The organism is Psychrobacter sp. NPDC078409, from assembly GCF_050268505.1.
Lineage (GTDB): Bacteria > Pseudomonadota > Gammaproteobacteria > Pseudomonadales > Moraxellaceae > Psychrobacter.
The window spans coordinates 288,829-346,499 of the sequence record NZ_JBNNGW010000004.1 but is presented as its reverse complement, the minus strand read 5'-3'; the positions used below and the strand labels follow the sequence as shown (position 1 = coordinate 346,499).

Annotated in this window: 48 protein-coding genes (1 of these 48 running past the window's edge); 29 read left to right on the top strand and 19 right to left on the bottom strand. The window is 43.0% G+C overall.

The features are described 5' to 3' along the window. From argE to ACQKC9_RS10235, 4 genes are all read left to right on the top strand, one after another. Window positions 1-648 carry the 3' portion of an acetylornithine deacetylase gene (gene argE / locus ACQKC9_RS10250; protein WP_427621821.1) on the top strand. The gene continues 564 nt to the left of window position 1, outside the view, so only the last 648 of its 1,212 coding nucleotides appear in the window; its start codon lies off the left edge, out of view; the stop codon is at window positions 646-648. A 170-nt stretch (window positions 649-818) separates the two neighbouring features. Continuing rightward, a complete protein-coding gene (locus ACQKC9_RS10245; protein ID WP_427621691.1) occupies window positions 819-1,544 on the top strand; it encodes a LysE family translocator in 726 nt (241 codons plus the stop codon). Between the two features lie 789 nt (window positions 1,545-2,333). Further along, window positions 2,334-3,548 (top strand): RtcB family protein, encoded by a 1,215-nt coding sequence (locus tag ACQKC9_RS10240; RefSeq protein ID WP_427621690.1) that lies wholly within the window; start codon window positions 2,334-2,336, stop codon window positions 3,546-3,548. A gap of 132 nt (window positions 3,549-3,680) precedes the next feature. Continuing rightward, window positions 3,681-3,917 (top strand): hypothetical protein, encoded by a 237-nt coding sequence (locus ACQKC9_RS10235; protein ID WP_404693384.1) that lies wholly within the window; start codon window positions 3,681-3,683, stop codon window positions 3,915-3,917. 114 nt (window positions 3,918-4,031) lie between these two features. Here ACQKC9_RS10235 and miaB read toward each other — a convergent pair whose 3' ends face one another. Continuing rightward, window positions 4,032-5,525: a tRNA (N6-isopentenyl adenosine(37)-C2)-methylthiotransferase MiaB gene (miaB, locus tag ACQKC9_RS10230; protein ID WP_160022363.1), complete on the bottom strand. Its 1,494-nt coding sequence runs from the start codon at window positions 5,523-5,525 to the stop codon at window positions 4,032-4,034. A 347-nt stretch (window positions 5,526-5,872) separates the two neighbouring features. On the opposite strand from miaB, the gene ACQKC9_RS10225 reads away from it, so the two are divergent. From ACQKC9_RS10225 to ACQKC9_RS10210, 4 genes are all read left to right on the top strand, one after another. Then, window positions 5,873-8,005, top strand: a complete 2,133-nt coding sequence (locus tag ACQKC9_RS10225) for a transglycosylase SLT domain-containing protein (protein WP_427621688.1) — start codon at window positions 5,873-5,875, stop codon at window positions 8,003-8,005. Between the two features lie 495 nt (window positions 8,006-8,500). Further along, window positions 8,501-9,181 carry a ribonuclease T2 gene (locus ACQKC9_RS10220; RefSeq protein ID WP_427621687.1) on the top strand — a complete coding sequence of 227 codons (681 nt, stop codon included), beginning with the start codon at window positions 8,501-8,503 and terminating at the stop codon, window positions 9,179-9,181. 370 nt (window positions 9,182-9,551) lie between these two features. Then, complete coding sequence (locus ACQKC9_RS10215; protein ID WP_179797575.1) at window positions 9,552-10,541, top strand: malate dehydrogenase; 990 nt, start codon at window positions 9,552-9,554, stop codon at window positions 10,539-10,541. Window positions 10,542-10,834: 293 nt separating this feature from the next. Next, window positions 10,835-11,074, top strand: a complete 240-nt coding sequence (locus ACQKC9_RS10210) for a DUF2789 domain-containing protein (protein WP_057761462.1) — start codon at window positions 10,835-10,837, stop codon at window positions 11,072-11,074. An 81-nt stretch (window positions 11,075-11,155) separates the two neighbouring features. Here the strand turns inward: ACQKC9_RS10210 and ribF are convergent, their stop codons facing one another. Then, on the bottom strand, window positions 11,156-12,223 hold the full coding sequence (gene ribF / locus ACQKC9_RS10205) for a riboflavin biosynthesis protein RibF (protein ID WP_427621686.1): 1,068 nt from the start codon (window positions 12,221-12,223) through the stop codon (window positions 11,156-11,158). Between the two features lie 215 nt (window positions 12,224-12,438). Here ribF and ACQKC9_RS10200 point away from each other — a divergent pair, with 215 nt between their 5' ends. After that, window positions 12,439-13,059 carry an N-acetyltransferase family protein gene (locus ACQKC9_RS10200; protein ID WP_427621684.1) on the top strand — a complete coding sequence of 207 codons (621 nt, stop codon included), beginning with the start codon at window positions 12,439-12,441 and terminating at the stop codon, window positions 13,057-13,059. An 11-nt stretch (window positions 13,060-13,070) separates the two neighbouring features. On the opposite strand, the gene ACQKC9_RS10195 is transcribed toward ACQKC9_RS10200, so the two are convergent. The 3 genes from ACQKC9_RS10195 to ampD all read right to left on the bottom strand — a co-directional run bounded on the left by ACQKC9_RS10195 (window position 13,071) and on the right by ampD (window position 16,116). After that, window positions 13,071-13,694 carry a hypothetical protein gene (locus ACQKC9_RS10195; RefSeq protein WP_427621683.1) on the bottom strand — a complete coding sequence of 208 codons (624 nt, stop codon included), beginning with the start codon at window positions 13,692-13,694 and terminating at the stop codon, window positions 13,071-13,073. 129 nt (window positions 13,695-13,823) lie between these two features. Continuing rightward, window positions 13,824-15,374 carry a murein biosynthesis integral membrane protein MurJ gene (gene murJ / locus ACQKC9_RS10190; RefSeq protein ID WP_427621682.1) on the bottom strand — a complete coding sequence of 517 codons (1,551 nt, stop codon included), beginning with the start codon at window positions 15,372-15,374 and terminating at the stop codon, window positions 13,824-13,826. A gap of 112 nt (window positions 15,375-15,486) precedes the next feature. Continuing rightward, on the bottom strand, window positions 15,487-16,116 hold the full coding sequence (gene ampD, locus ACQKC9_RS10185) for a 1,6-anhydro-N-acetylmuramyl-L-alanine amidase AmpD (protein WP_427621681.1): 630 nt from the start codon (window positions 16,114-16,116) through the stop codon (window positions 15,487-15,489). Window positions 16,117-16,267: 151 nt separating this feature from the next. Between ampD and ACQKC9_RS10180 the strand changes: the two genes are divergently transcribed. The 12 genes from ACQKC9_RS10180 (at window position 16,268) to lpxC (ending at window position 31,738) form a co-directional block, all read left to right on the top strand. Beyond that, window positions 16,268-18,430, top strand: a complete 2,163-nt coding sequence (locus tag ACQKC9_RS10180; RefSeq protein ID WP_427621680.1) for a DUF4105 domain-containing protein — start codon at window positions 16,268-16,270, stop codon at window positions 18,428-18,430. A gap of 125 nt (window positions 18,431-18,555) precedes the next feature. Then, window positions 18,556-19,395: an SDR family oxidoreductase gene (locus ACQKC9_RS10175; protein ID WP_427621679.1), complete on the top strand. Its 840-nt coding sequence runs from the start codon at window positions 18,556-18,558 to the stop codon at window positions 19,393-19,395. 80 nt (window positions 19,396-19,475) lie between these two features. Further along, window positions 19,476-20,510, top strand: coding sequence for a hypothetical protein (locus ACQKC9_RS10170; protein WP_427621678.1), 1,035 nt, complete (start codon window positions 19,476-19,478; stop codon window positions 20,508-20,510). A 62-nt stretch (window positions 20,511-20,572) separates the two neighbouring features. Beyond that, window positions 20,573-21,289 (top strand): orotate phosphoribosyltransferase, encoded by a 717-nt coding sequence (gene pyrE, locus ACQKC9_RS10165; protein ID WP_427621677.1) that lies wholly within the window; start codon window positions 20,573-20,575, stop codon window positions 21,287-21,289. Window positions 21,290-21,526: 237 nt separating this feature from the next. Beyond that, window positions 21,527-22,498 carry a glutathione synthase gene (gene gshB, locus ACQKC9_RS10160; protein WP_427621676.1) on the top strand — a complete coding sequence of 324 codons (972 nt, stop codon included), beginning with the start codon at window positions 21,527-21,529 and terminating at the stop codon, window positions 22,496-22,498. 296 nt (window positions 22,499-22,794) lie between these two features. Then, entirely contained in the window at window positions 22,795-23,880 is a 1,086-nt protein-coding gene (gene murG, locus ACQKC9_RS10155) for an undecaprenyldiphospho-muramoylpentapeptide beta-N-acetylglucosaminyltransferase (RefSeq protein WP_427621675.1), read from the top strand. Between the two features lie 66 nt (window positions 23,881-23,946). Further along, window positions 23,947-25,386 (top strand): UDP-N-acetylmuramate--L-alanine ligase, encoded by a 1,440-nt coding sequence (gene murC / locus ACQKC9_RS10150; protein WP_101205772.1) that lies wholly within the window; start codon window positions 23,947-23,949, stop codon window positions 25,384-25,386. Between the two features lie 23 nt (window positions 25,387-25,409). Further along, window positions 25,410-26,402, top strand: a complete 993-nt coding sequence (locus tag ACQKC9_RS10145) for a D-alanine--D-alanine ligase (protein ID WP_427621674.1) — start codon at window positions 25,410-25,412, stop codon at window positions 26,400-26,402. Between the two features lie 377 nt (window positions 26,403-26,779). Then, window positions 26,780-27,568: a cell division protein FtsQ/DivIB gene (locus ACQKC9_RS10140; protein ID WP_427621673.1), complete on the top strand. Its 789-nt coding sequence runs from the start codon at window positions 26,780-26,782 to the stop codon at window positions 27,566-27,568. Between the two features lie 164 nt (window positions 27,569-27,732). After that, window positions 27,733-29,025: a cell division protein FtsA gene (gene ftsA / locus ACQKC9_RS10135; protein WP_057761435.1), complete on the top strand. Its 1,293-nt coding sequence runs from the start codon at window positions 27,733-27,735 to the stop codon at window positions 29,023-29,025. A gap of 265 nt (window positions 29,026-29,290) precedes the next feature. Continuing rightward, a complete protein-coding gene (gene ftsZ, locus ACQKC9_RS10130; RefSeq protein WP_179797600.1) occupies window positions 29,291-30,496 on the top strand; it encodes a cell division protein FtsZ in 1,206 nt (401 codons plus the stop codon). A gap of 324 nt (window positions 30,497-30,820) precedes the next feature. Then, a complete protein-coding gene (lpxC, locus tag ACQKC9_RS10125; RefSeq protein ID WP_427621672.1) occupies window positions 30,821-31,738 on the top strand; it encodes a UDP-3-O-acyl-N-acetylglucosamine deacetylase in 918 nt (305 codons plus the stop codon). A gap of 298 nt (window positions 31,739-32,036) precedes the next feature. Here lpxC and ACQKC9_RS10120 read toward each other — a convergent pair whose 3' ends face one another. Then, on the bottom strand, window positions 32,037-32,552 hold the full coding sequence (locus tag ACQKC9_RS10120) for a hypothetical protein (RefSeq protein WP_427621671.1): 516 nt from the start codon (window positions 32,550-32,552) through the stop codon (window positions 32,037-32,039). 249 nt (window positions 32,553-32,801) lie between these two features. Between ACQKC9_RS10120 and ACQKC9_RS10115 the strand changes: the two genes are divergently transcribed. Continuing rightward, complete coding sequence (locus ACQKC9_RS10115) at window positions 32,802-33,530, top strand: CHAP domain-containing protein (protein ID WP_057761430.1); 729 nt, start codon at window positions 32,802-32,804, stop codon at window positions 33,528-33,530. Window positions 33,531-33,649: 119 nt separating this feature from the next. Here the strand turns inward: ACQKC9_RS10115 and ACQKC9_RS10110 are convergent, their stop codons facing one another. Both ACQKC9_RS10110 and ACQKC9_RS10105 read right to left on the bottom strand, forming a co-directional pair. After that, entirely contained in the window at window positions 33,650-34,423 is a 774-nt protein-coding gene (locus ACQKC9_RS10110; protein ID WP_427621670.1) for a hypothetical protein, read from the bottom strand. A 235-nt stretch (window positions 34,424-34,658) separates the two neighbouring features. Continuing rightward, a complete protein-coding gene (locus ACQKC9_RS10105) occupies window positions 34,659-34,970 on the bottom strand; it encodes a YhbY family RNA-binding protein (RefSeq protein ID WP_057761426.1) in 312 nt (103 codons plus the stop codon). Window positions 34,971-35,304: 334 nt separating this feature from the next. Here ACQKC9_RS10105 and ACQKC9_RS10100 point away from each other — a divergent pair, with 334 nt between their 5' ends. The 6 genes from ACQKC9_RS10100 (at window position 35,305) to ACQKC9_RS10075 (ending at window position 41,167) form a co-directional block, all read left to right on the top strand. Further along, entirely contained in the window at window positions 35,305-35,937 is a 633-nt protein-coding gene (locus ACQKC9_RS10100) for an RlmE family RNA methyltransferase (RefSeq protein ID WP_057761424.1), read from the top strand. A gap of 401 nt (window positions 35,938-36,338) precedes the next feature. Next, on the top strand, window positions 36,339-38,234 hold the full coding sequence (ftsH, locus tag ACQKC9_RS10095; protein WP_057761422.1) for an ATP-dependent zinc metalloprotease FtsH: 1,896 nt from the start codon (window positions 36,339-36,341) through the stop codon (window positions 38,232-38,234). A 165-nt stretch (window positions 38,235-38,399) separates the two neighbouring features. Then, the gene (gene folP / locus ACQKC9_RS10090) at window positions 38,400-39,293 is read left to right on the top strand and encodes a dihydropteroate synthase (RefSeq protein ID WP_427621669.1); all 894 of its coding nucleotides are present in this window, start codon (window positions 38,400-38,402) and stop codon (window positions 39,291-39,293) included. 126 nt (window positions 39,294-39,419) lie between these two features. Next, window positions 39,420-39,701, top strand: coding sequence for a succinate dehydrogenase assembly factor 2 (locus ACQKC9_RS10085; protein ID WP_057761419.1), 282 nt, complete (start codon window positions 39,420-39,422; stop codon window positions 39,699-39,701). A gap of 52 nt (window positions 39,702-39,753) precedes the next feature. Continuing rightward, a complete protein-coding gene (locus ACQKC9_RS10080; protein ID WP_427621668.1) occupies window positions 39,754-40,212 on the top strand; it encodes a hypothetical protein in 459 nt (152 codons plus the stop codon). Between the two features lie 241 nt (window positions 40,213-40,453). After that, the gene (locus ACQKC9_RS10075) at window positions 40,454-41,167 is read left to right on the top strand and encodes a YidB family protein (RefSeq protein WP_102092773.1); all 714 of its coding nucleotides are present in this window, start codon (window positions 40,454-40,456) and stop codon (window positions 41,165-41,167) included. Between the two features lie 192 nt (window positions 41,168-41,359). Here ACQKC9_RS10075 and ACQKC9_RS10070 read toward each other — a convergent pair whose 3' ends face one another. The 3 genes from ACQKC9_RS10070 to trmB form a co-directional block, all read right to left on the bottom strand. Continuing rightward, window positions 41,360-42,451 carry a regulatory protein RecX gene (locus tag ACQKC9_RS10070; protein WP_427621667.1) on the bottom strand — a complete coding sequence of 364 codons (1,092 nt, stop codon included), beginning with the start codon at window positions 42,449-42,451 and terminating at the stop codon, window positions 41,360-41,362. Between the two features lie 40 nt (window positions 42,452-42,491). Beyond that, window positions 42,492-43,544, bottom strand: coding sequence for a recombinase RecA (recA, locus tag ACQKC9_RS10065; RefSeq protein ID WP_427621665.1), 1,053 nt, complete (start codon window positions 43,542-43,544; stop codon window positions 42,492-42,494). 1,058 nt (window positions 43,545-44,602) lie between these two features. Then, complete coding sequence (gene trmB / locus ACQKC9_RS10060; protein ID WP_427621664.1) at window positions 44,603-45,442, bottom strand: tRNA (guanosine(46)-N7)-methyltransferase TrmB; 840 nt, start codon at window positions 45,440-45,442, stop codon at window positions 44,603-44,605. A 201-nt stretch (window positions 45,443-45,643) separates the two neighbouring features. Between trmB and ACQKC9_RS10055 the strand changes: the two genes are divergently transcribed. Continuing rightward, window positions 45,644-46,573, top strand: coding sequence for a DUF2628 domain-containing protein (locus ACQKC9_RS10055; protein WP_427621663.1), 930 nt, complete (start codon window positions 45,644-45,646; stop codon window positions 46,571-46,573). Between the two features lie 45 nt (window positions 46,574-46,618). Here ACQKC9_RS10055 and ACQKC9_RS10050 read toward each other — a convergent pair whose 3' ends face one another. From ACQKC9_RS10050 to gmk, 8 genes are all read right to left on the bottom strand, one after another. Next, entirely contained in the window at window positions 46,619-48,505 is a 1,887-nt protein-coding gene (locus ACQKC9_RS10050; protein ID WP_427621662.1) for a monovalent cation:proton antiporter-2 (CPA2) family protein, read from the bottom strand. 91 nt (window positions 48,506-48,596) lie between these two features. Further along, window positions 48,597-49,301: a hypothetical protein gene (locus ACQKC9_RS10045; RefSeq protein WP_201579206.1), complete on the bottom strand. Its 705-nt coding sequence runs from the start codon at window positions 49,299-49,301 to the stop codon at window positions 48,597-48,599. Window positions 49,302-49,608: 307 nt separating this feature from the next. After that, the gene (locus ACQKC9_RS10040) at window positions 49,609-50,790 is read right to left on the bottom strand and encodes a cation diffusion facilitator family transporter (RefSeq protein WP_427621661.1); all 1,182 of its coding nucleotides are present in this window, start codon (window positions 50,788-50,790) and stop codon (window positions 49,609-49,611) included. Window positions 50,791-51,024: 234 nt separating this feature from the next. After that, entirely contained in the window at window positions 51,025-53,313 is a 2,289-nt protein-coding gene (locus tag ACQKC9_RS10035) for a primosomal protein N' (protein WP_427621659.1), read from the bottom strand. Between the two features lie 147 nt (window positions 53,314-53,460). Beyond that, window positions 53,461-53,841, bottom strand: a complete 381-nt coding sequence (locus tag ACQKC9_RS10030) for a RidA family protein (protein ID WP_057761400.1) — start codon at window positions 53,839-53,841, stop codon at window positions 53,461-53,463. A 105-nt stretch (window positions 53,842-53,946) separates the two neighbouring features. Then, entirely contained in the window at window positions 53,947-56,145 is a 2,199-nt protein-coding gene (locus ACQKC9_RS10025; RefSeq protein WP_057761397.1) for a RelA/SpoT family protein, read from the bottom strand. 339 nt (window positions 56,146-56,484) lie between these two features. Next, window positions 56,485-56,745, bottom strand: a complete 261-nt coding sequence (rpoZ, locus tag ACQKC9_RS10020) for a DNA-directed RNA polymerase subunit omega (RefSeq protein ID WP_057761396.1) — start codon at window positions 56,743-56,745, stop codon at window positions 56,485-56,487. 164 nt (window positions 56,746-56,909) lie between these two features. Continuing rightward, window positions 56,910-57,536 (bottom strand): guanylate kinase, encoded by a 627-nt coding sequence (gmk, locus tag ACQKC9_RS10015; RefSeq protein ID WP_290176363.1) that lies wholly within the window; start codon window positions 57,534-57,536, stop codon window positions 56,910-56,912. Between the last annotated feature and the right edge of the window lie 135 nt (window positions 57,537-57,671).

The window sequence follows — 57,671 nt, the reverse complement described above, 5'->3', positions numbered from 1 at the left end:
GGCATCGCAGTTTATCGTTGCCGTGTACATGGCAAGTCGGCGCATTCGTCATTGATTGCACAAGGTGTCAATGCTATTAGCTACGCGAGCAGATTGGTTGGCTATGTAGATACGCTTGCTGAAGAGCTGAGCGCTCGTGATGATAACGATGCGTTATTTACAGTGCCTTATTCAACATTGTCAGTAGGTACCATACATGGTGGTACAGCGACTAATATCGTGCCCAATCTGTGCGAGTTCACCTTTGACTATCGTAACCTGCCGCACATGACACAAGACGATATACTAGCGCCCATTCAGGCAAAAGTCGCTGAGCTAAATGCCCAAATGCAAGCACGCGCGCCAGAGACTGGTATTGAGCTGATGCAAGAAGAAAGCGTCCCAGCAATGACAGATGACGATAGTGCTGAGTTGCAATCATTGATCGCTGCGCTGACAGGAGATGATGAGCGTCATAAAGTGGCTTACGCGACTGAAGGCGGTCAGTTTACCAATGCAGGTATCCCAACGATTATCTGTGGCCCTGGTAGTATTGAGCAGGCGCACAAAGCGGATGAGTATGTGGAGCTTAGCGAAATTGAACGCTGCGATGCGTTTTTAAAGAAATTGTTAGATAGCTGTACGACTCAGCCGTCCATGCAGTCATAATTATTCAGAAGAATGCGTGTCGTTCCTTTAAGAATTTTTGCGAGACTTTTTTGACATATAGGTATAAGTGACACCGTCTGAATGGCGGTGTTTATTTTTTAGTCGCATATTTAAGTCGTATAGCCGTTCGTATTAGAACCATTTACACATGACAAAGTAGGGGTGGGTTGATGTCTTGGCATCTGTTTGCAGTGTTTTTCGCAAGTACGTTTTTTATCTCAGCGACTCCTGGTCCTAATATGCTGCTGGCATTTCAGTATGGCATGAACTATGGCGTCAAACGAACCTTATGGACGCTGGCAGGTCTGAGCCTTGGTTTGTTTGCATTACTGCTATCGACACTGCTTGGCTTGGACGTAATTAGTCGCCAGTCACCGTGGCTACTGACCATTATCAAGGCTGTGGGTGCGGTATATTTAATCTATTTGGGTATCAGCTCTTGGCGCGATGCTGGTGACGGTAGCTTGATGAGTGATGCTAAAGAGTTGAGTGCCGAGGTAGCAGCAGACTATGCTGCCACTGATGGATTGCCTACACCACAGCCGCGTTCGCTCTCTAGTGCTGCTACTAAAATAGCGCCGAGCAACATGACCTTGTTTCGTACTGGTGTTTGGGTGTCATTATCTAATCCAAAAGCTATCTTGTTCTTTGCGGCCTTTTTCCCTAAATTTATCAATTTTAGTGCGCCACTATGGCCACAATATGTCCTATTGACCATCGGCTTGTTTTTGAGCGAAACGATTTGGCAAATCGTATATACGCTAGGTGGCAAGAAGCTAGCAAGCTGGCTCGATGTGGGTAATCGCTTAGCTTGGCTCAATCGTGGATGTGGGGTAATATTTATAATTATCGCTGCTGCTTTATTGGCTGAAGTGTTAAATAGTTTTATAGCTTAAAAAATACCGATAATATTTCAAATTAAAGTGATTAATTAAACACACGTTTATTAAATTATTTTCTATACAAGCCAAATTAATTATTGACTTTAATTTTTAAATCGTTATTATTGGCTCATTGATTTATATCGCTTATGTTTCATAAGCGATAAATCGTTTCAATTAACCTGCTATTGTCGTCCTGACATTAGCCACAACCTATGGAGGAATCATCGTGTCCTATATAACTACCAAGACGTTTTTAAAGATTGAATGTGTAAACCACATGACAGCAATGACACCTTCGAAAAGGTTTGGCTAAATTTTTATATAAGCTATTGAGTGATATCCCATCTATCGATATCAACGAATAGCCTTCTGTATCTACTTGCGCTATCTCTTTTCTAAGTCTACTGTGCCAAATTTGCTCTGCGATCGTGCTAAGCTATATTGCGCCTGCTGTTATCTGTTTGCCTAACATTTTTCTTTACCGTTATTGCTAATAAAGCGACTCAGGCTATGATTTAGCTAAAGCTTTTCTATGCGTATAATATTTACGCTGTGGCCGACGGTTCTGATCTATATTATATTTCTTTAAAATGTCCATAATAAATTAACTATGAATTTTTATTGATTTTTTTAATTAATAAGAATACGGTCTTTTATTGCCTAAATTTTATAATTTATTAATTTTATTTCTTATTAAACGTTTCGTTTAATTGAGACGGATAAGTAATGTCTAAAAATTATAAAAAATGGTAATTATAAAAATGTATGGTTATAAAGATAACAAAATGGAAATAACAAATTATGAGCATTCAATTAGTATTAAATGAAAATAGTAAACATGGCGTACCAGTCAAAATTTATACCTCGGATATTGAGCAAGGTGCGATGCAGCAGTTACGCAATTTAGCCCAGCTAGAGTTTGTGCATTCACACATTGCAGTGATGCCCGATGTGCACGTTGGCAAAGGCGCAACAGTCGGCAGCGTGATTCCGACCAAGTCCGCCATCATTCCTGCCGCAGTTGGGGTAGACATTGGCTGTGGTATGAACGCAGTACGTTTGTCCCTGACGGCAAGTGATCTGCCTGATAGCTTACGGTCGTTACGATCGATCGTTGAACAACAAGTGCCAGTCGGCTTCAATATGCATAAGCAAATCCAAGCCAAGAACTCAACGCTTGATCCACTAGGAAAACGCCTGAAACCGATTACTGATAAACACCCGGGTTTGCTTAAAATGCTCAAAGGTTTTGAGCGTACTTGGGCAAAGCAGTTGGGTACATTGGGCGGTGGTAATCACTTTATTGAGCTGTGCTTGGATGAAAACAATGATGTCTGGGTAATGCTGCATTCTGGCAGTCGCGGTATTGGTAACTGTATCGGTCGTTATTTCATCAACCTTGCCAAAAAAGAACGTCAATCGCGCTTTGGCCATGTGCCAGATCGAGATTTGTCTTACTTTGCCGAAGGGTCTGATAGCTTTGCCGATTATGTCGAAGCAGTGGGTTGGGCGCAGGACTACGCGTTAGAGAACCGCCGTGAGATGATGCGTCTCGTCATTAAGTCATTGCAGTCGCCACAAGCGGGGTTGCCACGGTTTCAGCTGACCAAAGAAGCCATCAATTGTCATCATAATTATGTCAATGAAGAGGTGCATTTCGGTGAGCAAGTCTATGTGACGCGTAAAGGCGCGATCAGTGCTTATGAAGGTGAGCTTGGTATTATTCCAGGCTCTATGGGCGCAAAGTCTTTTATCGTACGTGGTCTGGGCGAGGCGGAATCGTTTTGCTCATGTTCACATGGCGCAGGGCGACAGATGAGCCGTGGTAAAGCCATGCGAGCGTTCACCATCGACGAGCTAAAAGCGCAGACGGATGGCGTCGAATGTCGCAAAGATAAAGGCGTCATCGATGAAATACCCGGAGCGTATAAAGACATTGATGAAGTGATGGCCAATCAAGCTGACTTGGTTGAGGTGGTGCATACGCTGAAGCAAGTTATGTGTATTAAAGGCTAATACCAAGCCTGCAAATCCTCTTAGCGTTGTCAAACTTGCTTAATGTACTGGATGTACAATTTGCGCTCGTTTTCCTCGCTAAGGTGATTTTCGGCATTGGCATCTCAGGAAAATCAAAGAACAGGTAACAACATGAGCTTAAAACAAACGTTAAAAAAGGCCAAACAGATTGAACGACAGTTAGAACAGAAAGCTGAGACAGGCGTGCAACACTCGCTAGGTACTGTCAAACCACGTAATTATTTGGCTCTGGATCCACTGTTAAGAAAAGGTGGTATTCATGAGAAAGAAGATATCGACATCGTCCGAAAAAAACGTCGCCGCGAGACCAAGCAGCAGTTACGGAAGACAGATTGGCTATCGGAGTAGCAATCATTCATCTTAATCTTAAATTTAAACAACAAAAAAAGCCGTTCGCTATTATAGTGAACGGCTTTTTTATTCTTACTCAAACTTATAATTTAACCATTGTTACCTTAACCACTAGGCCAATACTTCGATTAGCTCACCTTTCACCATGTGCGGACTGACGAAATCAGTAATACGTACGCTCACAAGTTTACCCAACAGCTCATCCATTTTCTCAACATCATGAGGGAACATAACGGTACGAGTATTATCTGCCGTACCGATTAAGCAATCAGGATGACGGTTGGCGACTTGTTCAACCAAGACGCGAGTAGTGGTGCCGACCATTTCATGAGTTTTGGCAAGCGTTGAGTCAATGATGACTTTCTGGAATTCAGCCAAGCGAGCTTTCTTGGTGGTGAAGCTTACATCATCTGGCAACTCAGCGGCTGGCGTACCTGGTCGCTTAGAATAGATAAAGCTATAAGAGTGATCGAAGTTCAACTCTTTCGCCAAGTTTAAGGTATCTTGGAAGTCTTGATCGGTCTCACCTGGGAAGCCAATGATAAAGTCACTCGACAAGTGAATATCTGGACGAATGGCCTTTAGCTTATTAATCTGATTGATATAAACATCAATCGTATGGTTGCGCTTCATCGCTGCCAAGATAGCGTTTGAGCCACTCTGAACCGGTAAATGTAAGTGTGAAACCAGCTCTGGCAATTGTGCATAGGCATCAATGATGTCATCAGTGAACTCTAGCGGATGGCTGGTCGTATAGCGAATACGCTCGACACCGTCGACATGCGAGACATAATGCAATAGCTCAGCGAAACGGCAAATGCTGCCATCGTCTTTTTCGCCACGATAGCCGTTGACGTTTTGACCCAACAGGTTGATTTCACGGATACCTTGAGCGGCAAGGCTGTCAATCTCTGCCAATACGTCATCAAGTGGACGGGATAACTCTTCGCCGCGGGTATAAGGTACCACGCAGAATGAGCAATATTTTGAGCAGCCTTCCATGATAGAGACAAAGGCTTTATAGCCTTCTACTCTTGGCTCAGGCAAAAAGTCAAACTTCTCAATGCTAGGGAATGACACGTCAATTGTGCCGATACGATTCTTAGGTGCGATTTCACGCTGTTCGTTTGATTGATCGTATAGCTCTGGCAGGCGATGCAAGGTTTGTGGGCCAAATACCATATCGACATAAGGCGCGCGTTTTTGAATGTTATCGCCTTCTTGTGAGGCCACACAACCACCGACGCCAATGACGAGGTCAGGGCGTTTTTCTTTTAGTTTGCGCCAGCGGCCCAATTCTGAAAAGACTTTTTCTTGCGCTTTTTCTCGGATAGAGCAAGTGTTCATCAGTAGTACATCGGCCTCATCGATATCATGAGTCACTTCCATACCATGTGAGTCGCCTAACACGTCTAGCATTTTGCCAGAGTCATAGACATTCATCTGACAGCCTTGGGTGGTGACAAAGACCTTTTTTGTCGCTGCTTTTTCGACGGGTGCTTGGGCTGAACTTGCTTCTTTGAGTGCAGTGACAGCACGTGCGGTGACAGTCGTCTCAGCAACAGCATCGTCATCGATGCGGGGATTGAATACAGTAACACTCATAAGGATAAGTCCATGATTGACCAAAAATATAGCGAAGTAGCCGATTAACAGGTGGCGTATTTTATCACAACCCTGTGCCAATGTGAAAAATTAGCACAGGCGATGAGGTATCAATACGATAAATAATTCATAGCAGTATCAATTATTTACTGTCGTTCATATTACTATTCATAAAAACTGCGGCTCGCTATCACTTCTATGTTACACCGTGCTGTCCTATTTATTAACAAAAGGTAAAGGAGATAGTTGAAAGCACAATGAGTATAGTATGATGATTGCTATACCCTTGGCGGTACTTAGCGAACCGTTATTCACATATTTGTAGAGATATCATAAAGAGAGTCAGTATGACAAAGTTGCGTGTTGCGCATAGCATCAAGGATGAAGAGTCTATCAGTCAAAAACACGCGTCAAAGCGAATCACAGTAGGTACGCTACGGCTGAGCGCGTTGAGCGTGGCAACAGCGGTCAGTGCACTTGGCGTGTCACAGGTCGCTTGTGCCGAGTTGACGTGGGGCGATGAGGAAAGCTACCAACAAGAAAGTAACTATCAACAAGATTATCAGCAAGACAGCAGTATCGACTCATTTATGGCAGCCGCTATCGCCGCCGATCGCGGTGATGTAAGTGCGCTCTATAACTATGAGCAAGTCATGAGCGGCGGGTTGTTTGCGATGTATCCGACTTATTGGCGCATGAATCTAGACCTCAATTCACAGAGTTCAGCAGCTGTCTCGCAGTTTGTGCGTCAGTATCCAGATACGGTTATGGCTGAGAAATTGGTGGCTGATTTTGCGGAGACCAAAGCAGGATCGAATGATTATGCCTCGGTTAGACAGGTAGCCAATTTGATTACCAATGCGGATGCCAGTGAGCGCTGTGCCGTTGCGCTTGGGTTTAATAATGGCGGTGATACTATGCGTGCTATGGCAGCCAAATCTGATGTGTGGCTAACCACCAAAAAGCAACCAGCATTGTGTGATCAGCTAGCGATGGAGATGAACAACAACGCGTTGATTAGTAATCAAGATCGTGCGGCTCGTCTCAAGCGTATGCTACGTAAAGGCAAGACCGGCGATATTATGGCGTTGTCCTCACGCCTTGGTACGCCAATTGCTTATTCTGCGCTCAGTGAAATTCAGCTAAACCCGTCTTCTTTCTTTAGCCGTTTTGGTCGTGAGCCTGCAAGCCAAACCAATCAATACCTATATATGTACGCAATCGGCCGTATGGCTGACAAGTCTTATCGTGAGGCGGCGCTACAGTTAGACTTTGATATCAGACAAGACAATCAGCGCGCGGTCAAATTGTTGAATGACGAAACCCGACGCTATGCTTATCGTACGCTTGGCGTGCAGCGTATGAATCACAACACTGATGATGGTTTTAACGCTGAAGCAGTGGATTGGTTCCGCAACAGTTTGGACAATGACTTTAATTTTGAAGAAGCTGAAGATTACGCTATGGCAGCGATTCGCTTCAGTCGTTGGGATGATGTGGTAGAAGCCATCTCAAAAATGGATGGCGAAACCCAAAAAGAAGCCCAATGGCAGTATTGGCTGGCTCGTGCGTACGAGCAGTCAAGCGATAGTAGTAAGCGTAATACGTCCAAAAAAATGTATCAAAACTTATCAAAGAGTAATGACTACTATGGTTTGATGGCAAAAGATAAAATAGGGCAGCGTTTTGATGCTAGCCGCCTAGGCGGTAGTAACTTGCCGAATGTCAGTACCGCTGACCGCGCGCGCGTCATGCAAGATGCTAACTTTGCTCGTGCGTTTGCGTTATATAACTCTGAGGCTAGTCGTGCTTATGCCAACCGCGAGTGGAACTGGGCAGTGAAGCAAGCTCGTGACAATCGTGATGACAATTTGATTATTGCCGCTGCTCGTCAAGCCTATGATATGGGCTGGCTCGATCGAGCGATTTATGCCGTTGATAATACTGATAGAGTGGATAGCTTAGCACTTTCGCATCCGATGCCGCATCAAAGCGCAGTCGTACGTTATAGTGAGTCAGCGGGTATTGATCCAGCGTGGGCGTACGGTATCATGCGTCAAGAAAGCCGTTTTGTATCTTCTGCGCGCTCAAACGTAGGCGCGAGTGGACTGATGCAGGTCATGCCTGATACCGCGAAGTATATTGCTCGTAACCTAGGTGAGACGTATAGTGCAAGCCGTGCCAACAGTGGTGATACTAATATCCGCTATGGTACGTGGTATATGGGTGATATCTTGGGTAAACTCAATTATCAGCCAGTATTGGCAACTGCAGGCTATAACGCTGGTCCTAACAATGCCAAACGCTGGCAGCCAGTTTATGGTTCGCTCGCCGCAGATCAATATGTAGAGTCGATTGCATTTCCTGAGACACGTAACTATGTCAAACACGTAATGGAAAACGCCACTATTTATAGCAGTCTGTTGGGTCGTGGTCAGCCGATTACTCAGCGTATGGGTACGGTGCCAGCTGGATTTTAATCACTGAACTTGTATTTGATAAACCACTAATGATTTATTGTTAGTGGTTTATTTTTATCTGCTGATTTGCTTTGCTAATTGTCAATTGATCAACTCTGATTTGCCAAAGTAGCATTCATTTGGCTAAGGTAAATTTCACAGCCGTCATCCTTCAGTGCTTTATCAACATTTATCGATCTTCCTGACGATGTCGTCAACGTTTACGTTTTTGCTATAGATTAAAAAAAACGTTTTGTTACCATTGCCTTAATGGGAAACCCTATTTTTCAGTCTTGTTCTTAGGTCAATGCGTGTTTTATGTATCGCGTCTAATGATTTAAGTTATAGCCTATGTCTTATCATTGCTAACTAACTGCCCTCAGTCCTATGATCAAAAAATATTTTAGTCTGTCTACGTCGCCAAAGACCAAATATTCGTTATCTAATCGGATATGCTTTTTATCGAAGGCAAATACAAAGACAGATACTAACCTCAGCAATAAGGTCGCTAACTCTATGGTGCAATTGTGTGCAGGGTTGGATAGCAAACATAGCGTAGGTAGTATCAAAGCAACGATGAGCTTTGGCGCTTTACTGCTTATACAAGGTATTGTACTGCTACCAGCACAGGCGGCTAACACGGTTAAGACTGGTCAGCGCGTATTGATGATTGAGATGACCCCAGCATTATGTAATATGCAGCCAACGCGGGCACGTATGCGTCAGTGTTTAGAAGGGTATTCATTGACCGTATCTGGTCTGGATATGGGATATGGTGAGCGCTGCGGTCGCGGTAGTGAGCCACGTCTTACCCCGCTACAACTAAAAGTCGTTAACCGAATCATGCCTGACACAACGGTACGTAGCCAAACGTGGCAACGTTACGGGGCTTGTAGTCCGCTTAGCGCCAGCAGTTACTTCCGCCAGATTACTAACTATGCAGGTGGATTAAAATTACCGAATGAGCTAAATACTGGTAATAGTTATACCGTTTCCAAATCACGATTTATCAGTCAAATGACCCGCCTCAATAGTGGTATGTCTTCAAATAGTGTGGATCTTATCTGTCAAGAAGGCAGCCGTCGCCAATCGATACTCACTGATATACACGTATGTTATGAAGGTAGTGACTTTGGCACTTGTCATGACGTTGTAGACAGCTGTGGCAGTAAATTTATCATTTCAGGTGGACGATAACCTTTACCTAGTTATCTGCTTAAACCTATTTTTTGATACCGTTTTCCATTTCACTTAGCCGAATTTAATGGTGCAAATTGCCTATTTTGACCATTATATCTACGTATAGCATAGTGAAAATGTGCTTTAGTTATCATGTGCTAAAGCCCTCTAGCGCTTTATCCGTAAGCGCTTAGCCTCTATATAACTCCTCTCGTATAAAATGTAACAATATAATCCCTGACGGGTCTATGACTGTATCTAGACGGTCACTGCGATGAAGTGCTACACTAGCTCTCGGTTTATACATGCTGCTATGCGGCAAACAAGTCGATATCTAAAATGATAATCGTTCATTAGAATTATCTAATAATTAATTAGGGAGTATTCAATGTCAATGAAACAGCCTTTACGTGTTGCCGTCACTGGTGCCGCTGGTAATATCAGCTACGCGATGCTATTTCGTATTGCATCTGGCGAGATGCTAGGTAAAGATCAGCCAGTTATTTTGCAATTACTTGAAATTACGCCAGCTCTTGACGCCCTAAAGGGTGTGGTCATGGAACTAGAAGACTGTGCATTCCCATTGTTGGCTGGTATCGTCCAAACTGACGATGCTAATGTCGCATTCAAAGATATCGATTATGCTTTACTGGTTGGTGCACGTCCTCGTGGCCCAGGTATGGAGCGTAAAGATTTGCTAGAAGCCAACGCTGCGATTTTCTCAGCACAAGGTAAAGCATTGAACGAAGTCGCTAGTCGTGATGTAAAAGTATTGGTAGTCGGTAACCCTGCCAACACCAACGCACTTATCGCTCAGCGCAATGCACCAGATCTTGATCCACGCAACTTCACTGCAATGACTCGTCTAGACCACAACCGTGCTATGGCACAGTTGGCTGGCAAGACTGACAGCACTGTAAATGACGTGAAGAAAATGATCATCTGGGGCAACCATTCGTCAACTCAGTATCCAGATCTAACCGCTTGTACGGTAAACGGCAAGCCTGCGCTAGATTTAGTTGATCGTGAATGGTACGAAGCGACTTATATCCCAGAAGTACAACAGCGCGGTGCTGCGATTATTAAAGCTCGCGGTGCATCATCTGCGGCTTCTGCTGCCAACGCTGCTATCGCACACATGCGTACGTGGGCGCTAGGTACTGATGAAAACGATTGGGTATCTATGGGCGTTTACTCAAACGGCGAATACGGTATTGCTGAAGGTTTGATCTACTCATTCCCATGCACATGCACTAACGGCGACTGGTCTATCGTAGACGGCGTTGACGTATCATCAGATTTCTCTAAAGAGAAAATGGCTGCCACTGAGCAAGAGCTTAGCGAAGAGCGTGATGCAGTAGCACATTTACTACCGTAAATCTAAGCTGCTATCCAGTAAGCTATGATTTAAGTAGTAAAGATAAGTAGTACAAAAAAGCCCTCTTAAATGTGAGGGCTTTTTTATGTCTATAAGAAATAGGCAGATGAAATCAACTTAATCAATATTTTAAACTGATAAGAGCAATTTACCGTTAATACAATTGATAACGTTAGATAAACGTTGATTAACAGCTATTAAAATAAAGCTTGCTACAATGAATATGTCAATTTGAATAATAAGCACATTAAACAATAAGTACGATCCTATTCGTACCATTTAAGGAGAAATTTATGTTGGGTGAACCAGAATATAGTATGAATGAGTTATTTGCTCAGTTAGGTCTGGACAGCTCTGATGAAGCAATTGATAATTTTATTGCAGCAAACCAATTGGCTAGCGAAGAAAAACTGACAGAGGCTAGCATTTGGACGGATAATCAGCGTATGTTCCTGCAGGAAGAGTGGCAAAAAGATGCAGCATGGGTAGAAACCATTGATGAGCTAAATGTTCGTTTACATCCTGACGCATAGAAGTTTATAACGATATTATAAAAAACCCTGCGATAGTCTTAATATCGCAGGGTTTTTTTATGTCTGGACTAACACTAAACTTTAAATTTGCTTGTCGCGCCACTCAAGTAGATCTGCGACGTCTTGATGAATACCTGCTTTTAATGCTTCTATTCCATCATAGCGACGCTCACCATGCAAAAAGTGTAGGAAACGTACGTGTAAGTTCAGTCCGTATAAATCAGCTTGTAACTGCGGAAAGTGGACTTCTAGTCGCCAGTCATCACCTTTATCAACAGAAGGTCTTTTGCCAATATTAGCCGTGCCGAACAAACTATGCGGACGCAAACCGGCAACACCTGTATGACTATCGGTGGCAAGCGTAGTCAAGCCATTAGCGATCACATTACCATTTTCATCTAAGCTCACCACGTCGACTGCAAAAATACCATGCAGGGCAGGCTTTATACGTTGTAAATCGATATTTGCGGTAGGGAAGTCTATTGTTCGACCTATCTGATCGCCGCGCACAACCACTCCTGTAATTGCATAGTCACGACCAAGTAACCTGTTGGCTGCTTGAAGATCACCTGCCAATAGTAAGTCACGAACACGAGTAGAGCTGATACGGGCAGCGTCGTTATCGGTCGTATCAACACTGTCGCTATCAGTACTATTATCAGTGACCGTATGCAGGTTGGTCACATCCAAGCCATAACCACGCAAAAACTGACTGTCGCCAGTACGGTCATGGCCGAAGCGGAAGTCATCACCTAGCACCAATGCTTTGACGTTCAAACGCTTGGCTAATATATCGGCAAATGCTTGTGCTGATAGCGAGCGAAACTCTGTATCAAAACCTGCTACGATCAATGTCTCAACGCCATATTCTGCTAGCAGAGCTTGCTTCTCTGCCAGATTGGTCAAACGTGCAGGCGCTTTGGCAGGTGCAAAAAACTCACGTGGCTGCGGCTCAAATATCATGACCGCTGCACCCAAATCTTGGGTATGCGCAATTTCACGAACTTGGGCTAGCATGGCTTGGTGACCAAGATGCACACCGTCGAAATTGCCGATAGTGAGCACGCAAAATGCCAACTCTACTGGGACAGTGTCCGTAGATGAAGTGTGTGGCGACGAAATCAGTTGCTCAAGAAAATAGGTTTTCATAAGTTTTCAGCTATGATGAGACCAAATAAAAAACGAAAAAACACATCTATGCTTAAAATTGATGTGTCTAAAACCAGCCATTATAAAGTAAAATAGCCACACTAACATCCTATAGTCTACGTGTAATGCAAGTATGGCGCATAGGGTGGCTATTCTTTATTGCCAATGATGCTAATACCAAACCTAACAACAATCTCGACAACGATGGAGATCTTATGTCTGCTGCTGCCTTAAATACTATACCAACCGAACTATCGACATATCAGCTCACCGATCAGTTCGTTGTGCAGCGTGCAAATAAAGAAGATTTAGCAGAAGTCTTAGCCATTTATAATCAAAGCATACCGGGCAAACAAGCAACAGCCAATCTTGCATTGGTTACGCTAGAAGAGCGTGCCGCTTGGTTTGAAGAGCATTTGGATAGTGCAACCAGACCGATATATGTGGTCAAGGCATTACCATCAAATAATATAGATCAAACAAAGGCACCGATAGTCGCATGGGGCAGCTTTAGTGATTTGTACGCACGTACTGCCTATCATATCAGTACCGAGATTAGCATTTATCTAAATCAAGATTATCAAGGCAAAGGGTTAGGCAGTTTGCTGACCCGTTGGATGTTGACGCAAGCACCAAGCCTAGGTATTCGAAATATTATCGCCCTTGTCTTTGCTCATAACCATCCAAGCTTAGGATTATTTCGTAAGCTTGGCTTTGAACAATGGGGCTATATGCCAGAAGTTTGCGATATGGAAGGGTTTATCGCTGATGTTGTGATGCTTGGCAAAGCAGTCACATCAGACGATATCTCAGATAAAGCGTCTGAAACAATTTAACTTAAGATGCTCTAACCCAAAATCTTCCATTGACCTTCTATCTTCTGTAGCTGGTAGGTCAGTGGTGCAGGTTCGCTCTGTCCATTTAGCATCAGCTCGCCAGTGATGGTGGCACGAGTTTTGTCATCATTATATTTGGTATCAGTAATCGTAACGCCATCCACCGTTTGCTGAAACGCAGACTGGGTATTGGCAAGCTCTTCTTCAAAGTTTGCCATATCAACTTGGTAATATGACGCCGCATCCTTCACGTCACCGTAATATAAGCTGTTTAAGGCTTGCTTGACAGTATCCTCTGGAGTACCGGCTTGAGTCGGATTGGTCACTAGGCTTTTTTGTTTGGCCGCATCAGTAACTGGATTAATATTGTCACTATCAATCGCTGTCTTATCTTCAGGGCCATCTGTAATTTCGCCTGTTTCGCTACCACTTTCAGCAATCTCTGCTTGGTCAGTCGTATCATTGTCTAATGTGACGTCTTCTGAGGTATCAACGGTCGCTGCTACATCCTCATTATCGGTAGCAGTTTCAGCCGACTCATTATTGCTACAGCCGCTAATAAGTAATCCAGTGCTTAGTACACCAGTTGCTAGCAAAATTGGTAAGCGCTGGAAGATTGGCTGTTTCGTTGTCATATTAAACCTCAAATGTCATTTATTCATTAGTGATCTATTATGACAATTATTAGCAGCGAGCATTGTCATTTCTCATAACAGGCTTGTTTTGGTTTCGTAAGCCTGCCATACGTTTGCTTATGCTTTATCCTAGCCGTGCTTTAGCTGACGAGGACGGAACCCAGTTGCTAGCAATACCACACCGTAAACTAGCGCTCCGACGGCACACATAATAATCAGCGCGACGATACGCTGCCACTGAGCCTCATCGGTAGGGAAGTAAGGGAGCATAAAATACAGCACGCCAATCATAGAGCCAGTCGAGATAGCAAATTGTGTAAACAGCTTTTTCCAATGCGGACCAAAACGGAAAATATCACGCTTGTGTAGAAAGTAATATAGCAAGCCTGCGTTTACAAAAGCCGCGCCAGTCGTAGCCAATGCCAGACCACCATGTAGCGGTATCTCTAAGAAGTAAAATATCCCGATAAAAATAACACTAAAAATCATATTAGCGATGACAGAGATGATGCCGATTTTGACAGGGGTTCTGGTATCTTGACGCGCAAAGAATGCAGGAGCAAAGATCTTAATAAGCATAAATCCTAAGATACCACCTGCCATACTACGTAAGGCAAGTGAGCTCATCTGAGCATCACGTAAGGTAAACTCACCACGTAAAAATAGTGCTTGCATTAATACATCTGCCAGTACAAATAGGGCAGCCGAAGCAGGCACACCGACTAAGATAATAAGACGTGCTGCCCAGTCGATGGTTTTTTTGAAACTGACGTCGTCTTTTTGAGCTTCACTTTTTGATAGGCTTGGTAATATGACGGTACCAATTGCCACACCAATCAGACCCAATGGTAGCTCGCTCATACGTTCAGCTGCATAGAGCCAAGAGACTGAACCGCCAATCATTAATGAGGCAAAGATAGTATTCAGTAGTAAATTTATCTGAGTGACAGAGACACCAAAGATAGCAGGTAGCATCAATTTTAAAATTCGACGAACACCTTCGTGCTGAAAATCAATCTTTGGTGCGACAAGCAGCTTTTGTTGCCAGAGCTGCGGTAGTTGAATCAAAAACTGTAGCAAACCTGCGATAGCAACGGCATAGCCGAGTGCCATAATAGGCGTATCAAACATCGGCGCAAAAATAAGTGCGCCACCAATCATACATAGGTTCAATAACACTGGTGCAAAAGCGGGTGCTGCAAAACGACCGTAGCTTTGCAAAATGCCACTGGCAAACGCTGTCATAGAGATGAATAGCAAATACGGAAAGGTAAGACGCAGTAACTCAGCGGTAATGGCAAACTTATCAGGTTGATCGGCAAACCCAGGGGCAAACAACGTCACCACCCAAGGTGCGATTAAGATAACCATCACTGTCAGCATCGATAATACTAGCAATAATGCACCCGAGGTACGACTGACCAAAATCTGCACTTGTTGTAAGCTGTACTTTTCTTTGTATTCAGACAGTACCGGCACGAAAGCTTGGCTAAACGCACCTTCTGCAAACAATCGTCGTAAGAAGTTTGGGATTTTGAAGGCGACCAAAAAGGCATCCATCAAACCACCTGCACCAAAAACCCCTAGCAATACAACATCACGTACCAAACCTAAAATACGCGATAACATGGTCATACTGCTGACCACCATGGTTGAACGAAATAACCGACTTTTTGCCATGAGAACCTATCTTGCTAAGTTGTATATTGAGTTATGTGCTGATGTGATATGGATGAAAAACTGACGAATTATATCACTTTCACCATTGAGATAAATGGATTGAGTGTGGAAATCACTTATGCGAGGGTGTATCGTTTTTCGCTGCCTTAGCAACTAACTGTCGCAACCTTGCCCATTCAAAATACTCACCAGGGTCAGTCTTACGCCCAGGCGCGATATCGCTATGGCCTGTCAAGTGGCGACGTGTTTTGGGATAAGCCTTATAGATGGCGGCAATTACTTCGGCTAGCTTCTCATATTGAGCATAGGTGAAGGACACAAAATCCGACCCTTCAAGCTCGATGCCAATGCTATAATCATTACATTCAGGTCGACCCAAGTAGCTAGATCGCCCAGCATGCCACGCCCGTTCATTGAAATTGACAAACTGAGTGATAGCGCCATCACGTTCGATAAACAAATGCGCTGACACTTCTGCACCTTTAATCGTTTGAAAGTAAGGATGGTCATCCCAGTCTAATTGATTGGTAAATAATGCTTTTACATAATGTGTGCCATTAGTGTCGCAGGCACCAAATTCATTCGGTGGTAGGCTGATATTGTGTACGACAATAGCGTTAATACTTAAACCTTTTGGCCTTACATTGTAATTGGGTGAGGCCAGCCAAGTAGCTGCTGATAGTAGACCATCTTTGATAGTCATTGGCGACGTAGATGATGAGTTTGGCAATGATGCAGACATAATGCTCTCTTTTTATACTAGTATTGATAATGGTGTGATAGACAATCTATCTAAGTAGCTAAACGATAGTGGGCGATGTGTTTAATTTTTTGACCCAGCAACTTTAATAACGCTGATAGCGTATGAATAATAACGTGCGAGATTTTACCTCATGTCTATAAAACTGACGTCCATACCTATCGATTGTACGCTAATGACCATTGGCCTGCGAGCACGTCTACCATTGGCTATAGCAGGGTTGCTACTCTCGGCTCAAACACAGGCATTTTTACCAACGCCGCTGTCCGTCCTTGAATCAGATGCATTGTCACCTGACGTATCTAGCACATCACCTACTAGCACAGCACCTACTTATTCTAATTCGGATGTATTAGCTGAGTCGGATAATATTAATAGTGCTGAACCTAATATTAAAAATAGTACTTTATCTGAACCAAGTTTAGCGACAGACCAACTGCTATCGACATGGCGTCAACAAGTAAAAGCAGACAAGTTGGCACAGCATACAACATGGCGACGCTTGTTGTATTTTTACGATGATAAAAACAGTGTATTGGGTAAAAAGAAAACCGAGAGTTTGGTTGACGACCCGAGCTTTTTTTTAAGTAAAAATGGTCAACGGGATTCAGGGGCAGAGTTGGACGCGATGCTCGCGGCACTTGCACAAGATTTGGTGTCATCATCAGCAACTGATCGCAATCAAGCAAAAACTGATACCAATAATAATTCTGTCTTGTGCCGTTTTCCAGCGCGAGTGGCATGGCTAGCAGAGGTGCTAGCGATCGATGCTGCAAGTCTATCTGCTGACTGTCCAGAATTGGATCAATGGATGTCGACATTAGCGCCTGAGCAGCTATCTATTATGTTTGCGCAGGAGTACTTGGACAATCCGCTCTCTGCGTTTGCTCATACGCTGTTACGCATTGACTCAAAAGCGAGCATCGCCAATCCAAATAAAATCGATAAGGCTTATGCGCTGAATTATACGGTAGACGGTGATCCAAACGACAGTTTCCCGATCTATGCTACTAAGTCAATGATTGGTAGTTACAACAGCGCTATCGAAATTGATCCTTATCCAGAGATGCTAGCGAAATACCTGCAAGATGATGAACGTGATACGTGGACATATCAGTTGAGTCTGAGGCCAGCGGAAGTTCAGCAGATTATGCGCCACGTTTGGGAAACCAAAGAATTAAAGATGCCGTATTACTTTACCACGGACAATTGTGCTTCTGAGATTCTACGTCTTATTGATGTGGTCCATCCGCAGCAAAACCTACTGAGCCAATTATCTTACGCAGTCGTGCCTTCTGATGTGATTCAACTATTAAATGATGAGCAGTTGCTGGCAAGTTCCACTTATACACCTGCTGATAATACCTTACGTCAAAATCAGCTCAATGAGAAAAAACAACAGCGCGCGCAGTTGGGCTATCATAATAGTGCCAAACAAACCGTGAATGAGATCAAGTCTGCGCAGCTTAACCCTGTATCGAGCATGTCAGATGATGGGCAAACACTACTCAAGCGTCAAATCGACGTATCGGATAATAATCCGATAGACAGGCATCCGCTAAAGTTGGGCACGATAGGTATAGGGCAGCGTGGCGACGATGACTATATGGATATTGGGTTTCGAGCGGGGTTTCATGATACGCTTGACCACGCCTCAGGGTATCCACAGTTTTTTAATTTAGAAGGGCTGGCTGCGACATTACGACTGTATGAAACAGATGACAGTAAGCCCAAACAGCCAGACAGTGTGGTCTTGCAAAATATCACTTTGATTCGTGGCCGTTCTTTTAACCCTGTCAATGCTGCCAAAAAAGGCAATACTTGGGGTGCCAGTATCGAGGCGACGCGAGTAAACGATGGATCGCAAGAGGCAGGTACGGATCATTTGGTCGGTAGCGTGGGTTACGAGAAAGGTTGGTCATGGGCATTTGGTACACCAGTTGCAGGTACTGGTGAGATGCCGCCGCAACTGTGCTATACGTTTTTGGCAGGTACAGGGCAAGTAGGACGCGGTATCAACAAAGGCTTTCGTCTAGGCGCAGGTATCAATGCAGGCTGCCGTTATCAGATTAACAATCAGTTACGCGCGCAAGCTGAATTGCAAGTGCCATATTGGTATCATGGCAACAGCGATGAAACCAACGTCCGTGGTCATTATTGGCAACCAATCTCAAGCTTAGGGCTGCAATACGACATTGATAAAAAACAAGCACTACGTATCAATGCCAATTACGAATGGCAAGAACGTATCGATGCCAAGGATGATATACAGCTATCGTACAGACGATACTTTTAGTCACTGATTTAGATATTGGTTTAGACACTGAGTTTGCCGTTGATTTAGGCAATGATTTAAACAAAATGGCTTTTAAGCGCTGTCATGGTTGTATAAATGAAGTTGTATAAAGGAAAACATGCTTTATGAGTACGCGAAATTTATTAATTATCGGACAAGGTGATATCGGCCTACCAGTGACCAATAAACTTGCCCAAGATGGCTATTGTGTGACTGGGCTGGCTCGTAGTGAGCGCCACCATTATGATTTGATAGATAGTGCAGATTTTTTGCAGGCTGATGCGTTGACGCTAACGACTGAGCAACTGCAAGCGTTTACTCATATTGCAATTATCGTCACCCCTGACGAGTATTCGACCAGCGGTTATCACAACAGTTATCTAGCGATTAGTCAGCATTTAGCAACGCTTGCTTCACAGCTTACCAAACTTGAGCGTGTGGTATTCATTTCTTCTACTGGTGTCTATGGTCAGGACAATGGTGAGTGGATTGATGAGCATACTTCACCTGTCACACCTGCACGCGCCGCGTCAAAGGTCATATTGCAAGCAGAGCAATCGCTGCAACAGGGTTTTGGTGATAAAGCTATTATTATTCGCCCTAGTGGTATCTATGGGCGCGAGCGCTTAATGCGACTACGCAAGGCTCGTGAGCCAAATAAAGATCCAGTGCCAGCGGAGCATTGGAGCAACCGTATTATGGATCGCGACTTGGTCAATATCATCGCCAAAGTTTTGACGATAAAAGCACCAAAGTCTGTCTATCTAGCGACGGACTATCGACCTGTTACTACGTTTGAGCTAGGGGTTTGGCTTAGTGAGCAGGTTGGTGAGACACCTCCTACTATTGATAATACAAAAACCTCAGTGACAGGAAAACGCTTGCACAGCAACATTCCGTTAGCTTGGCTTGATTATGCTGACTGGCAGACAGGTTACCGAGATATTTTAAATCATCAAGAGTAAGCCTTTAGAGTTAAGCGCTAAAGAGTAAGATAGCCCTTGGTGTAATCGTTCTTATTTGTTTTCTAATCTATGGAGATTTCATGTCCCAGCCTTCTACTTCTGATGACCGTTTGTCTCATGCTCATCTGGCAACAGAGGGCGGGCAGCTGGCAGAAGGTCATGTCCAAAAAAAGGTTGAGCAATCGTCTATATTAGCTGATTCACAGCAACCTGCGATCGTACATCCTAATTTTGATCCCAAACAATCTCCTCTTGACCCTGCCAGACCATTGAGTGATATACCTGAGCCTGCTCGTCGCCTAAATGGTCAACTGCGTAGGCTCTACGGTAACTCGACTCGGTTCTATCAGCCCAATGCAGGTAGCTTATCGAAATGGTCGCTGATTGCTTCAGAGGCATTGGCTGAGCATTTATCATTTCTGAATGCGGCACAGCTTATTGAATTGCCGGATAGCTTTTATCAGAATCACAGTGAGCAGCCACTAATATCGACATTATCGGATATAACATTGTTAGATATGTCGGATATTCAACAGGCGATTCGGGCTTATCCAAAACTGAACCGTTATGGGTTCTTGCCTACCGATAGCGCTACAGGAGTTGAGTCAAACAACGATTCAGATAATGACTCAAATAATGACAGCAGGGCTCAAAATTCTGCATTATCTATGCGCGCATTGACCAAACGTTATAATCCTGATGAGCTACTCAATAGTCTGTATGCTGACGATTGGCAAGTGATACTACAGCCGCAGCAGTTTGAAACAGGCGAGGGTAGTTTGGCCACGGATATTATGGCATGTAGCGTGGCTGTCCATGCGCTAAAGCAATGTAGTACCCGTAAGAGTATCAATCATAGTTATAGCGCCGCAGAAATCTGCCAGCATGTGCGTAGCTATTTGCTCAGTCAGATCGTTTGTGAGCCGTCACAGCGTCACGCATATCGTCAGATTCGACTGTTTGCTGGCCATATTATTGTTGCCGCTTATCATTTGGGTTGGGAGATACAAGTCCGAGCAGATGGACAGAGCTATTTTAATATCTCGTCGCGTAGTGGTTTGCTGACTCGCTATGCCAATATGCAGGATTATGAGATCAATGGTTGGTCAAGCTGATCAATAATGCGTACAATAATGCAAATTTTTTGCCCCCTCTTTTTGCTGATAGGAATGTCATAATGTCTCATGTAACACGCCCTCAAGACCCTACGTTTTCATCTCATCAATTTATTCAGCTGGCTCTAGACAACCAAGTGCTAAAGTTTGGTGAGTTTGTCCTAAAGTCTGGTCGTATCAGTCCATACTTTTTTAATGCAGGCTTGCTTGCGACTGGTGAGATGTTGTCGTTACTAGCACGTGGTTACGCAGATGCCTTGGCTGAACAAATGAGTACGGCAAATAACGGCGATAATGAGCAAGAGCTGGTCATCTTTGGTGCGGCTTATAAAGGTATTCCTTTTGTCGCAGCGACGGCGCAAGCGTTATGGCTACATCATGGCATTAATGCTAAGTGGGGGTATAATCGTAAAGAAGCCAAAACTCATGGTGAAGGCGGAAATTTGGTCGGTGCTGACGTAACTGGCAAGGCCGTTTGGGTGCTTGACGACGTCATCACAGCGGGTACAGCCATGCGCGAAGTGGTCGAGATTTTAGAGCAAGCAGGCGCAAGCGTTGCTGGTATTCTCGTCGCACTTGATCGTAAAGAAAAAGGTCAAGCTGAGCATTCTGCTATCCAAGAGCTTGCCGCGACGCTAGAAGTGCCCGTACGTGCATTGGTCGATATTGATGATTTAATCAGTTATTTGGCCGATGACCATGGTGCACAAAACGGCCAGCATAAAGACGCGACCCAGTTAGCCAAAATGCAACACTACCGTGAGCAGTACGGCGTATAGTTGGGCACTGATGTTGTTTAGGGCGTGTCCTCAATTCAATCGATAGTTATTTAAATGGGTTAAAAATGGCTAAATCTTGCCAAATGGCGTCAAATAGCTGACTAATATCTCGATATTATCTGCGCTATTTTCCTTGTTTGACTTCGACTTATCTCATTTTTATCACCATTTTTAAAATGAGGACACGCCTTAATAATTTTTTTTCATATCAACAATATAACGTAAGTGAGTCTTATCATGAGCCAACAAAAACAAGAAAAGTCGCTAAAAATACTCGTTATTATGGATCCTATCGAGCGGGTCAATTATAAAAAAGACACCAGTCTCGCTATGATGTGGGCCGCTCAAGACCGTGGCCATCAGCTCGGTTATTGTCAGATCCATGATTTGTGGTTGGACCGTGGTCAGTTGATGGTTGATACGCAGCCACTGACAGTAAAGCGTGATCCTGCAGATTTCTATACATTGGGTAATAAAAGCACAGGGCCAGTCGGCGACTATGACGTGATTTTGATGCGCAAAGATCCACCGTTTGATATGCGCTTTATTTATGCCACTTATATGCTTGACCATGCCAAAGCAGCAGGCGTGCTCGTGGTCAATGATCCACAAGCGATTCGCGACTGTAATGAGAAGCTATTTGCGACGTGGTTTAGCGATTATATGAGCCCAACGATTGTGACCAGCAAACAAGCACACATTCGTAAGTTCATCGCTGAACAACAGGACGTCATCGTCAAGCCACTAGATGGTATGGGCGGCACTGGCATCTTCCGTTTGACTGCTGATAGTCCAAACATCGGAGTGACGTTAGAAATACTGACTGAGCTTGAGACTTTGCCCATCATGGCGCAGCGTTATTTGCCAGAGATTAAAGAAGGCGATAAGCGCGTATTGATCGTCGATGGAGTCGTGGTAGATTATAGTTTGGCTCGTATTCCAACCAAAGGCGAGACCCGTGGTAATCTAGCAGCTGGTGGTAGTGGTGTTGCTATGCCATTGACTGATATCGAACGCCAAGTAGCAGAAGTTGTGGCGCCAATTGTCAAAGAAAAAGGCCTAATGTTCGTTGGTCTAGACTTGATCGGTGGACATATCACTGAGATTAACGTTACTAGCCCAACATGCGTACGTGAGATTGATGATCAATGCGGTACAGATATCGCGACCGACTTTATTATGGCAATTGAGAATAAATTTACTGCGTAGCTTTAGCTATGTACAGGAACGTTTTGAGTTCAGGAGTATTTTGACTACGTAAAACCCATATTTTGAGGTATTGTTAGTCATTGATTTTTCTTACTGTTTATTAGTATTACACGACGCCAAGCTATGACCGATCATGGCTTGGATTTTTGTTATTTTTGCTGCATAAAGTACTGTATATAAGACAATGATTTCCTCTATACTATGCGGGCTTTGGCTAGGTCATTGTTTTTCATAATTGCCACTGCAGCAGTGAGATAAACCCTTCATATAAATAAAGTAAAGATAGGCAGGCGTTCATGAAAACACCGCATATATTGATGATGGCAGCTGGTACGGGCGGGCATGTTTTTCCAGCGCTTGCAGTGAGCGACGAGTTGACCCAGCGCGGTGCGGTGATTCATTGGTTGGGAACGCCAAACGGTATGGAAAACGGTTTGGTTGAGCCGACAGGTTATCCTTTTCATGCTATTAATATGCAAGGGCTTCGTGGCAAAGGCGTTGGTCGATTATTGAAGCTACCAATGACTCTGCTATCCGCGACGATGGCTGCCGTAAAAGTGATACGTAGTAATCAGATTGATGTGGTCGTTGGGTTCGGTGGTTATGTCACTGCACCTGGCGGTATCGCTGCGCGTATGACTAATACGCCATTGATCATCCATGAGCAGAATGCTATTGCTGGCATGAGTAACCGCTACTTATCTAAACTGTCGACCAAAACGTTACAAGCGTTTGAGAATACCTTTGCTAATAGTCAGCAAGATGCCAAGCTTGAGACAGTGGGCAATCCTGTGCGTAACGCCATTACTGGTGTCGCAGAGCCAACGGTACGCTACGATGTAAATGACAGTTCACCACTTAAGCTGTTGGTAGTCGGCGGTTCACTTGGTGCTCAGGTATTAAATGATACAGTACCAAAAGCATTAGCATTACTAGATCAGCCATTTGAAGTCCTACACCAGTGCGGACGCAACAATGAAGCAGCCACGCAAGCGGCTTATAGCGAACAAGAATTAAACAACCATCAGTTTACTGTACAGCCCTTTATCAATGACATGGCTGCAGCTTATAACTGGGCAGATATCATCGTTTGCCGCGCAGGTGCGTTGACCGTGACCGAGATTCAAAACGTTGGCATCCCCGCTATTTTTGTACCACTACCGCATGCAGTGGATGATCATCAGACGGCCAATGCGCGCACGCTGACCTCACATGATGCTGCAATTCTATTGCCGCAGCCAGAGCTAACTGCCAAGAGTCTAAGTGACGAGCTTGGCGCACTCAATCGAGAGAAGTGCTTGGCAATGGCTAAAAAAGGCCATGCATTGGCCAACCGTAGTGCGAGTAAGCAAGTTGCTGACATCATTTGGCAAGCGCTATAGTCTGTCATCTATACCCCTTATTTGAATTTACTAAGTTTTATTGACCTTTAATAAAGAGAGATCCTTATGCCTACCTCTGCGAAAGCTCTACCTAAGCGTTTGATTGAAATACCAGAAATGCGCCGCATTCAGCATTTGCATTTCATCGGTATTGGTGGCTCAGGCATGTGCGGTATCGCTGAGGTGATGAACAATCAAGGCTATCAGGTCAGTGGTTCTGATATCGCAGAAAGCTTGGTGACTAAGCGTTTACAGCAGATTGGCATCGAGATATCGATTGGCCATGACTCTAAAAACATTGCCAATGCCGATGTTATCGTTGTCTCATCAGCGATTGATCGTAGCAATCCTGAGGTAAAAGCAGCACTTGAAGCTCGTCTGCCAGTGGTACGCCGCGCCGATATGCTTGGTGAATTAATGCGCTATCGTCATGGTATCGCAGTTGCTGGCGCGCATGGTAAAACGACAACGACCAGTTTGCTAACCACAATGATGGCAGAAGGACAGCTAGATCCTACCTATGTCATCGGCGGTAAGTTAAATGCGTCAGGCAAAAATGCGGCATTAGGTAGCAGCCGTTTCTTGGTAGCAGAGGCTGATGAGTCTGATGCATCGTTCTTGTCATTGCATCCGATGGCCGCGATTGTGACCAACATCGACCAAGACCATATGGAAACCTACGAAAACAGCTTTGATAAATTAAAAGCCGCCTATATCCAGTTTCTACAAAACATGCCGTTCTACGGTTTGGCAGTGGTCTGCGGTGACGATCCTGAGCTATATGCAATGATTGATGATATCGGTCGTCCAGTATTGACCTTTGGTCTTGAGCCGTTCAATGACGTACAAGCTGTAGACTTGGTAACGGAAGGAACTAAAACTCATTTTACCGTACTGCGCCGTGACCGTGAGCCATTACGCCTAACGTTAAATATTCCTGGTACACATAACGTTTATAACGCGCTTGCTGCCATCACGATGGCAACCGATGAAGGCGTCGATGATGCAGCGATTGAGCGTGCCTTGCAAAAATTTGAAGGCGTGGGCCGTCGTTTTGAACAGCATGCCTCTGTCGATATCGATGATGGCAATGTCTTATTGATTGATGATTATGGTCATCACCCAAAAGAAGTCGATGCGACCATCAAAGCTGCTCGCCAAAGCTTCCCTGATCGTCGTTTAGTGATGCTATTTCAGCCGCATCGTTATAGCCGTACCCGTGATTGCTATGACGATTTTGTAGAAGTGCTATCGAGCGTTGATGAGCTATTATTATTAGATGTTTATTCAGCAGGGGAGAGTCCGATTACGGGCGCTGATACCAAGTCATTAGCGCGCAGTATCCGTTTGCGCGGTGAAGTTGAACCGACTATTATTGATAAAGACAATCTAGCCCCTGTTATGCAGCGTTTGCTAAAAGCCAACGACATGCTGATTACCCAAGGTGCTGGTAATGTTGGGCAAATTGCTATCGATTTGGCTGCCAATAACCTTTATATTAAGTAAGCTAAAATTTAGGGACGATCCTCATGACAACTGATAATAAAGACAATAATAGCACTCAAAATGCAGCTATCAACGATACATCTTTAGACACGACGACTCATACAAAAGACGCCAGTCAGTTTGGCAAAGTAGCCGTTATTTATGGTGGCAGTAGCAATGAGCGCAGCGTGTCTTTGGACAGTGGTGCGGCAGTATTGCAAGCGCTTCAAAACCAAGGCGTTGATGCCACTCATTTTGATCCAAAGCACCAAGACATCACTGAACTACGCAAATATGACCGCGTGTTTAATGTGTTGCATGGTCGTGGCGGTGAAGATGGTTTGCTGCAAGGCGTATTACAGTGGTTTGATATACCGCAAACTGGTTCAGGGATTCTAGCTTCTGCACTAGGTATGGACAAAGTACGTACCAAGCAATTGTGGCAAGGTTGCGGCCTTTCAACTGCACCATTTTCGTTATTGACGGCTGATACTGACTGGCAGCAAGTGGTTAACATGCTGGGTTTGCCACTTATCATTAAGCCAGTTCATGAAGGTTCAAGCATTGGCATGACCAAGGTCAATCATCTTGATGAATTGCCTGCTGCTTATGCAACTGCAGTGGAATGTGGTGATGCGGTGATGGCTGAGCGCTGGATTACAGGTCGTGAATTTACGATTGTGATTATCGATGATGAAGCCTATCCAGTTATTCGTCTTGAGCCTGCCGACATTACTAACTTCTATGATTTTGAAGCCAAGTATAATCGTAACGATACCAGTTACTACATTCCTTGTGGATTGAGCACGGCTGATGAAAAGCACCTGCAAGATTTAAGCCTTGCAGCATTTCGTGCAGTAGATGCAAAAGGCTGGGGGCGTATTGACGCTATGCAAGACGAAGCAGGCAATTTTTGGTTGCTTGAAATTAATACTGTACCAGGTATGACCAGTCACAGTTTGGTTCCAATGGCGGCCAAAGCTCGCGGACTAGATTTTGACGCGCTATGCTGGCATATTTTGGCACAAACGCTGTAACTGTCAAATCAACTAAACTGAGCAGATAGTGACGACTCTTTGTGTCACTAGAGCTGCTATACCACAGCTTCGTGTAAACTTGTGTAAATTCGCTGCTGCTAGTTGGTGTTTGGCTATTGTTTAACCATAAAATACGTTAATATTGTAAGAATAAGTCTATTTCGGTGATATTTATGTTGTTTTGTGAATACAACTGATAACTTATTCATAATTTAAGAAAAATGTTACGTTTAAATCAACGTAATCGCTGTATATAAGCTATGTTTTTAATAAAATTTGATAACATATCGACTTAATAAGCTTCTGCCAAAAATACGCAGATTTATATCAATAAATAGCATGATCAGTTTTATGCAAATATAGGGACAAAGGTCGTTATGGCTCAAACTGTCAACGAGGTAACTGACTTGATGAGTGATAAAGCCGGTCGCCCAAAATCTAAGATCCAAATACCGGCAATGGTAAAGTATCTATTTATGGTACTGGTCTTAGGTTTGCTAGTGCTAATATTAATGATGGGCGGCAAAGCGTTACGTGATGCACCGCCCGCGAATATTTATGTCAGTAATCAAGGTTTGTCTGCTGCTCAGTATGGCTCATTGCAAGACGTGATGGAACAACAACAAGTAAGTAGCTTCTTTACTTCTGATTTGCAAGCATTGCGAGACATTACGATGGGTTTAGCTTGGGTAGACCAAGTGAGTATCTCTCGTGATTGGCAACGTGGCATCGTCGTCAACGCATTACCCAAACAAGCAGTTGCTAATTTTGGCACGGAACGTTTGGTCGATGCAAAAGGCGCTGTGTTTGTTCCTGCTGATAGTAGAGATTTAACACAAGAACGTTTTGCCACCTTACAGGGTGAAATGTCTCAAGCGCCAGTTATCATGCAACAAATGCAGCAAGTTAATGATTGGTATGCACCGCTAGGTATGCAGGTCGAAGATATCATTCTGTCACCGAGAATGACTTGGTTAATCCGCTTTGACAATGGGTTACGTGTGATTGTAGACAATGAAAATACGGCGCAAAAACTACTGAATTTAAGCCAACTGCTCGGCAATCAGTTAAGTACGCGTCGAGATGACATGCAGTCTGTAGATTTACGATATAAAAATGGCTTTACCATTGCTTGGAACGTGACACAGAGTGCTGAAGCAGAATAGCCTAAGTAAGTACTACATCTATGAATAATCGATGTGAGCTAATATGGTTTATTTAGTTTGAAGAAAATATGTACAACATCATAGCGTATTAGTAACGCTTTTTTTAATGATTTAATAGAAGAGCATCACTTGCTCTTCTATTTAGCGATAATTTGTCTGGTACCATGAAAAATAATGAAAATCTGGTTGTTGTCCATCTAAGTGCCACGGCAGTATATGTCGTCATAGGCAATGTTGTCTCTGCAAAAGACATTCGTATTTTGGGCGTAGGACAAGTTAAAAACAGCGATTTTTATCAAGGTCAAATAAAGCATCGTGAACGTCTGCAAGGTGCTATTAAGCAAGCCATTCAAGAAGCAGAAGACACCGCTAACTGCCGTGTGCATAGTGTCTGGTTAACGCTTGCGACTCCTGAACTATCTAGCAAAAACAGTGCTGGAGAAGTCAAAGTAGAAGATGAAGTGGTACGTGCGAAAGACATGGTACAAGCATTGGCCAATGCAAAATCGCGTGATTTATCATCTGACTATTACTTGATGCATTGCTGTCAGCAAGGTATCTATGTCGATGAGCAAGATTTTATGGTGGATGATGTCATTGAGATGATGGCACACAATATCACTGTGATGTACCACATGATGATGATGCCTGTTGCCAGCCGTCAGAATATCCAAAAGCTATTACAAAGTTGTGACGTCGGTATTGATCATATTGTTTTCGATGCAGTGACCAGTGCTGAGTATAGTTTGATGACTGAGGAGCGCCAGCAAGGCGTTTGCTTGGTCGATATCGGTGCTAGTACGACCAGCATTTGTGTGTATAAAGAGAATAAGCTGATTTTTACACATTGTATAGCAACGGGCAGTCATGAAGTGACAATGGATATTTCAGCTGATTTTGGTATTTCCATGATTGAAGCTGAAAAGCTGAAGAAGTCTCATGGTACAGCTGATGTTAATAGTGTCGATCCTAGCGCCTTCTTTTTGTTTAAACCTCAAGGCTCGGGTGACGAAATCAATATTGGTATCTATAACTTGGCACGTATTATTGAGGCTCGTTACGTTCAGATATTTACTGAAGTAGCGCGTCAATTACACGAAGCGGGTTTGATAGGCTATATCGATAAAGGGATTGTGTTGACTGGCGGCGGTAGTACGATTAAAGGTATGATACCCTTTGCCAAAAAGCTACTAAAAATGCCTGTCGTACTAACAAACACCCATCCTGCTATCAGTGCTTATAATCATTTTGATAATGACGAGTCATTTAAGCTACTAAATAGCCAAGTGAACGATCGTGCTTATCAGACGGCTTTTGGCACATTGTTATATAGTCAGAGTGAGCAATTCCGCCGTAGCGAGAAAAGCGAACCTGAAGCGATTCAAAACAATCGCGTATCAGGCGTGTTTCGGAGCGCGGGTCAACGGTTTGCAAATGTTTTAAAGAAAATACTATAAACCTGTTTAATATCGTATCTAGAGCATCTATACATTATGGAATACCTCTAAGTTGATTAAGCAAAAAATAAAGTAACATTGCGAATAAATTCGTTTTAAAAATAAAGTATTAAGTAATAATGACATATTATTGTCTATACTGATCGATTTTAGCCATACCCTGTTTTATTTAAATACATTTATATATAGTATGTCGATAGCGCGCCACATGAGTGCGTTACTATGTATCGACTTACACGCTATCTGCAACTGGAGAATCTTTTTTATGTCAAAATACACCATGCCAGATGATAATCAGCTTCAAAACAATGGCCAAGCAAGCTTCACTGTATTCGGTGTTGGTGGCGGCGGCGGTAATGCAGTTGAACATATGGTACAGCAAGGCATCAGAGGTGTAACGTTCGTTTGTGCCAATACAGATAAACAAGCGCTAGATCGTCTTACTGCACCGCATAAATTGCAACTGGGTGCAAAAACGAACCGTGGTCTAGGGGCAGGCGCAAATCCAGAAGTGGGTCGTGAAGCAGCAGAGAGCGAAGAAGAAGCGATTCGCGCATTGCTTGAGCACTCAGATATGGTATTTATCACTGCTGGTATGGGCGGCGGTACTGGTACAGGCGCAGCGCCAGTTGTTGCTCGTATTGCGAAAGAAATGGAAGTGCTAACAGTTGCGGTTGTGACCACGCCATTCAAATTCGAAGGTGGTAAGCGTATCAAAGCTGCTAAAGCAGGTATTGAGCAGCTGACTAACTTTGTTGACTCAATTATCACGATTCCAAATGATAAGTTGATGAGTGTATACGGCAACATCTCTATGCAAGATGCTTTCAAAAAAGCGGATGATGTATTGCTGCATGCCGTTCAAGGTATTGCCGAGACCATCGCTAGCGAAGGTATGATCAACATTGACTTTAACGATATCCGTACGGCGATGACTGCGAAAGGTCATGCGATGATGGGTATTGGTCGTGCCAGCGGTGATGATCGTGCACGTCAAGCGACTGAAAAAGCCATCAGATCACCACTACTCGATGATTTGCGTTTAGAAAATGCAAAAGGTCTACTGGTTAACGTTATTTCTTCAGAGTCATTGTCACTAGATGAGATGAGCAAAATCAGTGCAATAGTTGAAGAAATTACTGATATTGACGACGCTCATATTTTCTACGGTTCTGTGATTGATGAAAAAATGGGTGACGATTTACATGTAACTGTCATCGCAACTGGCTTAACGTTAGATGAAAACGCAGGTCAAGAGCCAGAAGTAGTAGAGCAGCCAGTACCTTCTGTCAATAGCACGCAACCTGTTGATCCTAACGTGCATACAAGCGCTTTAAACAGTCAGAAGCAGTTACAAGCTCAGCAGCATCAAGATAGCGTTGCACGTCCTAGTGCAAATGCACCTCAAGAGCAGCCTAAGACTAAAACAAACAGTATTCAAGACTATTTAAAACGTCAACAGAATAAATAGTACTTCTAATTTACTGTGAATAAGAAAAAGCCAGCGTTTTAACGTTGGCTTTTTTGTGTTTAAAGAAAGGTGAACCGATTTTTATAAGAAAAACCATGACAGTTTTCTATGTAATCTATATGTATATGACTGTCTAAACTTATATTGATCTTGTTATTTTATAGCATTGAATAGGGCATAAGAAGTAAAAATCAGCAATAGGAAGTTGACGATAAGTGTTATCAATCAAGGAGATAAGAAAATTAGCGCTTTTTATATATAGCGAATAAGGGGTCGGTAATGGTACACTATGTCAATTGTAACAAAATATGTGAGAAGACAACCATGAACCAAAGAACCATAAAAACAGCAATAGCCGTTACGGGTACTGGTCTACATAGTGGTCAGCCTGTTGACTTGGAGTTTCATCCACAGCCGATTGACACTGGTATTGTTTTCGAGCGCTCTGATATAGAAGGTAGTCAACCAATCCCAGCGAGTGCGTTTTTAGTACAAGATACGATGATGTCATCGAACTTAGTATTTGGCGGTACGCGAGTGGGCACGGTTGAGCATTTGCTTAGTGCCATCGCTGGTCTAGGAGTAGACAATCTGTTAGTTCGTGTCTCTGCTTCAGAGATACCAATTATGGATGGTAGTGCTGCGCCTTTTGTTGCGCTCTTACTTGATGCAGGATTTTGTGAGCAAGAAGCGGCCAAGAAATTTATTAAAATTATACGTCCAGTACGAGTAAAACTAGAAGATAAATGGGCAGAGCTACGTCCTTATGAAGGGTATGAATTAAATTTTGAAATTGATTTTGATCATCCTGCATTTGATAAGAACTTTCAGCATGCACAGTTGAAGTTCTCTACACAGAACTTTATCGAACAATTAAGCACTGCGCGTACTTTTGGATTTTTACGTGATATAGAAGCACTACGTCAAAACAACTTAGCACTTGGCGGCAGTATGGAAAACGCCATCGTTATCGATGATGTCAACATACTTAATGCCGAAGGCTTACGTTTTAACGATGAGTTTGTCCGTCATAAAATTTTAGATGCTTTGGGAGATTTGCATCTGATTGGCTACCCAATTTTAGGTCGTTTTAATGCCTATAAGTCTGGTCATGCTCTAAATAATTTATTGGTACGTGAAATACTGTCTGACGAAGATAACTTTGAAATTGTAACTTTTGATGACAATGTAACCTGTCCTATCGAGTATTTGCCACTTAGTGATTTGGTTATTGAAGGATAAATACAGGAATATACAGGAAGTATCGAAACATTTACGCAATATTACATAGGCGGCTCATAATTACATTTATATAATATGCTTTATTTTGAATATATAGTTTATATAAATATATGAATTTTCCGTTAAGGCACATAATACAAAAGCTGTAGATGGTTTTTAAGTCCTTCGTTAGCTATATCCATAATCTGGATGTAACTAATGAAGGATTTTTTTTACCTGATACATTACAAAAATCCATCTTTATCAATGCTAACACCTGCTCTTATTTACATAACTTTACATTTAAAGGTCGGTATTTTTAATGATTAATCAAACGCAAAAGGGCTTTTTTGAGATTTTCATCAGTGGTGACATGCTCTGCGGCCTGTGATATAGTCCGTTTTGTGTTCTGGCTAAGCGCCTGATTTTCATTGGCTTTACGAGAATTTGGCAAGTGCAGTGATGATGCTGATGATTGTTTAGATGAATAATTATCGGAAGAGCTTTTAGCCACAACGACGCGAATTTGCTTGAGTTGTTTAAATGTAATTGACTGCTCTGTTAGTATTTGCAAATACGAGCTATGTAAATAGCGAATATGATTTGCTGCTGTCATTGAGCTAACACTTAATATCAACTGCTCAGGTGATAAGCCTACAACCCAACAGGTATTGAGTATTTCTTCAGGTAGACAGTCTACCAATAGCTCTTTTATCTCGTTGGTTGCTTCTATATATAGTCGCATGTTGTTAGCAAGGGTTTGAGGTAGCGCGCTACCAGCAAATGCTTGATGATCTATAAGCTGGGCAAGCCGATTAGGTTGTTTTTTTGACATCGTAAGTACTCATCTAATAGGTGACAAACTCGATACTCATAACAGACATGCTAAAAGCAATATATAGCAGATGGCTTATAAGATAGTTGACTAGGTGGGAGGTACTACTGGCACTAGTCGCTATTTGAAAAGAATGAACCGTTGTAATAGGGATTTTATCACGTCTATTTGATGATTATATCCTCTAAATTAATTGATGCTTCGTTACGGATGACGAGCAGACTTGTATTAACAATAGGTAGTAAATTTATGAAACAAGCTTTATTAATTTTGTCAGTATTGGGAATGGGTATCGCACAGACGAGTGGTGCTGCCGAAACAACCTTTCAACCAAATAATACCTTGAGTCATACCATCACAAATATTTCTACTTCTGCGAACTATGGTTCTAGTCGCAACATCTATAGCACTAACAGTGGTGCACATGTATATAGCAACGATGAGATCAGTCAAGCAATTGACAACCTAAGCGCTCATGCTAAGCAAAAAGAATATCAGCTCGCTTCACTGACCAGTCGTTTGTCTTACGAGCAGCGTCAGCAGCAAGCAAGCCGCGTACCTGACCGCAATTCTGCTCCTGCTATTGCAGCAGCAAATGCCTCTCGCGTTGCATTATCTAGAAGCTCTGGCTACTGTGCTCGTTATGTGCGTAAAGCATTACAGTCAGCAGGTTACGAATTTACGCCGAATCCTTCAGCCTATCAGTACGCCTCTCGTGGCACGCTAGCCCAAGCTGGCTTTACCAAGATTAGTAACGACATGGCACCACAAGTTGGTGATGTCGTTGTCTATAACCGCACGTCAAGCCGTCCACATGGTCATATCCAGATTTTTGATGGCAATGATTGGGTATCTGATTTCCGTCAAAACAGCATCAGCCCATATAGCGGTAATTACAGCTATACGACATGGCGTGATTCGCAGTATGTTGACGATGCATCAGATCGTGGTATCTACCTTGCGATGGCTGACAAATAGACATCAGTTAAATAAGACTAAAGTTTTCTCCAAACTCAGTAATGCTCTTTATGACATTACTGGGTTTTTTTTGTGTTTTAAACTGGGATGTTTAAGTGAGTACAGCTCATATAACCAAATCAAAGCCCAAAATTTGGCCAATAGTCGCGATTGTGAAAGTCAGGCGGGGAGGCATGACCCGAGGCAAAATATAAGTCAGTCTCGCCAAACCATAAGATGACACAAGGATGTATTTGTTCGATCATCATGTTTGCAATAACGTATTGTTGATTCTCTAATTGAGTTATAGGTAGGCTAAAGCTACGCTCATAATGAGCAGGTGTCTGCACTACCATTGGAGTGCTAGATAACGGGTTCTCCCCTGATGTATCTGCTAGCTCTTTACAGTTATGCCAATTAATAGATGCGCGTGTGGTTCCATCGGTCTCATATAACGGTATTGGCGGTAGTATCGAAGGATTACGATAGCCCTCAAACTGATAAACAGCGTAACGACCATCAGGACTCGTATTAATCTCTATATAAGCAGTTGCTTGCTGAAGTGGTATCTTGTGCGGTTCTGTCTGGTCAGATGCCGCGATATCTTCGTTATCAAGTTTACAGCCATCAATATCACTGCCAGCAATAAAACATTCAAGGCAGGTTTCTTCCCATAGGTAATCAGTGAAATTTACTTGAGTTTGTTGCCATGTTGACCAATGGAGTTGATTGGCTAGAATTTGACTAGGCAGAGTCACTTGATAGGTCAGCACTAGTTGCAAAGCTGGTTGCTGGATGATCTCTGCACTTACTTCGATAGAGATATTCTCAAGCGCTTCTATAGACACGCCTAATTGCTGAGCGTCTTTCGCTATCGTCTCTGTGGCTATAGAGAGGTTAAAAGATTGGTTCATTATGAGTACATCTCGACGATAATAATAAAGAGGTGATAGTGACAAGAGAAATCATACTGATTAAGGACACTAATACTAAAGGACACTAATACTATATGATAAGTATAACCGAGACTATCGGAAAACATAAAAGCCGCGAGCAAGAAGCGTCGCGGCCTTTGTATTTCGTTATCGTTTGGCTATGATATAAGTGAACATAAAACCCAGTCACTTAATGCCAGTCGGTCATGACATATTACTGCGCGTGACGTGCTAGGTTAGACAGTTTTGGGTTGGCATTTGGGTTTTTACGTAGTAACAATGCCATACGACCAATAGAATGAACCAAAGATGCATTAGCCGCTTTAGCAAGTTCAGCGCCAACGATGTCACGCTCTTCTTTCGTGCCAGCAGGCAATTTTACTTTGATAAGCTCATGATCTGTTAGCGCGCGATCGATTTCTTCAGTGATGGTTGGGGTAATACCCTTGTTGCCGATCATAACGATAGGCTTTAGCTCGTGACCGATGCCTTTTAGACGTTTGATGGTAGCGTTATCGAGTTGCATAGAATTCCTAAGTGTTGGTAAAAATAAAAATGGTACTGTTAAAAACAGTTATTGATCATTATAGATAATCTGTGACCATCTTGCATGAGATCAGCAGGATTTTGCACGATTTTACGTGACGAAAATGTTAAACTGAATGTTTGGTACATTATAAACGCTACTGCCTTATAAAACAGTTATTTAACCAATAGAATTTGGTCAGTTTGCAACTAACCATGAATAAGAAATCTGATTAACACTGTATTTAGAATAATCTGCAACGGATTAATATCAGTTTGTAAGTGATAGAGCAATTAAAGCAGCTAGATTTAGTAAAGCAATAGGAGCAGGTATTTTGGCCACGCGTATCGAAAACAAAAAACTATCAAAGAGCAGCAGTGCTTGGATGAAAGAGCATATTGATGATCATTATGTACAAAAAGCTCAAAAAGATGGCTACCGTGCCCGTGCCGCTTATAAATTATTAGAGATTAATGAAAAAACCAACCTGATCAAAAAAGGCATGACGGTTGTGGATTTGGGCAGTGCGCCTGGTAGCTGGTCACAAGTCGCTGGTCGATTGGTAGGTGACGATGGTATCTTGATTGCCTCTGATATTTTGGCGATGGATACCTTGCCGGATGTGACTTTCATTCAAGGTGATTTTCGTGAAGCTGAAGTGTTTGACGCCATTATGGCAGAAGTGGGTGATAGACAAGTCGATGTCGTATTGTCTGACATGGCACCCAATACGGCTGGGAACAGTGCTATCGATCAGCCACGTATGATGTACTTATGTGAGTTGGCAGTAGACTTCGCGCTTGCAACCTTACCAGAAGGTGGCGCACTTATTATGAAAGTGTTTCAAGGCGAGGGTACACAAGAATTACGCAAGCAGATGCAGCAGGATTTTAGTAAGATTCGTAGTATAAAGCCAGGTGCGTCACGACCACGCTCAAAAGAGATGTTTTGGATAGCGATTAAATAGTTTTAACATCAATAGGTTGCTGCTCTTGTAAGCGAGAGGGTAAACCACCATAAAGTGTTATTATCGCGATATAAAAGCTGCGTCAATTGTTAAAGGAATAATCGTGAAACCTGCTTGAATTATGCGGGTTAGCACCACATATCATGGTATATTACCTTTGTTTTTAGCATACGTTTTAGGCAAAGTCGTCTGATAATAAGCGTTTTACAAGCTCAATGATCGTATATCTATGTTTATCTCATACTGATTATTTATAAAAACAATTTTTATGCTATCTATAAATCATATAAGTTTAATTTAGCAGCTTTTTATTATCGGGATATTCGTTAAAAATGAGCAATACGTTTATAGACGTCACGTGTTTAATAAACACACCAATAAGTAAGGGATGGGAATAACTAGTGAGCGACATGGTAAAAAATACCTTATTGTGGCTGGTGGTAATCGGCGTTTTGGTGCTGGTGTTTAGCGGCTTTGATCAATCTTCTGAGCCGGATAACCTTAACTACTCTGAGTTTGTGACCGCAGTGTCAGAAAACCAAGTAGCCAGTGTCGAGATCGACGGCGAACAGATCACCGGCGAAAAGAAAAATGGCTCATCTTTTGAGACCATTAGACCAGCTGTGTCAGATGACCAGCTCATGCCAATGCTACGTGAGAACCAAGTCGAAGTTCAAGGGACTGCACCAAAGCGCCAAAGCGTATTGATGCAACTACTGATAGCCAGCTTCCCAATTCTATTGATTATTGGTCTGTTCTTATTCTTTATGCGTAATATGCAGGGCGGCGCTGGCGGTAAAGGCGGCGGCCCAATGAGCTTTGGTAAATCAAAAGCGAAAATGCTGACAGAAGATCAAATCAACGTTAACTTCGAAGATGTGGCCGGTTGTGAAGAAGCCAAAGAAGAAGTTGTTGAAGTGGTTGAGTTCTTACGTGATCCAGACAAATTTACCAAACTGGGTGCAACGATTCCTCGTGGTATCTTGATGGTAGGTCCTCCAGGTACAGGTAAAACTTTGCTAGCAAGAGCTATTGCTGGTGAAGCTAAAGTACCGTTCTTCTCAATTTCAGGTTCTGATTTTGTTGAGATGTTCGTTGGTGTTGGTGCATCTCGTGTCCGTGATATGTTCGAACAGGCGAAAAAAAGCGCTCCTTGTATTATCTTTATTGATGAGATTGATGCAGTCGGTCGTCATCGTGGTTCCGGTATGGGCGGCGGTAATGATGAGCGCGAGCAGACATTGAACCAGTTATTGGTTGAGATGGATGGTTTTGAAGGTAATGAAGGCGTTATTGTTATTGCCGCAACTAACCGTGCTGACGTGCTTGATAAAGCATTACTGCGTCCAGGTCGTTTTGACCGTCAGGTACAAGTAGGCTTGCCGGATATCAAAGGCCGTGAACAAATCCTAAAAGTTCATTTGAAGAAACTGCCGAATACAATCAGTGTAGATGCCAGTTCTCTTGCTCGTGGTACGCCTGGATTTAGTGGTGCACAGCTTGCAAACCTTGTAAACGAAGCTGCATTGTTTGCCGCGCGTCGCAATAAGACTAGCGTCGATATGAATGACTTTGAAGATGCAAAAGACAAGCTATATATGGGTCCTGAACGCAAATCCATGGTTATACGCGAAGAAGAGCGCCGTGCAACTGCGTATCATGAAGCGGGTCATGCGTTAGTAGCTGAGCTATTGCCAGGTACAGATCCGGTGCATAAGGTTACCATTATGCCGCGTGGCTTTGCCCTTGGTGTTACTTGGCAGTTGCCTGAGCATGATCAAACCAGTATGTATAAGTCGAAAATGCTGAGCGACATTGCTATTTTGTTCGGTGGTCGTATTGCTGAAGAAGTGTTTATCAATCAAATGTCGACAGGCGCTTCGAACGACTTTGAACGCGCTACTAAAATGGCACGTGCAATGGTCACGAAGTACGGTATGTCTGATGCACTTGGTATCATGGTGTACGAAGATGACGACAACTCGCAAGGATATTTCGGCGGTGGTGGTCGTACTATCTCTGAAGCTACGCAGCAGAAGGTCGATGAAGAAGTGCGTCGTATGCTAGAAGAGCAGTACGATATCGCTCGTGAATTGATTGAAGCCAACCAAGACAAAATGCATGCGATGGTTGATGCGCTTATGAACTGGGAAACTATTGATCGTGACCAACTGCAAGATATTCTAGCAGGTGAAGAACCACGTCCACCAAGAGTTTATCAGCATAACGAAGTAAACTTGTCGAAAAACGATGTCAAAACAACGGGTGCTACACCGCCACCATTACCAGCGATGTAAGTGCTAGCGTATTCATGTCTTATAAAAAGCCCTTTATGATAGAGGGCTTTTTTTATTGTCATCATTTTATGAAGGGTTTAGAACCCTATAAGATTTACTGGTATCATAAGCATAGATAATAATAATTAAAGCTGCATTATAAATTTTATTTGCGATGGATTATTCATGTCATTATTCCAACCTTTACCCAACTATCAAGTGTCTAGCCGTGATAAAACCTTAGATTTGTCGCAGCCGCATATCATGGGTATCTTGAACGTAACGCCAGATTCATTTTCAGACGGTGGACAGTTTAACGCAGTAGATAAAGCTGTCGCTCATTGTCAGCAGTTGATAAATGAAGGCGCTACTATTATTGATATCGGTGGTGAATCTACTCGTCCAAATGCGCAAACTGTAGCGACTAAAGACGAGATACAACGAGTTGTGCCGGTGGTTCGAGCCATTCGTAAGTATTGTGGTGATGCTATTTGGTTATCGATTGATACTAGCAGCCCTGAAGTCATGCAGGCAGCTTTTGATGAAGGTGCTGACATTTGGAACGATGTACGAGCACTGAAACGTACTGGTGCGGCAGAGCTAGCGGCTAAGCTTGATATACCTGTTATGCTAATGCATATGCGCGGTGAGCCAACGACAATGAATAATCTGGCACAGTATGACGATGTGATCGATGAAGTGCGTACAGAGCTGATTGACCGTATTAACGAAGTAGTGAGCATCGGCGTCAAACAAAGCAATATCATTATCGACCCAGGCTTTGGTTTTGCTAAGAACTATGAGCATCATTGCGAGTTATTAAGCCAGCTGAGTAGCTTGCAGACATTAGGACTGCCAATGATGTTTGGCATTTCTCGCAAGCGTTTCTTGGCAGAAGTATTGACCAAAAGTGGGGTGCAGTCCGTAAGTATGACGCAAGCGGTAGAGCGTGATTCGGCAGGAACGGCAGCTGGACTGTTAGCCGTACAACAAGGCGCAAGTATCATTCGTACACATAATGTAGCGATGATGCAGCAAGCAGTGGCCTTATGGAGTCAACTGTCAGCATATCGTTGTTAAACTCATTCTACATGTCCGAATGCATAGTGAGATTTCAAGACTATAAATATTCTATACGCTATGCCTGATATTTTTTTCTAAACTATCTAAACCCACAAGACTATCCAATTTAATAAGAGTAAATTTATGACTAGTACCACTCAGCCAGAACCAACCAATGAACAGCGCCGTATCATTTATCAAGCTCGCCGCGGATTAAAAGAATTGGATTTTTATATTGATCCTTACGTCAAGGAGCTGTATCTGACAGCAGATGCTACTGAACAAGCAACCTTTGCAGAAATGCTGACTCATGAAGACCCAGACTTGCTTGATTACTTTACCAATCAAAATCGTCCAGAAGAGGATGATATCTGGGCGTTGGTCAATAAGATAAAAACATGGCGTCATACCAAAGACTTGGTTTAGGTCTTAAGGAGTGGGTCAGTACAATATCTAACGTTTCCCATGGTACGCTTATATGACGCTAGTAACCTCGCTACGTATCGATACAGCTATCAAACCTGCCAGTTATTTACGCGCGCTGCTATATGTAAGCTTGACTGGCGTTATGATGATATTGGCATGGTTTGCATCTTTGGCTTTGTGGCAGTATCTACTGATCTTCATAGTCTCGGCAGCGGTCGCAAGTTATCTGATTATATCGAGACCAATCCTATTACATATTAGTCAGCCATCGCTCAGTCAGCGTGTCGATAAAGAATGGCAATTACTGATACGAACGGGACGCGGCGATGAGTTATGGCAAGCAGAGTTAGTCGATATTAATCGCTACCAGTGGGTGATGAGTATCGAGTTCAATATCGTTGAGCCTTATCAAAAAACGTTTTCGACTACTATATTTCGCGACCAAGTAAATCACGAGCAATGGCGACAGTTAAATATTTTAGCCAATACCAGTAAGGGTAATGCTAAATAACTGGTTATCTACTGGTCTTAGACTTCTCCTTTTACGATGAAAAATCTCTACACGTCATAACAAAATAGCTATCTCAAAGGACAAAGAGGTTTGTTATATTAAAATCTGTTATATTAAAAATAGAAAATAAAACTCGTAATTCTGCTGTCCCGTTATTAAAGAACATATAGGCAGATATGAGGTTTCATAAATTTTAGCAGTATTTTTGTACTAAACAATACGATAAAAAGAGGAATAGATAATGAGCTTATTAGGGAATTTAGTGAGCCAAGTGGCACGTAGTGCAATGAATCCAGACGACGCTCAGCGCAATCCAGTTAACCAACGTACTGAAACACGGCAGACTGGGGGACTAGGTGATATTTTAGGTAGTGTACTGGGCGGTGGCAGTCAGGCAGGTGGTTATAGCCCTCAACAAAATAGCCGTCAAGCAGATAATGGTTTTGGCTTAGATGACATCATTGGTGGTCTCACGGGCGGTAGTCAGCGCGGTGGTATGAGTTCAGGTGCTGGTGGACTCGGTGATATTTTAGGTAGTGTATTAGGTGGTCAGCGTACTAATAGTGGGTTCGGTGGTAAAGGTATGCTCGTTGCAGCATTGATGCCTATGGTACTTAGCTGGATCAAACGTAATGGTGGTTTGAGCGGTGCATTGTCGAAAATCACTGGTATGGGCTATGAAGGTCAAGCACGCTCTTGGATGAGTAATAACGAAGCAAATGATAATTTAGATCCAAACGAAATTAATCGTTTGTTTGATGAAAACGAAATTCAGCAAGTAGCCGCTCATACTGGTGCTAATGAAACTGAGGTAAGACAGGGACTCGCTGAGCTGTTGCCTGAGGTAATGAATCAGCTAACGCCTAATGGCAATCTGGATAATGAGTCTGAGGCCAATGAAGAGATAGATCAAATCATTAGCCAGCTATCTAGCCGTCTTGGTAATTTTAAGTAGTTTGTTCAAGTAGTTTGACAGCTTTGAGTTTGAAAATTTCTAATCAAATACTTTAAAGTTATACAGATTAGAATGACTGGCAGTATTAATTAAAGGGCACGTCATATAACGTGCTCTTTTTTATGTCTATCACAAGAGTATGACTGTCGATAAATACCGTTTGGCAGGAACAGTGATAGCGATAGTAAGCCCTTAAAATCTTTCGTCTAGCGACTCTGTAGTATGGTTAAGTGCGGCAAAGCAGATATCGGTATTAAACCCTCTATACTGCAAAAATCGTAGCTGCTTAGCTTTTTCTTTTTGCTCAACTGGTATCTCATTACCGTATTTTTTGGTACGAGCTATCACCGCTAGTTTTAGCCAATCTACACCATCGACTAGGTTGTCTGCATCATCATCTACAAACTCACTAAATTCATCAGACTCAATATTTGCCATATCGATTAGCTCATCGATGTTACCTGGCATAGCAATCTTCTTACGATAGAATTCTTGTTTGATCCGACCACGTCCGCGGCCTTTACGAATGTTCTCACGTATCAGCATTAGGGTAGTGCGGTAATCACTTTGATAACCTTTTTCTTCAAACTCATCAAGTAGTGCGTCAATTTTTTCTGGGTCTTGTTCTTTGTCGATCAGCTTTTGCTTTAGCTCAGCCTTACCGTATTCACGGCGTGATAAATAATAAAATGCGAGCCAACGCAATCGACTTTCAGCTTTGATCGCATCGATTTCTGCTTGTTTTTGTTCAGGGGTTCGTAAGTAGGCTTTGAGCGCGGCTGGTATGTTATCGTTTTGGCTGTCTGTTTCACTATCATTGATAGCAAAAAGCTCAGCTTCATTTTCTGAGTTTTTGGATAGCGGCTCAGTGCTATCACTAGTACCAGTTGTCAAACCATCACTAATTTCGTCATTCTGAATGTCGAGTTTGACTTCTGCCAGCATCTCTTTGATGGTTTGCGCTTCAGGTGGTTGATATGTAGGGGTGTCACTAGGCTCAGCGATAAAATTAGCCGCTGGATGAAAACGCTTTTTACGTTTTTTAGATTTAGAGTTCTTTTTTGATTTAGGAGAAGAGCCTTCGAAAAACGCTGTATCAATAGTAGCGTCATTCGTGACTGAATCATCTTTATTTGAACGGGTAGTCCGTTTACTGGATTTCTCTCGTTTTTTAGGCTCTTTCGTATGAGAGTTCTTGGACGATTTTTTTGGTTTATTATCAACAGAACTAGCTGAGTCGGCGCCCGACTCAGCTAGGATTTCAGCTAAGGTTTTAATTTTCATAATGAATCATAGTTACTGACAACGGTTAATCGTTAAACCATTATTGTACAGGTTCAGAAGCCTGTTCTGCTTCTTCAGTTTCATCGGCTTTACTATTTTTCTTTGTACCAAGCTTTTCGTCACGAATTTTGTCTTCGATTTCTTGAGCAATGACAGGGTTCTCTTTTAAGAAAAGCACAGAGTTGGCTTTACCTTGACCGATTTTTTCGTCGCCATAGCTGTACCAAGAGCCTGCTTTGCCAACGGCGCCAATCTCCACGCCCAAATCGATGACTTCAGCTAAGTGGTTAGTACCTTCACCATAAGTAATTTCGAATTCAGCTTGGCGGAAAGGTGGTGCCATTTTGTTTTTGATAACTTTGACACGGGTCTGGTTACCGATGATTTCATCACCGTTTTTGACAGCGCCAATACGGCGAATATCCATACGTACAGAGGCGTAGAATTTCAGCGCGTTACCACCAGTCGTAGTCTCAGGGCTACCGAACATAACACCAATTTTCATACGAATCTGGTTAATAAACACCACCATACAGTTAGAGCGTTTGGCGTTACCAGTGATTTTACGTAGGGCTTGGCTCATCAGGCGCGCTTGCAGACCCATGTGCGAGTCACCCATTTCGCCTTCAATTTCGGCACGTGGTGTCAAGGCAGCTACTGAGTCAATCACGATCATGTCGATTGCGCCTGAGCGTACCAACATATCGGTAATTTCAAGTGCTTGCTCGCCATTGTCAGGCTGCGAGAGCAATAAGTCATCAGTGTTTACCCCAAGCTTGCGTGCATAAACAGGGTCAAGCGCATGCTCAGCATCGATAAAGGCACAAGTACCACCTTGCTTTTGACATTCTGCAATAGCTTGCAGGGTCATCGTCGTCTTACCTGAGCTTTCTGGGCCATAAATCTCAACGATACGGCCTTTTGGTAGACCACCAATGCCAAGCGCAATGTCTAACCCTAGAGAGCCTGTAGAGACCACATCGACATCCATAATGGCCGAGTCATCGCCTAGATGCATGATGGTGTTTTTACCAAATTGCTTTTCGATTTGACCTAATGCCGCTTTGAGGGCTTTGGCTTTATTGTCGTCCATATTGGATTCCTTGTTTTCGGTAGTTAAGTTGATGCTATAAATAAAATATTGGTACGGTTAAAACCTTTGGCAAACGCATACTAACTGTTATGAAGTCGGTAATGATTGTTTGGCTGTTTTATCGAAAAATAGGTTGTCACGTGACTGGTATAGGTAGTAGTATCGAAGGTATAGTTCTACTATACAGTAAAATTAAATAGCGAGAGAAGTAAAAATAAGTCCGTAACACACTGCCGTTATCGTTGTTTTTAAGTCAGCCTTGGCGTGCTGATTACTTGAATCAACTTCTTGACGCTGTTGATTTGATAAGGTAATTATAACAAAAGCAAGGCACTATAATGAGCATTGAGGGATGCTAGACGACACTATCTGTCGTATGGTATGACACTGAAAATCTATAGAAAAGATGCGATAGGTCGCTGTCTTTTTGAACCTGATAACGACTATGCTTGTCAATAGATTTAGGAGTTGTCCACAACAAATAAAAGGCTTATTTTCGCTAATTGTGAAACATTATGAATAATTAAATTATTTTAGAAATTATTTAAAATAATTTTTTATGTGTATAAATTTAATGTAAGTAACTGATTTTAAAGGTTTTATAAATTGTACAAAAAATGAACGATTTTACCTTATCCTTTAAGTTGCTTAGCTATAAAGTTGTCAAGTAGTGACTTATGCACAGGGTTATCCACAGCTTATGGGGAGAACTCTGTAAAGCCTTATAATACATAAGTTTACGTAGATTATTAGTATTAGGAATGGATTCTATATTTCTTTTCTAATCACTTTAGAGAGGCAGTTTTGTCTACAAACAATGCTATGAGCGCTATGTTTCACAAATTATAAATTTATCTTTTTTTATGCATAATCATACTATAGGCATTAAAAGTCAGGAGCATGACTCAAGATATACATCTAAGATGTCAGTAGACATAGTTATGCATAGGATGTCTAGTATTTTTAGAGATATTTTCTACAGCCTATAGAAGGCCAAAAAAAAGCGGCTACATCAGATAGCCGCTTTGTCAAAACACTTAAAAGTAAAACTGTATTAATCAGTCTTTGATATAGATCAAATCCCACACACCATGGCCACGGTCGAGGCCACGACGTTCAAACTTAGTCATTGGACGAAAGTCAGGACGCTCAGTGAAATTACCTGTACCTGCTTTGTTGGTCAATCCAGCGAAACCATCCAATACTTCAACCATCCAAAATGCATAGTGCTCCCAGTCAGTTGCTGTATGGAACCAGCCGCCTTGTTTTAAGCTGCGCGTGACGATGGTCATACGTTCAGGACTGACAAAACGACGCTTATAGTGACGCTTCTTTTGCCATGGGTCAGGGAAGTATAGCTGAATACGGTCGATATGGTTTTCTGGTAGTTGCTTAAGCAATTGAATGGCATCACCGTTAATGATTTTTACGTTGCTCAAATCTTGGGTGCCAGCCATATACGCACATTTACCAATACCAGGCTCATGCACTTCTACACCGACAAAATTACGGGTAGGGTCAGCGGCTGCCATCTCAATAAACGAATCACCCAAGCCAAAACCAATCTCTACCGTAAGCGGTGCATCTGCACCATTAGGGCTATCAGCGAATAACGTACGTAGGTTGTCAATACCGGTAAGATCGCCATCACCAAAACTGTTATTGACTAAATACTCAGAAAATTCTGGAGCAGTTAGTGCAAGCTCAGCGTTTTTGTTCATGTGCGTACGGCGCTTCATAAACGTATTGACGATGCGTATATGCTTGTCAGAGGTTGGCTCTATCTCTTGGCTAGTGCTGTTATCGATATCGATAGGCTCGCTTGTGCTATTAAGGGTTTGCTCATCAGTAGTATCGGTACTATTGACGTTGTCATTGATATCAGAATGTTGACTCATAGGATTCGTAAGGCTTAATTAGGTGGGTGATGTTTGCTTATTATAAGTTAAATCCATACAACTGTGAACGGACAATCCTATTTTCGCGTATTTGCTGGTCAGTGCTGTGGTTTCTCTATGTTACACACGTGTTTTAGCGTTATCATATAATGGTATCTTTTAAATGCTTTTCCTAAGAGTCAGTAAGTAGAGCGTGTTGCCATGTTATTTATCGAGACAGATTCACCGCCACCATTTTATCAAGAGTCGTTAACACCTGCTAAACGTAAGCAGTTAGACAAGTGGTTCATCGGTAATCGTACCCAGCGTTATTATCTCAAACGCTTTGAGCAGTTTGATCAGCAAGGTTATCTGTCGCCAAAATGGCATTGGGCTGCGTTTTTTATCACTTTTCCTTGGCTGCTATATCGCAAGCGCTATATGGATGCGATTGTCTATAGTGTCGCAGGGTGGTCTTTTATCCAGCTTAATGTCGCGCTGGTGCTAGTCGCTTTTGAATTTATAGCGATGTCCTATGTACCAGATGCTTATCAGATGGCAACACGTATTGCTATTGCTGCTGTTATTTGGCTGTTTTGGTCGTTTATGGTGGCACGTTGGACGGATGCGTATTACTACCGAATGGCAAGGCGTGAGATCGCTGATGCGATAAATGATCATCCGCGAGATGAGTCAGCACAGAAGGCACATCTGCAGAGAGAAGGTGGCGTTAGCTTATTCGGACTGGCATTAGGGTTTGGTTTTTTTGCGTTTTCGCTATTAGTGATTAAGGTGCAGTTCTTACCGATTATTGCCAAGCCAAAAGCAAACGAAGTATTGTTTGATGCTTATGATATTGCAAAGAATGCCCAAAATCGAGTGGCGTTGATTTATCAACAGACAGGGCAGTGCCCAGTAAATTTGCCCCTGAGTACTGAGCAGCAGCAACTACGCATGCATGTCAATAGTCAGGCCGCTGGCGTAACAGAAACCGACTGTGCGGTAGTGGCAACGATTCAGAACGTGACGTTTCCAATACGCTACTTAAACGAGCAGACGCTGGTCTTTTATCATATACCAGACAGTGATAACTGGGATTGCACCAGCTCACTGAATAAAAAACAAGCCCCTAAAAACTGCATAGCTGATTAGGGGCTGTATTTCACGAGTGCTTGTAGATGTTGCTAGTACTGAGAGCTAATGCTTAGAGTCCGTTGCAGTATCATCTTTTTCCTCAACTGGTGTTGCTTGGCTCTTTAACGCCTCATAAAAATCGGTTAAATCCATTTTTCGTGCTTTACCAATATCTTCATCAAACAAGCTTTCAAGCTCAGCCATTGCTGATTGTGCGGACTCAATCATGCTAGCTTCATCATCGTAGATAGCTTGTTGGCGTTCTATTAAATCATCATCATAGTCACGGAATGTTTTTACTGTTTCTCGCGCTTTTTCTGGAGAAATACCTAATAATTGTAATGATTCGCGTGACATGTCCAAAGACGATAAATAAGTCTCACGCCAAATGTGCCGCACGCCAACCTCACGCAAGCGATAATAGTGCTGACGATCGCGTGCTCTTGCCAATACAATTAGTTCAGGATAATTTTTACGAAGATACTGAGCGGTAGTGATAGAGCGTTCTAAGTCATCGATAGCGAGAATAAACACTCGCGCTTTTTGAATGCCTGCCGCTCGTAAAATCTCAGGGTTCTTTGGGTCGCCATAATATACTTGGTTACCGAACTTTCTTACAAAATCTACTCGGTTTGCAGAGCGTTCGATGGCGGTAAATTCGATATTATGCATGCGCAGTACACGACCAATAATCTGACCGACGCGGCCAAAGCCTGCAATAATGACCTGATGCTCATGATCAGGAATAGTATCGTATTCGCGACTCGGTTTACTCTTAGCAAATAATGGTTCACCCACTTTTTCTAACAACAAGAATGCCAGAGGCGTCAGTGCCATCGAGATAGTAACGACTAGGTTAAGAGTATTGGCAAGCTCAGGACGTAAGACGTTTTGAGCAGTAGCGACGCTGAATAGGACAAAGGCAAACTCACCACCTTGAGCTAGGGTCACGCCCAATCGGATACTGGTCGGCCAGCGATTGCCCGATACTTTTGCAATACCTGCAATCACTGCAAACTTGATGAACATCAATGCGAGCGCACAGCCAATAATAAAGATGGGCTCTGCCAAAATGAGTTTGACGTCGGTAAGCATACCGACCGACATAAAGAATAGACCTAATAGCAACCCTTTAAAAGGTTCGATACTGGCTTCTAGTTCGTGACGATACTCAGAATCAGCGAGCAACACACCTGTCAAAAATGCACCTAATGCCATTGATAGACCGATTTGACTCATCAAGATAGATACGCCCATCACGATAAATAGCGCGACCGCTGTCAGTAGTTCTGACGCACCACTGGAAGCCACAAATTTAAAGAAGGGTCGAACCACGTAACGGCTGGCGAAAATCAGACCGGCAAAGACAGCAAATACTTTACCAAAATAAATCAAGTCGTAGCTTTGCTCACGTACCCCTGATAAAAACGGAATGATTGCCAACAATGGAATGACCGCAATATCTTGGAATAGTAAGATAGTGAAGGCTTCTCGACCATGCGTGCTCGAAAGCTGCTGTTTTTCAGTCAGTATCTGTAGTACAAATGCGGTAGAGGATAGCGCTAAACCAAAACCAACTATAAAGGCAGTATCTAGTTGTAAGGAGAAAAACTGATGTAGGAGCCACATCAGTAGCGTACCAGTTAAACCGACCTGCAAACCGCCCAATACAAATATAGAGCGGCGCAATGCCCAGAGCCGCGAAGGCTGGAGCTCAAGCCCGATAATAAACAGCAGCATTACCACGCCAAACTCTGAAAAGTGCAATAGACTTTCAGCGTCGCCTGCCACATCCAAGCCACTTGGGCCTAATATAAGTCCAGTGATGAGGTAGCCTAAAACCGTTGCAATACCAAAGCGTTTACCGAGAGGGACAAAGAGCAATGCTGCTCCCAAAAATATAGTGGCTTGCAACATGAGATTTGGTGAGCCGGCGGCGGCAGCAAACATCTGGGCTCCTTAAAAATTTGAATAAAATACAAAATATAAAATGGACGTGACTAAAATCAGTATGGCTAAAACGATATCGCGCTAGTATCTATTATTTTTTGCGATAAATTTTCCACACACCATTGTCTGCAAGCGGATTATTATAAGCATCGTTGCGGCGTTTACGCGGTGTCTGGCGACTATCAACAATCTTAAAGTCAGGCAGAGCATGTACAATAAGACCGGTACGATAAAAGCGTACTCGCTCAGGCTCTAGCATCTCGCCCTTACTATCGCGACAAAAAACATAAGCACGCAGATCGATAAATTCACGGTGCGCTACCAGTCGCGCTTCCTCGTCGTTATCTAGCACCGCTGTCATGCGCTCGATTTCATCATCCGTATATTGACCACATTTATCGGTCAGAGCACCTACTGACCCAAAGCTTTTGGATTCTTTAGCACGTGTCTTAGTCAAATGTAGACGCTGAACGTGATAAATAAATTGTGGTATCTCAAGGCTGGCAGGGAGCGGTAGATAGTCAGGTGGCATGTTGGCCGCTGGATAAAAATCCTTTGCACGCTCAAGCAGATTTTGCCAACGTTGTTGATAGGTTTGGACTTCGGCTAAGTTGCCCTCGTAGATAGGCATATCGCGAATTTGACGCAAAATATCAGGTGGAAACTGTTCATTACGAAAGTTTGCAATGTCTTCTTGCAGCGTTGATAACAAAACTTTGGCGTGTTTTTTGCCATCTTTTGATGCAGGATCATCGATATAGTCTGGGGCGACAAAGGGTGCTGAGCGTCTAGACATAGTGTTGTATCATCAATAGATAGAGTGAAAATACCAAAAAGTATGATTATAAAAATTAACTGGGGTGCTAAACAAAACTTTATAATAGTTATTATAACCACATAAGCCGATTTGGACTTAAGTTTTTTGAATGGAATAAAGCAAAAGTTTGTCGCAAATCACGACTGTATTGATTTGGCCAAAATTCTAGTTCTAATTCCACGTAACCTTTAGTATGAGCCAGTATCAAATGCCTACACTTGTATTTGCTAAGTTATAATTCGACTTGCTGACCTCTTTATTCAATCATTGAGCTGAAAATGTATCGTCAATGGTTATGACCAATATGACTATCACCATCAGGTAGCTGTCCCGAAATATCACAGACCAATGCATCGCTATGTGAGATATTCTGCGGATGAGACGAGCTTTCGACCTGAATAGTAGCATGGTGAATACCAAGCTCTAGCAGTCTTTGCTCGAGACTGGCAATCAGAATATTTGACTCATGGATACTCATCTCACCATCGACCACCACGTGACAAGAGAGTGCATTGAGACCGCTAGTAATACTCCAAACATGTAGGTCATGTACTTTTTGTACTTGAGCGTCTTCGAGTAATTTTTGCTCTACATCGACTAGCGATATATTGGCAGGCGTTCCTTCCATCAATATATGCACAGAATCACGTACGACGCGGTAGCCACTGATTAAAATAAGCACGGCAACGATTACTGATGCCACTGCGTCTGCCCATACCCAACCAAAACCCATCATAAGTAATGCAGCGATAATCGCAGCTACTGACCCTAATAAGTCACTCAGTACGTGCAAATAGGCGCTTTGCATATTAAGGTTGACGGTTTCTGCATTATTCGGTTTCTGCTCTGCGACCTTGGCATCATCCGTACCATGATTATGGCTGTGTGATTCGCCACCTTGACTACCTCGGTGCATTAGCCAAGCGACCAGAATATTGATCAGCATACCGATAGTCGCCACGATAAGCATGCCTTGGGTCGCAATTTCTGGTGGTGAGTTAAAGCGTTTAATCGCTTCATAAAAAATCATCAAAGCAATTATGACAAGTGTCGCGCCATTTACCGTGGCAACTAATATCTCAAAGCGCTTGTAGCCGAAAGTTTTCTGATGGGTAGCTGCTTTTTCGCCAATTTTAAATGCGACCAAAGTGGCACCGAGCGCTATCGCATCGCTTAGCATATGCCCTGCATCAGATAACAAGGCTAAACTACCGGTAAGCCAGCCACCAATGGCTTCGATAAACATATAACCAGTAATGATAATAAAGCTGAACAACAACGTACGCTGATAGCCTTTGGTATCTCGTGCTGTGGTTGTTTGTTCTAGATGCTTATCATGATCGTGATGGCCTTGGTTTTCTTGAGTGTAGTTATTTTCTTCATCTTCGCGAACGTACTTAGGCACATTCGTATTATCATGCTGTTGGCTATGATGGTGCTCGTCAGAGTTTGGATTATTTGGATTCATAATAATACTCAGATTCGCTGATAGTTGCGTTCGATAGATGATGCTTACTGATAAGTGACGTTTACTAATAAGTGATGATTGCTGTGGGTAGAGTAGGCGTAGAGCCTTTGCCGCATACCATTTGATAGTTATAAATTTAACATAGCCAAGCATGAGAAGCTGTAACGACGAAGTAAACATGATGAGGAGATGAGTAGAAAGATATGCACCCATTTGTTGAGAGCTGCGTGAGAACTACCAACCGACAGGATCAATGTCCAAAGTAAGCTTAAGATATTTAGCGCTTGGTAGGGCGAGCACTGGCTGCCACCACTGTCCCAACACATGGTGCAATTGACGACGGTCTTTAGCCAGTAGCAAAAGCTGTGCATGGTAGCGGCTGTTCTTTTTACTCATGGGCGCATCAATAGGACCGAGAACAGCGAGGTTATGAGCATTCGGCAAATGCGCAATAGCATCCTTGAGTGCTTGAGTAGTAGCTGCCAATGTTTTGCCTTCGCAGCGTATCAATGCAGCATGTCGATGAGGAGGTAAGCCCATCATTTGACGTTCTTGCAGTAGCTCGCGTGCAAATGACAAGTAGCCGTCTTTGACCAGTTTTAATAGTAACTCGTTATCAGGTTGCAACGTTTGAATCAATACGCGGCCAGCTTTGTCACCTCGACCAGCACGGCCAGCCACCTGAATCATAAGCTGTGCAGTATGCTCTGGTGAGCGAAAGTCTGCTGATAGAAATCCGCGATCAGCATTGGGTAAGCAAACTAGCGTAACGTTGGGGAAGTGATGACCTTTGGCAACCATCTGTGTACCGACCAATATGGCTGGGTTGCCTTTATTGATTTGCTCGTAAATATTTTCCCAGCTGTCTTTGCGTCTTGTGGTATCACGGTCTATTTGAATAATTGGATAGAGCTCTTTGCTGGTTTGGGGGTTGGAAAAAATTGCATGTAGATTTTCGCTAAGCCTTGTCGTTCCCATACCTTTTGCATCTAGGTTTTGACTACCACAATCAGGGCATACGGTAGGGATATAGGCTTGCCAATCGCAATGATGGCATTTTAAGTAAGAGTTGCTTGAATAACTGTTTCGCTGGGATTGGCTATTATAGTGAACGGTCAGGTGCGCGTCACAGCGCGGACAATCAGCTTGCCAGCCACAAGCCTCGCACAATAGAACAGGCGCATAGCCCCGACGATTCAAAAATATTAATACCTGATCACCGGCTTCTAGCGTTTGCCGTATCGCCCCGATCATGGCATCCGTCAGACCTGTATCATAGCGCGCACCGTCATCTTGTGCTTGTTGATGAGTACTTTGCAAGCGAGCATCGATCAGCTGCATGGTTGCAGGTTTGGCATTACCCGGACGAGTAAGCAATTGGTATTCTGATAGTTTGCCATCATCGACCAGTTTTAAATGCTCAAGAGAAGGTGTGGCAGTACCAAGTATCACTGGGATTTTGTATTGCAAACCTCGATAGAGAGCGACATCAGCGGCATGATAACGTAACGTGTCTTGTTGCTTGTACGAGCCATCATGCGCCTCATCAACGACAATCAAGCCTAAGTCTGCAAAGGGGTATAGCACAGCCGAACGTGTACCAATCACAATTTGTGCATGCCCCGTGCGGCAGTCTTGCCAACCTTGCAAGCGATGAGTGTTGGTCATACCAGAGTGTAATAGCACAATATGGGCGGCAAACCGACTGGCAAATCTTGCCCGCGTTTGCGGTGTGAGGCCAATCTCTGGTACCAAAATAAGAACCTGTTTACCAGCCTCTAGTACAGCTTGCATCGCTTGCAGATAGACTTCGGTTTTACCACTACCAGTAATACCGTTGAGCAAAAAACCAGTATAAGTATCGGATTCGTGTGCAGCAATGATAGCGTCGACAGCAAGTTTCTGCTCATCATTTAGATCAAGTGGCATTTTTGCCAGTTTGACTGGAGTAGGTGCTTGTTTTGGCTGAATATAGCGCTCGACTAACCCTTTATCTTCTAGCGTCTTTAAAAAGGCTCGTTGCATACCTTCTAGTAGCAATACATCTTCACTTGCGCCATGCTGACCATGTAGCTTTAGCATATCGAACTGCTGCTTTTGTTTCTTGGCATTGGCTCGAAAATCATCATCAGTAATATGAGGTAAAATGCGCCAATGGGTAATCAGCAAGTCTAATGGTTTGCCTTGACGGACAAGGCTTGGCAGGATAACTGCTAACACGTCGCCAAGCGGATAGTGGTAATAGCGGGCTAACCAATAGGCAAGCTTGAGCATGTCCGAGTCCAAAATAGGCTCAGCATCTAGACATTTATTAATGGGTTTAATTTTATTAACAGGTACGCTGCTATCGTCTTGTGAAATATGAGCAATTACAATACCAATCAGAGTCTGACGACCAAACGAAACCTCAACACGGCTGCCGATTTGCGGTATCGCACTGTTTGGCAAAGCAAGCATATCAGCTGGTAGGCTATAGTCAAACACCCGATAAAGGGGAATGGGCAGAGCAACTTGTACCAACATAAACGGCTTCGCAGTCTTATTAGGTGAATATGAGATCAGAATAATAGAATGGAGACCAATAAGCTTAGCATGATGCTAAGCTTATGGTGATATGACTTATAGGCTGTTGCTAAAATTAGCACTTAATACTAAGCATTCAATATTGTCTTATTCGATATAAAGAATAGACTCAATTTCTACCACACCACCTTTAGGTAGAGCAGCTACTTGGACGGCAGCACGGGCAGGATATGGCTCGCTTAGATTGGCGACAAACACTTCGTTCAAGACAGCAAAATCACTCAAGTCAGTCAAAGATACATTGAATTTGACTACGTCATTTAGACTACCACCAGCGGCTTCACAGATAGCTTTGATGTTTTCAAATACTTGCTCAGCCTGTGCTTTAAAACCTTCTCTTAGCTCCATCGTGTCAGGATCGAAACCAAGCTGACCTGAGATATAGACAGTATTGCCGACTTTTACAGCTTGTGAATAAGTGCCGACCGCTGCAGGTGCTTTATCAGTTTGGATGGTTTGACGAGTCATGGGGTGTCCCTTTTATATTTTATGTGAGTGATTCATTGCTACTAGAATAGCAGTTCTATTTTAGCTATTTGCATCACGACTATAGCAGTGATGCAAATGTGCTTATTATAATTGATATAACCGTATAATGTTAGGGAAACCTAGCAGCGAGCGTAGTTCACGGATACCCTGTGCTAAGTGGTTGCGACTACGTACCACGATATGAATGATTGTGTCAGTATTGCGAACATCAACGGTTTCCACACCCATGTTGAGCTGGCGTAAGTGATAGATAACTTCACTGATTTGCTCGTCACTAAGCGCAATAGAGAGCTTTAAATAAGCAGGAAAACGAATCTTGCCACTGTTTTTTAAGTCATGCTCGCCGATGTCGCCTTGTTTGACTGCATTGTCATTGCGCCAACGTAATTGGATGACCTGATAAGGATTGTCCTTACGGATATCATCCAGTGAGAAGCATTTATGACGATGAACGACCAAACCATGACGCGATAAATGCCCTACGATAGGGTCGCCATATATTGGATGACAACAATTGGCAAAATCAAGCTCGACGCCAGCAGCATTTGCAATCAGCTGTTGCGGTTGAGTCATGTCATCGCTATGTACTTTTGCCTGTAGGTCGCTTAGCTCGTCGCTAAACAAACGTGTCACTACTAGCTGAGGAAGTAGCGTACCTGAGCTTATTTGTTCAAATAACGCATCTTTTTCTGTCAGACCGCGCCATTCAGTCAGGTCTTTCCAATCAGCGTCTGTTAAGTCATCAAAACTTTTCTGATGCGTTCGGAGTGCACGATCTAATGCTTGTCTGCCATGGTGTTGTTTGTCAGCGACAGACAAATCTTTGAACCAACGTAAAATCTCTTCACGGGCTTTGTTAGTCACTACAAACCCTAACCACTCAGCTTTTGGTTCTGAGTGGCTATTCACTTCTATCTCAACGGACTGTCCGTTTTTTACTACGGTGCCGAGCTTTGCAGCTTTACCATCTATATTTGCACCAACGGCAACGTTACCAATCATAGGCCCGACTGCGTAGGCAAAATCTAGCGCGGTTGCACCTTGCGGAAGCTCGTAAGCACGCCCTTGAGGACTGTAGCAAATGATCTTACTAGAGTGCAGATAATCCATCAGCTCATTGATGGTAGAGACTGCTGCTGAAAAATCAGGACTGTTTTCATTCAGATTGTCTTCATCAACCAAATCTTTCATGTTGCGTAATGATGCTTGGATAACCGACTGACTAACATCAGACGCGTGCTCTGCCCCGATGACACCAAGTCTTGCAGCGCTCTGCATTTGCTTGGTCAATATAGTGACTTTTACCACATCATTGTCACGCTCATAGATGAGGGTGAGGGACTGGTTACCGCCTGGTAGCGGACGACGAATATTATCCGCAATATGGGTATCATCAATCTGATATTTTTTGATTAAGTAATAGGCCAGTTTGTCGCATGCTTCGATATTGTCGAGGACGATCTCAAATGCATAGTGACGCAGTAGCGCATTAATCTCACCGCGATTGCGGAAAAACTGACGATATATGACCACGCGATTGTCTAAGACTTTGACCAGACCATTGAGATCCAAGTTATTTAGTACGATACTCAAATAACGATGAATGGACTCTCTTTGAAAGTTTCGTCCAAGCCCATGCTGTAGCAGTTTATCAGACAGCTTATTGTACATATCAGAGTCTAAATTGCGATAACACAATACTTCGATATAGTCAGCAATATCATTCAGACCCATTAATCGGGCAAATGGCACATAAAAATCCAAGGTTTCTTGAGCTGTAGTACGCTGTTTTTCAGGGCGTACCGCGTCAAGCGTAGACATATTATGTAGACGGTCAGCAAGCTTGATAATGAGTACACGCGGGTCAGCGAGGGTAGCGGTTAGAATTTTATGAAAGGTGGCCGCTTTATTTTGCTGCTTGTTATGTGAAGATGACTTTAGCTTGGTCACACCATCGACCAGTCTTGATACAATTTCACCATAACGCTGCTTGATTTGCTCATCACTGACCTCGGTGTCTTCGACCGTATCATGCAGGATTGCTGCAATGATGGTATCTCGATCTAAGCGAAAGCCCGCTAGTATCTCAGCGACAGCGATTGGATGCGTGATATAAGGTTCCCCTGATTTGCGTTTGTCTTTAATGTGCGCAATATCTCCGAACTCACAAGCATCAACAATATCACGGCGCTCAGCAGCAGTGAGATAACCTACCGAACGTAGTAAATTATATTGAGCATCATCGACGAGGTGATGACTGAGTTTGGGTAGGGTTTGACTCATAAAATGATGATCCTATTTTCCATGACCTACTTGTTGGGCCACTTACCGAAGCAAATGGAGGCTAAATAATGACCTACCATACAAAACTTAAGGATGAGTACGCCATTCTCTAATTAATCGCAAATCGCTTTCAATGTCAACTGATAAGCGTGTGGGCGATGAAAAAATTTCACTCAGTGGTCTATTTTGGGGATAAATGGTAACCAAAATAGCCAATACATTATTATTACAACCAAAAAACCACAGCCTATGCTGTGGTCTCTATAGTTGATCAAGATGTGTATTTATTTTATAAAAACACGATTGGCTCTATAAAATACATCTTATCAAAACAGCCTATTAGAAGCTGTGGTCGCCTGACAATGCTAAATCTAATGAGCTAGTAGCAAAATTATGCTCTGGCTGATTTAGAATGTCGCGTGTGATTTTGCCAGCGGCAATTTCACGTAATGCCAATACTGTAGGCTTGTCGTTATCAACGTCAACCAACGGCTCGGCAATACCTTTGGCCAATTGACGGGCGCGTTTGCTTGCGACCAAAATTAGCTCAAAGCGATTATCAACATTATCCAAACAATCTTCAATCGTCACTCGTGCCATAAATAGCTACCTCGGTTGTTTTTATTAGTAACGGACCTTGCCCGCCACTCAATAAAAATAATATCAAAAATATAAAGGGGGATAGCTAAATATTATAGCATTTTTTGCCAAGTCGCGTAGTTGCTTTTTATAGCTACTTACGAGATTAGCGACTTGTGCGTAGTTTACTCTTCTACTTGAGTGTTTAGCAAGTTGCTAATCGTGCGATGATAGCGCTGCTGCTGACGACTAAGTGTCTGCCTGTCGGCCACGATAATGGCTTTTAGCTCAGCTAAGGCTACATCAAAATTATCATTGATCACTACATAGTCAGCATTCACATATTGTGCCATTTCGGTGACCGCGCCAGCTAGACGGCGCTCTATAACTTCTACAGAATCCTGCGCGCGGGTTGAGAGACGTTGACGTAATGTCGCAATGCTAGGTGGTAGAATAAAAACCATAATGGCATCGGGAAAGATATTTCTAATTTGCGTTGCGCCTTGCCAGTCAATCTCCAAAATAACGTCAATACCCGCCGCTAGCTGGGTACGTACACTTTCTTCTGATGTGCCATAATAGTTACCAAATACTTCAGCATGCTCTAGAAATAGACCTGCATTGATACCATTGGTAAAACTATCGGTATCTGTGAAATGATAGTGCTGACCATCAATCTCGCCCGGGCGTGGTGCGCGAGTCGTATGTGAGACGCTGACAGTCAAGTCGTTGGTGGTCGCAAGCAACTGCTTGACCAGTGAGGTCTTGCCAGTACCTGAAGCGGCAGTAACAATGAATAATGAACCTGTCATACAATTTATCCTAATAGAAGGTGTCTTGGTAACTCGTAAAATTTATCGTAATAAATGCGTGTTGATAAAAAGTTAAGCAGTGCCTCAGTCAAAAACAAAGACTGGAAAAAATAACAAACGCCATCATGTATGGCG

Bases quoted from the DNA above. Each gene is read 5' to 3' on its own strand.
- ribF (WP_427621686.1), bottom strand. From the start codon at position 12,223: ATGAAAACCTATTTTCTTGAGCAACTGATTTCGTCGCCACACACTTCA.
- murG (WP_427621675.1), top strand. From the start codon at position 22,795: ATGAAAACACCGCATATATTGATGATGGCAGCTGGTACGGGCGGGCAT.
- ACQKC9_RS10170 (WP_427621678.1), top strand. From the start codon at position 19,476: ATGTCCCAGCCTTCTACTTCTGATGACCGTTTGTCTCATGCTCATCTG.
- ACQKC9_RS10235 (WP_404693384.1), top strand. From the start codon at position 3,681: ATGAGCTTAAAACAAACGTTAAAAAAGGCCAAACAGATTGAACGACAG.
- ACQKC9_RS10030 (WP_057761400.1), bottom strand. From the start codon at position 53,841: ATGACTCGTCAAACCATCCAAACTGATAAAGCACCTGCAGCGGTCGGC.
- gmk (WP_290176363.1), bottom strand. From the start codon at position 57,536: ATGACAGGTTCATTATTCATTGTTACTGCCGCTTCAGGTACTGGCAAG.
- ACQKC9_RS10040 (WP_427621661.1), bottom strand. From the start codon at position 50,790: ATGAATCCAAATAATCCAAACTCTGACGAGCACCATCATAGCCAACAG.
- miaB (WP_160022363.1), bottom strand. From the start codon at position 5,525: ATGAGTGTTACTGTATTCAATCCCCGCATCGATGACGATGCTGTTGCT.
- ACQKC9_RS10200 (WP_427621684.1), top strand. From the start codon at position 12,439: ATGTCTGCTGCTGCCTTAAATACTATACCAACCGAACTATCGACATAT.
- pyrE (WP_427621677.1), top strand. From the start codon at position 20,573: ATGTCTCATGTAACACGCCCTCAAGACCCTACGTTTTCATCTCATCAA.
- ACQKC9_RS10175 (WP_427621679.1), top strand. From the start codon at position 18,556: ATGAGTACGCGAAATTTATTAATTATCGGACAAGGTGATATCGGCCTA.
- ACQKC9_RS10210 (WP_057761462.1), top strand. From the start codon at position 10,835: ATGTTGGGTGAACCAGAATATAGTATGAATGAGTTATTTGCTCAGTTA.
- ACQKC9_RS10240 (WP_427621690.1), top strand. From the start codon at position 2,334: ATGAGCATTCAATTAGTATTAAATGAAAATAGTAAACATGGCGTACCA.
- ACQKC9_RS10225 (WP_427621688.1), top strand. From the start codon at position 5,873: ATGACAAAGTTGCGTGTTGCGCATAGCATCAAGGATGAAGAGTCTATC.
- trmB (WP_427621664.1), bottom strand. From the start codon at position 45,442: ATGAGTCAACATTCTGATATCAATGACAACGTCAATAGTACCGATACT.
- ACQKC9_RS10220 (WP_427621687.1), top strand. From the start codon at position 8,501: ATGGTGCAATTGTGTGCAGGGTTGGATAGCAAACATAGCGTAGGTAGT.
- ACQKC9_RS10110 (WP_427621670.1), bottom strand. From the start codon at position 34,423: ATGAACCAATCTTTTAACCTCTCTATAGCCACAGAGACGATAGCGAAA.
- recA (WP_427621665.1), bottom strand. From the start codon at position 43,544: ATGGACGACAATAAAGCCAAAGCCCTCAAAGCGGCATTAGGTCAAATC.
- ACQKC9_RS10180 (WP_427621680.1), top strand. From the start codon at position 16,268: ATGTCTATAAAACTGACGTCCATACCTATCGATTGTACGCTAATGACC.
- folP (WP_427621669.1), top strand. From the start codon at position 38,400: ATGTCATTATTCCAACCTTTACCCAACTATCAAGTGTCTAGCCGTGAT.
- ACQKC9_RS10120 (WP_427621671.1), bottom strand. From the start codon at position 32,552: ATGTCAAAAAAACAACCTAATCGGCTTGCCCAGCTTATAGATCATCAA.
- ACQKC9_RS10075 (WP_102092773.1), top strand. From the start codon at position 40,454: ATGAGCTTATTAGGGAATTTAGTGAGCCAAGTGGCACGTAGTGCAATG.
- ACQKC9_RS10085 (WP_057761419.1), top strand. From the start codon at position 39,420: ATGACTAGTACCACTCAGCCAGAACCAACCAATGAACAGCGCCGTATC.
- ACQKC9_RS10025 (WP_057761397.1), bottom strand. From the start codon at position 56,145: ATGAGTCAAACCCTACCCAAACTCAGTCATCACCTCGTCGATGATGCT.
- ACQKC9_RS10045 (WP_201579206.1), bottom strand. From the start codon at position 49,301: ATGTCTAGACGCTCAGCACCCTTTGTCGCCCCAGACTATATCGATGAT.
- ACQKC9_RS10145 (WP_427621674.1), top strand. From the start codon at position 25,410: ATGACAACTGATAATAAAGACAATAATAGCACTCAAAATGCAGCTATC.
- ACQKC9_RS10050 (WP_427621662.1), bottom strand. From the start codon at position 48,505: ATGTTTGCTGCCGCCGCCGGCTCACCAAATCTCATGTTGCAAGCCACT.
- ftsZ (WP_179797600.1), top strand. From the start codon at position 29,291: ATGTCAAAATACACCATGCCAGATGATAATCAGCTTCAAAACAATGGC.
- gshB (WP_427621676.1), top strand. From the start codon at position 21,527: ATGAGCCAACAAAAACAAGAAAAGTCGCTAAAAATACTCGTTATTATG.
- ftsA (WP_057761435.1), top strand. From the start codon at position 27,733: ATGAAAAATAATGAAAATCTGGTTGTTGTCCATCTAAGTGCCACGGCA.
- ACQKC9_RS10035 (WP_427621659.1), bottom strand. From the start codon at position 53,313: ATGTTGGTACAAGTTGCTCTGCCCATTCCCCTTTATCGGGTGTTTGAC.
- lpxC (WP_427621672.1), top strand. From the start codon at position 30,821: ATGAACCAAAGAACCATAAAAACAGCAATAGCCGTTACGGGTACTGGT.
- rpoZ (WP_057761396.1), bottom strand. From the start codon at position 56,745: ATGGCACGAGTGACGATTGAAGATTGTTTGGATAATGTTGATAATCGC.
- murC (WP_101205772.1), top strand. From the start codon at position 23,947: ATGCCTACCTCTGCGAAAGCTCTACCTAAGCGTTTGATTGAAATACCA.
- ACQKC9_RS10140 (WP_427621673.1), top strand. From the start codon at position 26,780: ATGGCTCAAACTGTCAACGAGGTAACTGACTTGATGAGTGATAAAGCC.
- ACQKC9_RS10105 (WP_057761426.1), bottom strand. From the start codon at position 34,970: ATGCAACTCGATAACGCTACCATCAAACGTCTAAAAGGCATCGGTCAC.
- ACQKC9_RS10115 (WP_057761430.1), top strand. From the start codon at position 32,802: ATGAAACAAGCTTTATTAATTTTGTCAGTATTGGGAATGGGTATCGCA.
- ampD (WP_427621681.1), bottom strand. From the start codon at position 16,116: ATGTCTGCATCATTGCCAAACTCATCATCTACGTCGCCAATGACTATC.
- ACQKC9_RS10070 (WP_427621667.1), bottom strand. From the start codon at position 42,451: ATGAAAATTAAAACCTTAGCTGAAATCCTAGCTGAGTCGGGCGCCGAC.
- ACQKC9_RS10245 (WP_427621691.1), top strand. From the start codon at position 819: ATGTCTTGGCATCTGTTTGCAGTGTTTTTCGCAAGTACGTTTTTTATC.
- ACQKC9_RS10055 (WP_427621663.1), top strand. From the start codon at position 45,644: ATGTTATTTATCGAGACAGATTCACCGCCACCATTTTATCAAGAGTCG.
- murJ (WP_427621682.1), bottom strand. From the start codon at position 15,374: ATGGCAAAAAGTCGGTTATTTCGTTCAACCATGGTGGTCAGCAGTATG.
- ACQKC9_RS10080 (WP_427621668.1), top strand. From the start codon at position 39,754: ATGACGCTAGTAACCTCGCTACGTATCGATACAGCTATCAAACCTGCC.
- ACQKC9_RS10195 (WP_427621683.1), bottom strand. From the start codon at position 13,694: ATGACAACGAAACAGCCAATCTTCCAGCGCTTACCAATTTTGCTAGCA.
- ACQKC9_RS10215 (WP_179797575.1), top strand. From the start codon at position 9,552: ATGTCAATGAAACAGCCTTTACGTGTTGCCGTCACTGGTGCCGCTGGT.